At 60.5% G+C, this 56,647-nt stretch carries 52 protein-coding genes and 3 pseudogenes (2 of these 55 cut by a window edge); 35 read left to right on the forward strand and 20 right to left on the reverse strand.

The window, feature by feature from the left end:
• The 4 genes from ACX1DW_RS07300 to ACX1DW_RS07315 all read left to right on the forward strand — a co-directional run.
• Positions 1-548, forward strand: partial view of a nickel/cobalt efflux protein RcnA gene (locus tag ACX1DW_RS07300; RefSeq protein WP_230484993.1) — the 3' end only. 574 nt of this gene lie to the left of the window's left edge; only the last 548 of its 1,122 coding nucleotides appear in the window; its start codon lies off the left edge, out of view; it ends in the stop codon at positions 546-548.
• Entirely contained in the window at positions 549-989 is a 441-nt protein-coding gene (locus ACX1DW_RS07305) for a YqaA family protein (protein WP_230484992.1), read from the forward strand.
• Entirely contained in the window at positions 989-1,690 is a 702-nt protein-coding gene (locus ACX1DW_RS07310) for a TraX family protein (RefSeq protein WP_033985554.1), read from the forward strand. Before ACX1DW_RS07305 ends, ACX1DW_RS07310 begins: the two co-directional genes overlap by 1 nt.
• 99 nt (positions 1,691-1,789) lie before the next feature.
• Positions 1,790-1,924, forward strand: coding sequence for a YHYH domain-containing protein (locus tag ACX1DW_RS07315; RefSeq protein WP_230484991.1), 135 nt, complete (start codon positions 1,790-1,792; stop codon positions 1,922-1,924).
• 47 nt (positions 1,925-1,971) lie between these two features.
• Here ACX1DW_RS07315 and ACX1DW_RS07320 read toward each other — a convergent pair whose 3' ends face one another.
• From ACX1DW_RS07320 to bufA2, 6 genes are all read right to left on the reverse strand, one after another.
• Positions 1,972-2,295, reverse strand: a complete 324-nt coding sequence (locus ACX1DW_RS07320; RefSeq protein ID WP_003246776.1) for a rhodanese-like domain-containing protein — start codon at positions 2,293-2,295, stop codon at positions 1,972-1,974.
• A gap of 9 nt (positions 2,296-2,304) precedes the next feature.
• Positions 2,305-3,666 (reverse strand): chromate efflux transporter, encoded by a 1,362-nt coding sequence (chrA, locus tag ACX1DW_RS07325; protein ID WP_419583483.1) that lies wholly within the window; start codon positions 3,664-3,666, stop codon positions 2,305-2,307.
• On the reverse strand, positions 3,659-4,603 hold the full coding sequence (locus ACX1DW_RS07330) for a chromate resistance protein ChrB domain-containing protein (RefSeq protein ID WP_122959202.1): 945 nt from the start codon (positions 4,601-4,603) through the stop codon (positions 3,659-3,661). The genes chrA and ACX1DW_RS07330 overlap by 8 nt, the downstream gene beginning before the upstream one ends.
• A gap of 397 nt (positions 4,604-5,000) precedes the next feature.
• Complete coding sequence (locus ACX1DW_RS07335) at positions 5,001-5,789, reverse strand: HvfC/BufC N-terminal domain-containing protein (RefSeq protein WP_230484990.1); 789 nt, start codon at positions 5,787-5,789, stop codon at positions 5,001-5,003.
• Positions 5,786-6,622: an MNIO family bufferin maturase gene (gene bufB / locus ACX1DW_RS07340; protein WP_230484989.1), complete on the reverse strand. Its 837-nt coding sequence runs from the start codon at positions 6,620-6,622 to the stop codon at positions 5,786-5,788. Before bufB ends, ACX1DW_RS07335 begins: the two co-directional genes overlap by 4 nt.
• Positions 6,623-6,666: 44 nt before the next feature.
• Positions 6,667-6,927: a BufA2 family periplasmic bufferin-type metallophore gene (gene bufA2 / locus ACX1DW_RS07345; RefSeq protein WP_230484988.1), complete on the reverse strand. Its 261-nt coding sequence runs from the start codon at positions 6,925-6,927 to the stop codon at positions 6,667-6,669.
• A 283-nt stretch (positions 6,928-7,210) separates the two neighbouring features.
• Here bufA2 and ACX1DW_RS07350 point away from each other — a divergent pair, with 283 nt between their 5' ends.
• The 6 genes from ACX1DW_RS07350 to ACX1DW_RS07375 all read left to right on the forward strand — a co-directional run bounded on the left by ACX1DW_RS07350 (position 7,211) and on the right by ACX1DW_RS07375 (position 12,114).
• A complete protein-coding gene (locus ACX1DW_RS07350; RefSeq protein WP_230484987.1) occupies positions 7,211-7,417 on the forward strand; it encodes a co-regulatory protein PtrA N-terminal domain-containing protein in 207 nt (68 codons plus the stop codon).
• 189 nt (positions 7,418-7,606) lie between these two features.
• A complete protein-coding gene (locus ACX1DW_RS07355) occupies positions 7,607-9,421 on the forward strand; it encodes a copper resistance system multicopper oxidase (protein ID WP_129482721.1) in 1,815 nt (604 codons plus the stop codon).
• Positions 9,422-9,433: 12 nt separating this feature from the next.
• A complete protein-coding gene (locus ACX1DW_RS07360; RefSeq protein ID WP_129482722.1) occupies positions 9,434-9,748 on the forward strand; it encodes a hypothetical protein in 315 nt (104 codons plus the stop codon).
• Complete coding sequence (locus ACX1DW_RS07365; RefSeq protein ID WP_129482723.1) at positions 9,738-10,829, forward strand: copper resistance protein B; 1,092 nt, start codon at positions 9,738-9,740, stop codon at positions 10,827-10,829. The genes ACX1DW_RS07360 and ACX1DW_RS07365 overlap by 11 nt, the downstream gene beginning before the upstream one ends.
• Positions 10,830-10,838: 9 nt before the next feature.
• Complete coding sequence (locus ACX1DW_RS07370; RefSeq protein WP_129482724.1) at positions 10,839-11,681, forward strand: c-type cytochrome; 843 nt, start codon at positions 10,839-10,841, stop codon at positions 11,679-11,681.
• Positions 11,671-12,114, forward strand: a complete 444-nt coding sequence (locus ACX1DW_RS07375) for a DUF411 domain-containing protein (protein WP_129482725.1) — start codon at positions 11,671-11,673, stop codon at positions 12,112-12,114. Before ACX1DW_RS07370 ends, ACX1DW_RS07375 begins: the two co-directional genes overlap by 11 nt.
• Before the next feature lie 136 nt (positions 12,115-12,250).
• Here ACX1DW_RS07375 and ACX1DW_RS07380 read toward each other — a convergent pair whose 3' ends face one another.
• From ACX1DW_RS07380 to ACX1DW_RS07390, 3 genes and pseudogenes are all read right to left on the reverse strand, one after another.
• Positions 12,251-12,703, reverse strand: coding sequence for a DUF305 domain-containing protein (locus tag ACX1DW_RS07380; RefSeq protein ID WP_230484985.1), 453 nt, complete (start codon positions 12,701-12,703; stop codon positions 12,251-12,253).
• Between the two features lie 464 nt (positions 12,704-13,167).
• Positions 13,168-13,500 carry a DUF2790 domain-containing protein gene (locus tag ACX1DW_RS07385; protein ID WP_129482727.1) on the reverse strand — a complete coding sequence of 111 codons (333 nt, stop codon included), beginning with the start codon at positions 13,498-13,500 and terminating at the stop codon, positions 13,168-13,170.
• A 146-nt stretch (positions 13,501-13,646) separates the two neighbouring features.
• A pseudogene (locus ACX1DW_RS07390) lies at positions 13,647-14,435 on the reverse strand (efflux RND transporter permease subunit); the annotation flags it as partial.
• Between the two features lie 690 nt (positions 14,436-15,125).
• Here ACX1DW_RS07390 and ACX1DW_RS07395 point away from each other — a divergent pair.
• The 9 genes and pseudogenes from ACX1DW_RS07395 to ACX1DW_RS07435 all read left to right on the forward strand — a co-directional run.
• Positions 15,126-15,365 (forward strand): annotated as a pseudogene (locus ACX1DW_RS07395) (copper-transporting ATPase); the annotation flags it as partial.
• Between the two features lie 80 nt (positions 15,366-15,445).
• The gene (locus tag ACX1DW_RS07400) at positions 15,446-15,826 is read left to right on the forward strand and encodes a hypothetical protein (RefSeq protein WP_230484984.1); all 381 of its coding nucleotides are present in this window, start codon (positions 15,446-15,448) and stop codon (positions 15,824-15,826) included.
• Positions 15,827-15,917: 91 nt separating this feature from the next.
• Positions 15,918-17,171: a TolC family protein gene (locus ACX1DW_RS07405; RefSeq protein WP_230484983.1), complete on the forward strand. Its 1,254-nt coding sequence runs from the start codon at positions 15,918-15,920 to the stop codon at positions 17,169-17,171.
• Positions 17,168-18,619: an efflux RND transporter periplasmic adaptor subunit gene (locus tag ACX1DW_RS07410; protein ID WP_046622422.1), complete on the forward strand. Its 1,452-nt coding sequence runs from the start codon at positions 17,168-17,170 to the stop codon at positions 18,617-18,619. Before ACX1DW_RS07405 ends, ACX1DW_RS07410 begins: the two co-directional genes overlap by 4 nt.
• Entirely contained in the window at positions 18,616-21,774 is a 3,159-nt protein-coding gene (locus tag ACX1DW_RS07415) for an efflux RND transporter permease subunit (RefSeq protein WP_458993104.1), read from the forward strand. The genes ACX1DW_RS07410 and ACX1DW_RS07415 overlap by 4 nt, the downstream gene beginning before the upstream one ends.
• Before the next feature lie 239 nt (positions 21,775-22,013).
• Positions 22,014-22,322: a hypothetical protein gene (locus tag ACX1DW_RS07420; RefSeq protein ID WP_230484982.1), complete on the forward strand. Its 309-nt coding sequence runs from the start codon at positions 22,014-22,016 to the stop codon at positions 22,320-22,322.
• 98 nt (positions 22,323-22,420) lie between these two features.
• Positions 22,421-22,777 carry a copper-binding protein gene (locus ACX1DW_RS07425; RefSeq protein ID WP_017245526.1) on the forward strand — a complete coding sequence of 119 codons (357 nt, stop codon included), beginning with the start codon at positions 22,421-22,423 and terminating at the stop codon, positions 22,775-22,777.
• Between the two features lie 140 nt (positions 22,778-22,917).
• Positions 22,918-23,232, forward strand: coding sequence for a co-regulatory protein PtrA N-terminal domain-containing protein (locus ACX1DW_RS07430; RefSeq protein ID WP_138412499.1), 315 nt, complete (start codon positions 22,918-22,920; stop codon positions 23,230-23,232).
• Between the two features lie 282 nt (positions 23,233-23,514).
• Entirely contained in the window at positions 23,515-23,673 is a 159-nt protein-coding gene (locus ACX1DW_RS07435; RefSeq protein ID WP_458993394.1) for a hypothetical protein, read from the forward strand.
• A gap of 214 nt (positions 23,674-23,887) precedes the next feature.
• On the opposite strand, the pseudogene ACX1DW_RS07440 reads toward ACX1DW_RS07435, so the two are convergent.
• The 3 genes and pseudogenes from ACX1DW_RS07440 to ACX1DW_RS07450 all read right to left on the reverse strand — a co-directional run.
• Positions 23,888-23,977, reverse strand: a pseudogene (locus ACX1DW_RS07440) (transposase domain-containing protein); the annotation flags it as partial.
• A 605-nt stretch (positions 23,978-24,582) separates the two neighbouring features.
• Positions 24,583-25,764, reverse strand: coding sequence for an integrase (locus ACX1DW_RS07445; protein ID WP_230485829.1), 1,182 nt, complete (start codon positions 25,762-25,764; stop codon positions 24,583-24,585).
• Between the two features lie 517 nt (positions 25,765-26,281).
• Positions 26,282-26,758 carry a hypothetical protein gene (locus ACX1DW_RS07450; RefSeq protein ID WP_458993105.1) on the reverse strand — a complete coding sequence of 159 codons (477 nt, stop codon included), beginning with the start codon at positions 26,756-26,758 and terminating at the stop codon, positions 26,282-26,284.
• A 380-nt stretch (positions 26,759-27,138) separates the two neighbouring features.
• Between ACX1DW_RS07450 and ACX1DW_RS07455 the strand changes: the two genes are divergently transcribed.
• Entirely contained in the window at positions 27,139-28,293 is a 1,155-nt protein-coding gene (locus ACX1DW_RS07455; RefSeq protein WP_458993106.1) for a DUF1615 domain-containing protein, read from the forward strand.
• Positions 28,294-28,615: 322 nt separating this feature from the next.
• Positions 28,616-30,091 carry an FAD-dependent oxidoreductase gene (locus ACX1DW_RS07460; RefSeq protein WP_458993107.1) on the forward strand — a complete coding sequence of 492 codons (1,476 nt, stop codon included), beginning with the start codon at positions 28,616-28,618 and terminating at the stop codon, positions 30,089-30,091.
• A gap of 259 nt (positions 30,092-30,350) precedes the next feature.
• On the opposite strand, the gene ACX1DW_RS07465 is transcribed toward ACX1DW_RS07460, so the two are convergent.
• The 3 genes from ACX1DW_RS07465 to ACX1DW_RS07475 all read right to left on the reverse strand — a co-directional run bounded on the left by ACX1DW_RS07465 (position 30,351) and on the right by ACX1DW_RS07475 (position 34,452).
• Positions 30,351-31,397 (reverse strand): hypothetical protein, encoded by a 1,047-nt coding sequence (locus tag ACX1DW_RS07465; RefSeq protein WP_458993108.1) that lies wholly within the window; start codon positions 31,395-31,397, stop codon positions 30,351-30,353.
• Between the two features lie 166 nt (positions 31,398-31,563).
• Positions 31,564-34,131, reverse strand: a complete 2,568-nt coding sequence (gene ligD / locus ACX1DW_RS07470) for a DNA ligase D (RefSeq protein WP_458993109.1) — start codon at positions 34,129-34,131, stop codon at positions 31,564-31,566.
• 27 nt (positions 34,132-34,158) lie between these two features.
• Complete coding sequence (locus ACX1DW_RS07475) at positions 34,159-34,452, reverse strand: hypothetical protein (protein ID WP_063542295.1); 294 nt, start codon at positions 34,450-34,452, stop codon at positions 34,159-34,161.
• Between the two features lie 274 nt (positions 34,453-34,726).
• On the opposite strand from ACX1DW_RS07475, the gene ACX1DW_RS07480 reads away from it, so the two are divergent.
• Entirely contained in the window at positions 34,727-35,002 is a 276-nt protein-coding gene (locus ACX1DW_RS07480; protein ID WP_133457175.1) for a DUF1652 domain-containing protein, read from the forward strand.
• An 11-nt stretch (positions 35,003-35,013) separates the two neighbouring features.
• Here ACX1DW_RS07480 and ACX1DW_RS07485 read toward each other — a convergent pair whose 3' ends face one another.
• Complete coding sequence (locus ACX1DW_RS07485; RefSeq protein ID WP_063542291.1) at positions 35,014-35,298, reverse strand: DUF2061 domain-containing protein; 285 nt, start codon at positions 35,296-35,298, stop codon at positions 35,014-35,016.
• A 94-nt stretch (positions 35,299-35,392) separates the two neighbouring features.
• Positions 35,393-35,923, reverse strand: coding sequence for a ferritin-like domain-containing protein (locus tag ACX1DW_RS07490; RefSeq protein ID WP_102841086.1), 531 nt, complete (start codon positions 35,921-35,923; stop codon positions 35,393-35,395).
• 202 nt (positions 35,924-36,125) lie between these two features.
• Between ACX1DW_RS07490 and ACX1DW_RS07495 the strand changes: the two genes are divergently transcribed.
• Positions 36,126-37,238, forward strand: coding sequence for a mechanosensitive ion channel family protein (locus ACX1DW_RS07495; protein WP_133457308.1), 1,113 nt, complete (start codon positions 36,126-36,128; stop codon positions 37,236-37,238).
• Positions 37,239-37,240: 2 nt separating this feature from the next.
• Here ACX1DW_RS07495 and ACX1DW_RS07500 read toward each other — a convergent pair whose 3' ends face one another.
• Complete coding sequence (locus tag ACX1DW_RS07500; protein WP_458993110.1) at positions 37,241-37,747, reverse strand: CinA family protein; 507 nt, start codon at positions 37,745-37,747, stop codon at positions 37,241-37,243.
• A 297-nt stretch (positions 37,748-38,044) separates the two neighbouring features.
• Between ACX1DW_RS07500 and glgA the strand changes: the two genes are divergently transcribed.
• The 7 genes from glgA (at position 38,045) to ACX1DW_RS07535 (ending at position 49,954) form a co-directional block, all read left to right on the forward strand.
• On the forward strand, positions 38,045-39,595 hold the full coding sequence (gene glgA / locus ACX1DW_RS07505) for a glycogen synthase GlgA (protein WP_200629877.1): 1,551 nt from the start codon (positions 38,045-38,047) through the stop codon (positions 39,593-39,595).
• A gap of 11 nt (positions 39,596-39,606) precedes the next feature.
• Complete coding sequence (treZ, locus tag ACX1DW_RS07510; RefSeq protein ID WP_458993111.1) at positions 39,607-41,382, forward strand: malto-oligosyltrehalose trehalohydrolase; 1,776 nt, start codon at positions 39,607-39,609, stop codon at positions 41,380-41,382.
• Entirely contained in the window at positions 41,379-43,454 is a 2,076-nt protein-coding gene (gene malQ / locus ACX1DW_RS07515; RefSeq protein WP_458993112.1) for a 4-alpha-glucanotransferase, read from the forward strand. The genes treZ and malQ overlap by 4 nt, the downstream gene beginning before the upstream one ends.
• Positions 43,451-46,261 (forward strand): malto-oligosyltrehalose synthase, encoded by a 2,811-nt coding sequence (locus tag ACX1DW_RS07520; RefSeq protein ID WP_458993113.1) that lies wholly within the window; start codon positions 43,451-43,453, stop codon positions 46,259-46,261. The genes malQ and ACX1DW_RS07520 overlap by 4 nt, the downstream gene beginning before the upstream one ends.
• Entirely contained in the window at positions 46,258-46,599 is a 342-nt protein-coding gene (locus tag ACX1DW_RS07525; RefSeq protein ID WP_063542275.1) for a DUF2934 domain-containing protein, read from the forward strand. Before ACX1DW_RS07520 ends, ACX1DW_RS07525 begins: the two co-directional genes overlap by 4 nt.
• A gap of 96 nt (positions 46,600-46,695) precedes the next feature.
• On the forward strand, positions 46,696-48,846 hold the full coding sequence (gene glgX, locus ACX1DW_RS07530) for a glycogen debranching protein GlgX (RefSeq protein WP_458993114.1): 2,151 nt from the start codon (positions 46,696-46,698) through the stop codon (positions 48,844-48,846).
• A gap of 259 nt (positions 48,847-49,105) precedes the next feature.
• Positions 49,106-49,954, forward strand: a complete 849-nt coding sequence (locus tag ACX1DW_RS07535) for a M23 family metallopeptidase (RefSeq protein WP_458993115.1) — start codon at positions 49,106-49,108, stop codon at positions 49,952-49,954.
• Between the two features lie 56 nt (positions 49,955-50,010).
• Here ACX1DW_RS07535 and ACX1DW_RS07540 read toward each other — a convergent pair whose 3' ends face one another.
• Both ACX1DW_RS07540 and ACX1DW_RS07545 read right to left on the reverse strand, forming a co-directional pair.
• Positions 50,011-50,850 carry a DUF2218 domain-containing protein gene (locus ACX1DW_RS07540; RefSeq protein ID WP_458993116.1) on the reverse strand — a complete coding sequence of 280 codons (840 nt, stop codon included), beginning with the start codon at positions 50,848-50,850 and terminating at the stop codon, positions 50,011-50,013.
• Between the two features lie 26 nt (positions 50,851-50,876).
• The gene (locus ACX1DW_RS07545) at positions 50,877-51,704 is read right to left on the reverse strand and encodes a DODA-type extradiol aromatic ring-opening family dioxygenase (protein ID WP_458993117.1); all 828 of its coding nucleotides are present in this window, start codon (positions 51,702-51,704) and stop codon (positions 50,877-50,879) included.
• 104 nt (positions 51,705-51,808) lie between these two features.
• Between ACX1DW_RS07545 and ACX1DW_RS07550 the strand changes: the two genes are divergently transcribed.
• The 5 genes from ACX1DW_RS07550 to clsB all read left to right on the forward strand — a co-directional run.
• Positions 51,809-52,723 (forward strand): LysR family transcriptional regulator, encoded by a 915-nt coding sequence (locus ACX1DW_RS07550; protein ID WP_458993118.1) that lies wholly within the window; start codon positions 51,809-51,811, stop codon positions 52,721-52,723.
• A gap of 248 nt (positions 52,724-52,971) precedes the next feature.
• The gene (locus tag ACX1DW_RS07555; RefSeq protein ID WP_267930492.1) at positions 52,972-54,225 is read left to right on the forward strand and encodes a zinc-dependent alcohol dehydrogenase; all 1,254 of its coding nucleotides are present in this window, start codon (positions 52,972-52,974) and stop codon (positions 54,223-54,225) included.
• Between the two features lie 7 nt (positions 54,226-54,232).
• Positions 54,233-55,150, forward strand: a complete 918-nt coding sequence (locus ACX1DW_RS07560; protein WP_458993119.1) for a DUF72 domain-containing protein — start codon at positions 54,233-54,235, stop codon at positions 55,148-55,150.
• Positions 55,147-55,950, forward strand: a complete 804-nt coding sequence (locus ACX1DW_RS07565) for an endonuclease/exonuclease/phosphatase family protein (protein ID WP_458993120.1) — start codon at positions 55,147-55,149, stop codon at positions 55,948-55,950. The genes ACX1DW_RS07560 and ACX1DW_RS07565 overlap by 4 nt, the downstream gene beginning before the upstream one ends.
• A protein-coding gene (gene clsB, locus ACX1DW_RS07570) for a cardiolipin synthase ClsB (protein ID WP_458993121.1) crosses the window boundary here: on the forward strand, positions 55,947-56,647 show its 5' portion. 541 nt of this gene lie beyond the right edge of the window; the window shows 701 of its 1,242 coding nt (coding positions 1-701); its start codon is at positions 55,947-55,949; its stop codon lies off the right edge, out of view. Before ACX1DW_RS07565 ends, clsB begins: the two co-directional genes overlap by 4 nt.

The raw sequence follows: 56,647 nt of genomic DNA on the forward strand, positions 1-56,647 counted from the left end.
GCGAATACCTGGAATCGGTCGCGGAAATTCCAGAGCCTCATCAGTTCACCGCGCGTCTGAGCCTTGGCCACGCGGGCCATTCGCACGACTATGACCTCGATTTCCATGAGCACGACCACGGCCACGACCATTCCGATCTGCAGGGCCTGGAGCTGTCGCTGGAGGGATACCAGGATGCCCATGAGCGAGCCCACGCCAACGACATCCGCAACCGCTTCAATAACCGCAACGTCACTACAGGCCAGATCATCCTGTTCGGCCTTACCGGAGGACTGATCCCCTGTCCTGCCGCGATTACGGTGCTGTTGCTATGCCTGCAGGTGAAGGAAGTCGCACTCGGGGCTGTTCTGGTGCTGTGCTTTAGTGTCGGCCTGGCGTTGACGCTGGTATCCGTCGGCGTAGCTGCTGCGGTGGGCGCTCGCCAGGCCTCCAACCGGTGGCCATGGCTGGGAGCGGTCGCGCGTCGCGCGCCCTACCTCTCGAGCATGCTCATTATTGGGGTCGGTATCTACGTCGGTGTTCATGGCTGGATCGGTCTGACCGCCTAAATGTGGGAGCTATCAGGCTACCTGGGCCTACTCCTCGCGGCCTTCAGTGCCGCGACTTTGATCCCTGCACAGTCCGAGGCAGTGCTCACCGGCCTGCTGATAAGTGGCAACTACTCGGTGGTCATGCTGTTGGTGGTGGCTACGGCAGGAAACGTTCTGGGTTCCGCGCTCAACTGGCTGCTCGGTCTCTACATTGAGCGCTATCGGCACAGACGCTGGTTCCCGGTCAGTGACGACAAGCTGGCCCGCGCGCAGCGGGCCTACCACCGCTACGGCCGTTGGTCACTGCTGCTGAGCTGGGTACCGATCATTGGCGACCCGCTGACCCTGATTGCCGGTGTCATGCGCGAACCCTTCTGGAGCTTCTTTTTGATCGTGCTGCTGGCCAAGGCGGCTCGATACCTGGTGCTCACCGTGGCGACCCTCGGGATCATGGGGTAATGCGCTCGACCAGCCTGGATCTCGTCAAATGGCTCGCCATGCTGACAATGGTCATAGACCACCTGCGCTATCTCTGGCCCGAAGCAACAGCATGGCTTTTCGTGGTTGGACGCTTCGCCTTTCCGCTGTTCTGCCTTGGCATCGCCGCCAATGTGTCGCGTTCCCACCCAGGAGATCTGTACAGCGAAAATAACTTTCGCTACTTGAGTTGGATTCTGGCCTTCAGCCTCATATCCGAGATGCCGTATCGGGCGCTGTCCGAGATGAGCAATACGCTGAATGTGATGCCGACACTGATGTTGGGGCTCATAGTTGCTTGGAGCGTCCATCACAGCGATCGTACAGGCTTGGTGCTGGGGCTATTCACGCTGACCGTTTCGATAGTGCTGCATGATCGGCTGATGTACGGCGCGTTTGGCGTCCTGCTGCCGGCGACCATGGTGCTGGCAGTGCAGCGCCCCTGGATTACCTGGCTCATACCTGCAGTCTTCAGCGTGTTGGCCAATAGCCGTGACGGCTGGATCGGAGCTGGTCCCTTTGGCACCTGGTGGGCCATGGCCACGACCTTTGCGGCTCCGCTGGTTGGCCTGTGGCTATTGCGGCAGAAAATCACCCAACACATATGGCCAGTGGGGCGCTGGGGTTACTACTTCTACCCCGGCCATCTAGCGGTGCTGGCGTTGCTTCGTGTGGCTCTCTGACCGATCGATCAAAATTCCCTTGCTCAATGCAGGCCTTTTGCCATAATCCGGAGCGTGACCTAGATCACATATAAGAGCCAATCGAAACGGAGTTTGAACATGAAGAAGCTTTATGCCGCCCTGATCGCCACCGTGATTGCCCTGTCCTCCGCCGCTGCCATTGCCCATAGCGGCGGTACCGACTCGAAGGGCTGCCATACCAACCACTCCACAGGGGCGTACCACTGCCATTGATTAAGGCAGCGCTGGTCGCCTCTCGCGAGGCGGCCAGAACCAGATGGCTAGACCAAATCGCACACCGGCTGCTTGGCTTCACGCCACCCTGCAAAGCCGTCGACGAGATACCGCGCATCCAGTCCCATCGCCCAGAGAGTAGCGGCACACCCTTGGCTGATTTCATGCCCATGCGCGCAGTAAAGAATCACGGGGCGATCCCGTGGCACCTGATCCTTCCAGGAAAAAAGCAGTTCGGGGTCCTGCCATTTCGCGTTGGCGATCTGTGCCCCGTCGGCGTTGCGCACGATGGCTCGGCGCACATCGAGCAGCTCGAAGCTGCGACCAGCAGCCTGCCACTCGGCGAACTCGTGAATCGATATGCGCCCCATAACCCCTCCCTAACGCAGCAGGTGGATAGCCAAGCCCACCAGCGCGCAGCCCAGCAACACCTGGATGACTCCACGCTTGAAGCGGAACAGCGCCACTGCGGCACCGACAGTGATCAGCGCGGAGGGCCAATCGAAGCTGCCAGCAAAGCCCTCAGGCCACAGCACGTGATAACCGAAGAACAGCGCTAGGTTGAGGATGACGCCAACCACCGCGGCAGTGATGCCGGTCAGTGGTGCCGTAAACTTCAATTCGTTGTGGGTAGACTCCACCAGCGGCCCGCCGACGAGGATGAACAGAAACGAGGGCAAGAAGGTAAACCAAGTTACGAGGCTGGCTGCCACAGCGCCGGCAAGGAATGCCTGTTCCGGCCCAAAGACCTGATGCACATACGCGCCAACGAAGCCCACGAAGGCCACGACCATGATCAGTGGCCCGGGGGTGGTTTCGCCCAATGCCAGGCCATCAATCATCTGGGTAGGGGTCAGCCAACCGTAATGGCCTACCGCGCCCTGATAGACATACGGCAGTACCGCATAGGCACCGCCGAAGGTGAGTAGAGCGGCCTTGGTGAAGAACCAGCCCATCTGGGTCAGGGTGCCGTCCCAACCATAGAGGGCAGTCAACAGCCCCATCGGCAAAGCCCACAGCACGACTCCTACTGCGGCCAGCAGAGCCAAGCGCGACCAGCGGAAGCACGCATGGGCCGGTGGTGGCGTGTCGTCGTCGATCAATGCTGGCCCATAGGACTGCTTGGACGCGCCATGCCCGCCACCGATGCTGAACTTGTCGGGAGCATAGCGTCCGCCCAGGTAGCCGATCATGGCTGCTCCCAGGACGATCAGCGGGAACGGGAGGTTGAGCGCGAAGATCGCCACGAAGGAGGCGGCAGCGATCGCCCACAACCAGTTGTTCTTCAGTGCGCGTGAACCGATACGGTGAGCAGCCTGAACGACGATGGCGGTGACGGCGGGTTTGATACCGTAGAACAATCCCGCCACCACGGGCACTTCGCCGAAGGCGATGTAGACCCAGGACAGGGCAATCAGGATGAACAGTGAGGGCAGCACGAACAGTGCGCCGGCGATCACCCCACCCCAGGTGCGATGCATGAGCCAGCCGATGTAGGTGGCCAGTTGCTGAGCCTCCGGGCCTGGCAGGAGCATGCAGTAGTTCAATGCATGCAGGAAACGGCGTTCCGAGATCCAGCGCCGCCGCTCCACCAGCTCCTGGTGCATGATCGAGATCTGCCCGGCAGGTCCACCGAAGCTGATGAATCCCAGTTTCAGCCAGAACAGGAATGCCTCGAGTAGGCCGACTTTTTCTACCTTTTCCTGGTCTTGCTCCGTCGCTTGCATGGCCGTCTCACTCATCACGTTGTCCTTCCTTGCCGAATGCGGCCAACAGCCCATCGAAGATGGCGCAGGCTGCGGCCAATAACTGATCGTCGTCCTGGATGCTGGCTCGCAGTCCAGCCAGTACGCGCTCTACACCCGTCGCTTCTGTGGGTTGCGCGCCCCCCACGTCCAGGTAATGAACCAGTGCCCCTACGCGCTGCAGTCCTGGAGCCTCCAGCCCGAAGCTAGCCTGCAGGGTTTCGAAGGTGACCTTGTTGCCGACGTGGCTGAACCGGGCACCATCGAAATCGAACCCAAGTGCTTCCGCAGGACATGCATCAGGAGAGGGAAGCCAGAGGATGCTGGCACCTGGATCGATGAAGCGGCGGATCAGCCAAGCGCTGGCCAGGCGGTCTACCCAGGGGCGCTGGCGAGTCGCCCAGGTTCGCCCTTCGTAGTCCCGCGGATCGAGCTGCTCAATGGCTTGCTCATGGCTGGTGGGCTCGTCCTTGGAAAGCGCCCGGTTGATGGCCACTTCGAGATCACGCAGCAGCGCGTCTGTCTGTTGCAAAGGTTCGCCCGGAAAGAAGTCGATCGACTGGATCTGAGCGAACGACTTGCGCAGCTTGCGGGCCTGGCGAGCAGTCGCCAGTGCATTCTCAGGAGTCAACTGGGCCAGTTGGGGCTCAACCTCCGAGCGCAACCTGGTGTAATCATCGCTGCGATCGAAGAGAGGTATGAAGCGCTCACCCTGGGGATCAGTGACCGGCAGGAGCGACGCCGAGCCACCGCTATCCAGTACGTCACGCTCGACGGACTCCAGTACCTCACGACTAGCCGAGCCATCTGGCAGGAGATAAACCCCATCGCGTAGTACCGCAGCGCCAGCGCTTTTCAACGTGCGCCAAGCGCGCATTCGCTCGGCGGCATTTGCCGTAGGCAGTGCCATCACGAGACATAGCCAATTAATCAATGTAGTTATCTCACCAAATATGTTCGATCTCTACATTACTCTGCGATTGCTCTGTTTGGAACTGCGATATGGGCTCTGCAGCGTCAGTGACTGCTTATCTCCAGGTACCGGCAAAGCGAACTGTCGGTGTGGTGCGAATGACTGTCGGAGGGATGCGAATCGGTGTCGGTGGCGTGCGAATGGCCGCCGGAGGGATGCGAATCGGTGTCGGGGCGTGCGAATGGCCGCCGGAGGGATGCGAATCGGTGTCGGGGCGTGCGAATGGCTGTCGGAGGATGCGAATAGGTGTCGACGTGTGCGAAAGGCTGTCGATTTTGAAAAACCGCGTTGTGTCGGTTTTGCGTGCGAATCAGTGTTGGTTAGGCATGCGAATTAGTGTCGGAACCAATGCGAATACTCATAATAGCTGGCCGCGCGTTAGCAAACCGTCGTTGACCCACAACTTCAACCAGGTCGCGGCTTGCAAGGGAGCTTGCTCGCCATGCGTGGCGCTCAACGACTCGCAGAGTTCAGCGAACGATCCGCCCTCGATGAGAAACTGCAATGCCGAAGCCTCCGCTGGCTCCAGGCTCCGGTACTGGCAGACGAGTTCATGACGCCAAACAAGACAGGCTAGGTTCGTTGGCAGGCGGGTAATATCAGGCAGCAAGCTGCCGGACTTGGCGGCTTTCCACAACTCCAGCGTGTTGTACTGCAGCTGCAACCACCGGGCAGATGCAGTCAGGGAAACCCTGAGTGAAATCCAGTCTTCAGCCGAAAAATCACTCATGGTCTCCAGCGAAAGCGCTTCGACATCCTGAGCGTCGAAGGCCAGTGTAAAGGCCCATTCCAGTTCCGCGAGTTCGCGCATCGGCGATAGTTGGGGTTTTTCGACGTAGCTGCTAATGAACTCGGGCAGCTTCTCGCCCAGCCAGCGAATGCTGAAATGTCGTGGTGGCCAGGCGGCCAAGTAGGCCAGTGCGAGCTGCTCGAATGATTCGTTGCCGATCCAGTGAAGCAGGGCAGGGAAGTCTTCTCGCAATACCGCAAGCAGGCGCGAACGGTAAGCATTGTGGTAGATCTGCAGGCCTTCGAGAGCACTCAGCGCTGTGCTACCTCGGATCTGCTCCAAAAGCTCGTTGGAGGGCAGGGCACTGTCACCTGTCAGGTAAGTTTCAAATGCAGTCTGTACGGCGATCAGGCTCAAGGGGTGGCCCCCGATATCACAGATTTGGCGATAGCACGGGCATGTGCTAATTCGGACAACAGCTCTTCCAGCGGCGGAAACTGGTCATCCCGCTCGATCAAGGTCGATGTCGGGCCCAAGTAGCTCAAAGTCTTGCTGTAGAGAGACCAAACCGGATCAGCGATGGGCTGATCATGGGTGTCGATGAGGTATTGCCCGTAATCGCTGTGCCCGGCCAGGTGAATTTGCCGAATCCGCTCCTGCGGCAGCTCCGTGATGAACTGCCAAGGGTCGAAACCCTGGTTTCGCGAACTGACGTAGACATTGTTCACGTCGAGAAGCAGCTCGCACCCGGTCAGGTAACTAAGCTCCGAGAGGAACTGAGACTCGCTCATGCTGGATGTTGTCCACTGCACGTAGGAGGAAACGTTCTCCAGCACGATGGGACGCTCCAAAACATCCTGCACCAGGCGCACCCGGGCCGCGACATGCAGCAGGCTCTCCTTGGTAAACGGCAGCGGCAGCAGATCGTGAAGTTGATGGGCGTTGCCTCGACTCCAGCACAGGTGATCAGACACCCACTGAGGCTGCACCCGGTCTGCCAGTTGCTTGAGCTGTCGTAGGTAGTCGATGTCTAAGGCATGTGAGCCGCCAATCGAAAGAGATACCCCGTGCATCACCAGGGGGTAGTGCTCGCCGATCGCATCGAGGAAGTAGAGAGCCTTGCCGCCCTCCACCAGGTAATTCTCGGAAATAACCTCGAACCAGTCGACCGCAGGCCGTTCCTCCAGGATCTGCCGGTAATACTCGTTACGAAGGCCAAGACCGAAACCCAGAGTTTTGCGGTTACTCATTTGAGACTCCAGCAGAGGAGTGGCATGCACTCCCCTGAACCGCCTTATTCGCTGGTTTTGCCACCGGCTTCGTCACATTTGGCCTGGGTCATCAACTTGAACCCCTGGCCTTTGCATTCGCCTTGGCCTTTGCAGTCGTTTTTCGCGGTCATGCAGTCGTTCTGCCCTTTGCAACCATTGACCCCGAAGCATTTCACTTCTGCTGCTTTGGTGTCCTGGGCAGCCTGGACGGGCAGGGTGGAGAACAGGCTGGCGGCTACCAGAGCCAGGGTGGCACCGGTAGCTACGTTGGATTTGTTCGACATAGTGGCTATCTCTCTTGATTGTTTGATGGTCGCGATCCGTCGGTGCGAATGAGCGAGTTAGCTCAGGCATTGCTACCGAGCAGGCCCATGGAATCCGCAAGGCTTCTCGGGCAAGAGGACAGTACCGAGCCTTCAGGAGGGCCTACAAGAAAGAAATAGCAACCTGACGGAACTGTAATGTTCAGATCAGGTTGCTGACAGGGCTTCGTGGTTAACGTAAGAGCGAGCTTAAGGCTCGTCCCCACTAGTTACGGGGGCTTCTAAACTTACGAGGATTCACGAAATGAAATCGATCAAAACCCTGTTTGTAGTTGCTGCCCTGAGTGCTTCCACTCTGGCAATGGCCGAAGGCGGTGCTGATCGCACGTTTGCACGCATGGAACAAGCCCGCCAGGTCTCGCTGGAAGCCTATCAGTTGGCCAAGCAGCAGAACGATGAAGCTCCTGTCGCCGGCAGCCAAGCCAAACAGGCGGAACACGCCAGCTGCTGAGCCCCCTCAACCTTACAGAAATGTAATCACCCGGATGGTTGAGATATGGCAGTTTCATACTGCTTGGTGTCAGGGGGAACTTGCGCAGCACGCAAGGCTTGAAGATCAAATCTCCCGACACTGGAGCAGTCAATGAACCCGAGACCGGATGCATATCACCGGCTCATCTGACGGATTGGACATAACGGCATGCAAAGCAAAACCACAAGACGTACTTTCGTCAAAGGCCTCGCCGCCGCCGGTATTCTCGGCGGCATGGGCATGTGGCGCACGCCGGTCTGGGCAGTAACCAGCCCAGGTCAGCCGAACGTGCTGAGCGGTAACGATTTCGACCTGTTTATCGGAGAGACTCCGGTAAACATCACCGGCGCAGCGCGTACCGCCATGACGATCAATGGCTCGCTGCCAGGCCCAATCCTGCGCTGGCGGGAGGGCGAGACCGTGACGTTGCGCGTACGCAACCGCCTCAAGGAGGACACGTCCATTCACTGGCACGGCATTATCCTGCCGGCGAACATGGATGGCGTTCCGGGCCTGAGCTTCCATGGCATCGCCCCCGACGGCATGTATGAGTACAAGTTCAAGGTCAACCAGAACGGCACCTACTGGTATCACAGCCACTCGGGGCTCCAGGAGCAAGTCGGCGTATACGGCGCGCTGGTCATCGACGCCAAGGAACCCGAGCCCTTCAGTTACGACCGTGATTATGTCGTGCTGCTGAGCGACTGGACCGATGAAAATCCAGCGCGGGTACTGGCCAAGCTCAAAAAGCAGTCGGACTACTACAACTACCACAAGCGCACCGTTGGTGATTTCATCAATGACGTGAGCGAGATGGGGTGGTCCGCTGCGGTAGCCGATCGCAAGATGTGGGCCGAGATGAAGATGAGCCCGACGGATCTCGCTGACGTCAGTGGCTACACCTACACCTACCTGATGAATGGCCAGGCACCTGATGGCAACTGGACCGGCATATTCAAACCGGGCGAAAAGATCCGCCTGCGCTTCATCAACGCCTCGGCGATGACCTATTTCGATGTGCGCATCCCGGGCCTGAAGATGACTGTGGTTGCGGCCGATGGTCTGCACGTCAAACCGGTCAGCGTCGACGAGTTCCGTATCGCCGTGGCCGAGACCTACGACGTGATCGTCGAACCAGACAGCGAACAGGCCTATACCGTGTTTGCCCAATCCATGGATCGCACTGGCTATGCGCGCGGCACCCTTGCTGTACAGGAGGGGTTGAGTGCACCGGTACCCAGCCCCGACCCGCGTCCGCTGATTGCCATGGGCGACATGGGTATGGATCACGGCAGCATGGGCGGCATGGATCACGGGAACATGGCCGGAATGGACCACGGCAGTATGGCGGGCATGGATCATGGGAGCATGCAGGGTGGCATGGCCGGCATGGATCACAGCCAGATGGCTGGAATGGATCATTCGGGCATGGCAGGCATGGCAGGCATGGCAGGTGCGATGCAGGCACACCCAGCCTCAGAGACCAACAACCCGCTGGTCGATATGCAGACCATGACACCGACGCACAAGTTGGACGACCCAGGTATTGGTTTGCGAGACAACGGCCGACGCGTCCTTACGTACTCTGACCTGCGCAGCACCTTCCTCGACCCGGATGGTCGCGAACCAAGTCGCACCATCGAGCTGCACCTTACCGGGCACATGGAGAAATTCTCCTGGTCCTTCGATGGCATCAAGTTCTCTGACGCCGAGCCTCTGCGCCTCAAGTACGGCGAGCGTGTCCGCATCACGCTGGTCAACGACACCATGATGACTCATCCGATCCATCTTCATGGCATGTGGAGCGACCTGGAGGATGCGAACGGCAATTTCTTGGTGCGAAAACACACCATCGACATGCCGCCAGGTTCCAAGCGCAGCTATCGAGTGACTGCCGATGCGTTGGGGCGATGGGCCTATCACTGCCACCTGCTGCTCCACATGGAAATGGGCATGTTCCGTGAAGTTCGTGTGGATGAGTAAAGGAGATTTCTGATGAGCACTTTTATGAAGCGAAATGCCCTGACTGGCAGCGCAGTCATGTTTAGCTTATTGGCTGCCCTGCACGCACCGGTTTCGTTGGCAGGTGAGGGGCACAGTGAGCACGAACAACATGCTGCCGAGTCGGCTGCGCCCAAGACCGCCAGTGGCAAGCATGCAGATCAGTCGAAGGATAAGGCGGCTGGCCAGCAGATGGATCATGGCGCCATGGATCACGGAGACATGAAGCATGACAGCATGAATCACGAAAACATGATGGATAAGCATGGCGGCACCGAAGCCGAAGCAGGTTCGAACCATGACCACTAAGTTTTCACGTCCATCTCTCTTGGCGCTGGCTGTGTCGCTGAGTGCGTTCAGCGGCGGCGTTACCTTGGCTGCGGAAGAAATGGATCATTCGGCAATGGGGCACGGCGCCATGTCGATGGACCATAGCCAGATGAACCACGGCGCTACCAAAGCGCCGATGGAGGGCATGGATCACAGCAAGATGGACCATGGTGCCATGCAGGGTGCTTCGGGCAGCATGGATCATAGCCAGATGGGCCACAGCCAGAGCCAAGATAAGGCTCCAGTCATGGACCACAGCAAGATGAACCATGGCGCCATGCAAGGGCAGATGGACGGCATGGATCATTCAAAGATGAACCATGGCTCCACTGAAGCTCCAAGAACCACCAGCCGTACGCCGATACCCGTTCTGACGGATGCTGATCGCCAAGCGGCTTTTCCGCCTCTACCTGGCCATAAGGTGCACGACAGCGCCATCAACAGCTTTTTCTTGCTCGATCAGCTCGAATACCAGGATGCAGATGAGGGCAGCACCCTGGCCTGGGATGCGTCGGGCTGGGTAGGCGGTGACATCAACCGAGTCTGGTTCCGCTCCGAAGGCGAGCGTACCAACGGCGTGACTGAGGATGCGGAGTTGCAGTTGCTGTACGGCCGCTCGATCGGCCCTTGGTGGGACGTCGTCGCGGGAGTTCGTCAGGACTTCAAACCCGAGTCGCCGCAGACCTGGGCCGCCTTCGGTGTTCAGGGCATGGCGCTTTACGCCTTCGAGGCCGAAGCCACCGCCTTCGTGGGCGAGAATGGCCAGACCGCTGCCCGACTGGAGGGCGAGTACGACATTCTGCTGACCAACCGACTGATACTCCAGCCAATTGCCGAAATGAACTTCTACGGCAAGAACGATCCTGAGCGTGGTGTCGGATCGGGGTTGGCCAATACCGAGCTCGGCTTGCGTCTGCGTTACGAGATTGTCAGGCAGTTTGCCCCCTATGTCGGGGTCTCCTGGAGCCGCTCCTATGGCAACACGGCAGACATGGTTCGCGACGAGGGCGGTGATGTAGACGAGGCGCGTTTTGTCGCCGGTATCCGGATGTGGTTTTGAGAACCTGACATGAAAAGAACAATTAAAACTTTGGTGGCGGCTGGCGTAGTCGGTAGCACAGCTGTCCTGGCCGGCGCCTACTTTGGCGTGGTCAACGTCGGGGCCGACGACCCGCATTTTCCTGCAGTGCACGCCTTCTTATCGATGGCCCGTGACCGCTCTATCGAGGTTCGCTCGCGGGACATCGAGGTGCCCAACCTCGATGATCAAGCTCTTATTCGCGCCGGTGCGGGTAACTACAACTCGATGTGCATTGGCTGCCACTTGGCGCCAGGTGTGGCGGAGACCGAGTTGAGCCAATCGCTTTATCCTGCGCCCCCCAACCTCGCCAAGATCGGTGTCGATGGCAATCCCGCTGCTACTTTCTGGGTGATCAAGCACGGCATCAAGGCAACGGGTATGCCTGCGTGGGGCAAGAGCATGGGCGATCAGTACATCTGGGGCATGGTCGCCTTCCTCAACCAGCTGCCGACGATGGATGCCAAGCAGTACCAAACACTCGTCGCATCCAGCGGTGGCCATCAGCATGGTGGCGGGGAAACGCAGATGCACAACCATGAAGGGCAGCATGGCGACAACAAGCCTGGGCATCATGGTAATAGCGGCGGTGGCGAAGACCATCATGGCCCAGGTGATGCCGGAGAGCCTGGTCATCACGATGCCGCAGCTACGGGTCACGAAGGTGGCTCCGCGTCTGAAGCTGATCACCACTCAAATATGAATGGCGATGACCACCATGCTGGAGATGAGGCGTCCTCAAACGGAGGCGATCATCACTCCGAGAAGGCTCCGAATGCCTCACCCAAGACCCACACCCACTCCGATGGCAAAGAGCACGTTCATGAAAGCTAAATATCTGGCCCTGCTGGCCGCTCTATCCGCCACATCTGCGGTTCAAGCAGCTGATGCCCTGACGATTGATGTCCATCGTGATGCCAATTGTGGGTGTTGCAAGAAGTGGATCTCGCACCTCGAAGCGAATGGCTTCAAAGTCGTCGACCATGTCGAAAGCAACATGACAGCAGTGAAGCAACACCTGGGCGTCGCGCCACGGTTGGCGTCTTGCCACACGGCGGTGATTGACGGCAAGTTCGTCGAAGGTCATGTACCGGCTGCTCAGGTCCTCGAACTCAGCAAGCGCAATGATCTGGTTGGTATCGCTGTTCCTGGAATGCCGGCGGGCTCCCCCGGCATGGAAGTCGGTGGCGTACAGCATGCTTACCAGGTTATTGGGTTGACAAAGGCGGGAACAGACCAAGTAATTGAGGATTATTTTCCTCGGTAGAAACTTTATCAAATAAATAGCCGCTTGCGCACGTCCAGTGCCCAGGCGGCTTTAGTGTCTTACTCTACATTCTGACGTCTATAATTTTAATCAACTCATATATCCGTTCAGCTTTCGCCTCCTCAATACCATTAGCTTAATTTCGTTCCAAATCATCAATTAATTGTTTCATCTCCGCAATCTCCCGTCGCTGTGCCTTGATAATTTCATCTGCCAACTGCCGAACGCGCGGATCATTTATTTGCGCTCGCTCGCTGGTCATGATGGCAATAGAGTGGTGCGGGATCATGGCTTTCATATAGTCGGTATCATCTATTGTTACTTGGCTGCGCACAACCCAAAGCGCCACAGCAAAAAGAACGGCACTTGACAATAATATAACTATATTTACACTCCGCACCGTATACATTTTAAGCATGAACAGAAGCATTACTATGGTCATGATAGATCCCATTATCAACGCCATCCAGGCGCGAGTCTCGCTCCACATTACATGCTCAAGTGCGTAGGAGTTCAGATACATAGCCCCATACATCACTACTGTCGAGGTAGAAATCATGGCGGCAAAGCGCAAGTAAGACATATGCATAACATTAAGCCTTTTTTGTAATGAAGAAAATCAGCCAATCTTTTGGCTCACGGACCAAGAATGTGGCTCAGTTGAATGGACAATTTCTTGTGGATGGGAGTTCGAGTTATTTTTGCGGGTACAATCCGTGGATGCATGTGCATCGACACCGAAGCCTTTGGTGCCCTCGATGAAGCTAGACTTTGAATCGTTCTATCACGCCGTTGCTTTCGATCAATCCCTCGCCTTTCTCGTCGGCGGCCATTGCAGCTTGCCCGGTACTGATACTTAGACAGATCAGAGAAAGTCAAAACAGGGCCTTGTTGTTCATAAATGCTCCTGATGTTATTGGCAGTTTCATTGTGTTGTTGGACATATGCGCCAAGCGCGCCGGCATAGCCGAGCGCGCTTTTGTCATATTTCCACATACCAAATAACGTCAGGGTGACCTGGAAATTACATTTCCGTCAGCGCGATGTCATTTATTAGTTCTGGTTCCGGCAGCCTGTCCCGGCTACCCGGTATTCCAGAATATTCAGATTGCCGTTGGAATCCTCGTATGTCATCTGGGCCGGCATCACGCCACAGCTCGCATCCGTAGGGGTGCTGGCTACGACCTTGGCGATGTCAAGCTTCATGCCATAGCGGTAGTGAACGACTTCGGGACGATTCTTCCCGTTAGTCGCAGCATACTCTTGCATGGCCTGTTCATTGGCTTGAATCATCCGACCATAAACACGATCAGCGCCACCTTCTGCAATGGCTGCAGAAGAAATAGCCATAATTGTAAATGCGGCAACAGCGTTGAGGGTTTTCATATTCAATCACTCCTTCCAAGTAGTAATTTGAATATACCCTCGTAACCTGTCACAAAAATGAAGTCAAAATTACATCGTCGTAATGCTGTTTGTGCTGCTACTCAGGTGAGCCGCACTTGGTGTGCGGCTCACCTGAGCGTCTGGAGTTACAGCGCCTGCGGAGCGCGAACTATTCCTGTGCGCTGTCTTCGCATCAGCCAGTAGGCTGCCGGCAAGACCAGCATGGACATCAGCGGGGCGGTGATCATGCCGCCAACCATGGGGGCGGCAATGCGCTTCATCACCTCTGAACCCGCTCCACCGCCCCAGAGAATGGGCAGCAGGCCGGCGATGATCACGGCCACCGTCATCACCTTAGGCCGCACGCGCAGCACTGCGCCTTCGCGAATTGCCTCCAGTAGTGCCGGATCACCGCTGCGCCCGGTATCCATACGCGCATGCCAGGCATTCTTCAGGTACAGCAGCATGATTACCCCGAACTCTGCCGAGACGCCGGCCAGGGCAATGAAGCCCACGCCGGTGGCCACCGAGAGGTTGAAGCCGAACCAGTAGAGCAGCCAGATGCCTCCCGATAGAGCGAAGGGCAGGGTGGCCATGATCAGTAGGGCCTCACCGAAGCGGCTGAAGGTCAGGTAGAGCAGCACGAAGATAATCAACAAGGTCGCTGGCACCACCCAGGCCAGCCGCGCATTGGCGCGCTCCAGGAACTCGAACTGACCGGAGTAAGAAACGGTCATGCCGGCCTCCAGCCGCACGCGCTCGGCGACGCGTTGCTGCAACTCGCGCACGGTCGATGCCAGGTCGCGCCCACGGACATCGACATAGACCCAACCGGACAGGCGCCCGTTCTCGCTGCGCAGCATTGGCGGCCCTTCGGTCAGACTAACCTGGGCGACGGTGCCCAAGGTGATCTGCTGACCGCTTGCGGTGAGGATCGATCAAGCTCCAGAGCGGCAAGCTCATCGTTATTTAGCTGTGTACCAAACAGGCTGGCGGCGCCGGCGAGCCCCACGTTTCGTGTCATCAATGTTCTGGCATCATCGGTCCTAGGTTGACGACCTTGGCTACGTGCCTGTTCTAAAAGCTTGCGAAATGGCCGCCGTCGTTCACCGATTTGCAGGAGCGTGCCATAGACATCGAAAATTACGGCTTCTATCAAAACAGAGTACCTGCGCTGCTTATGCTTTGCACGGTTCGGTATTTCATCAATGAATACGGCCGAGCATCGGACTATGGAGGCCTAGGCTAGGCCAGTAAGAAGTATTTGTGCGAGCTACTTTTCCAGCTGTTCGCTTCAACATTCGTACTGACATGCTGAGAAACTGACAGAAATGTAATGGTTAGTTCAGCCTTTGGTCAGGACGCTTTGCGTATGTTGGTTGTCGCACGCTGCAAGCATTGGGAAAAAAACCACAACGCCCTGCAGTAGGCCACGTTCGTTGCTGACCAATCCATAAGGTGCCCGTATGTACTCTCCGCAGTGCCATCACCAGCCCGACCAGACGAAAGGTACTGCAGCAGCACCCACAGACCCCTTCTGCGGGATGAAGGTGAAGGAGGACAGCGGGCAAGCGACCGGAATAACAATGCATCGGCGCTCGCCTGGGCTGTGTTGGCGTAGCGATGGGCAGATCTGGGGGATGCTGCGTACGCGGACGCTATCGGTGGCGACTGTTCGCAATATTCGTCAGAACCGTGTGTTTGCCTTTATGTACAACGGGCTGAGCATCCCGATTGCTGCAGGTCTGCTCTATCCGTTCTTTGGACTGTTGCTGTCTCCGATGATTGCTGCCCTGGCCATGAGCCTCAGCTCAGCATCGGTTGTGTTCAACGCCCTCCGGCTCCGTCAAGCGCGTGTAGTTTGAAGCCTGTCGGCTTAGGCTTCGGTTGCGAAGCGACCGATTGCCTCATTGATTGCTCATGAATTGCCCCGTAAGCTGAAAATATGAAGTCCTACATGCGCTCCTTCCTTATCCTGCTGCTAGTGCTTGCGCTTCCGATCAATGGGATAGCGGAAATGCTCATGCCGGTTGGATCGTCCGGGCATCACGTGATGTCCGATATGGAAGGTGTGGGCGCCATGACGACCGACCACGCTTCGATGGTTGGCGCCGATGACGGTGCTGAACACGAGTGCTGTGAAGCGAATGAGCATGGAACGGCGACCGTCTGCAAGACGGGCCAAGAATGCAAAACTGCAAGTATCCTTCAGCTTGTCTCAGTAAAAGCCCAGCTGATGCCTGCTGCTAAACCCGTGACCACTCCCTATAACGGCCTGATCCCCTCTAGCCTTTTAGACGCCGTCTGGCATCCACCCCGCGTCTAGTTCCGATCAATTATAGGAACCGCCCGAGAGAGCATTCGGGCCGGCTACCGCGCGCCTTTGGCTCGCATGAAAGATCAGGAATCCTTCGCAAATGAAACCCCGTATTTATTGGGCGCCGCCGTACGTGGCCGCCTTGATCATGGGCGCGCTCTCGTTTCCAGGGTTAGTGTCCGCTTTGACCTTAGAACAAGCTCTGAGCGTGGCCGAGCAAGACGCGCCTTCGCTGCATGCGCAAGCCGCCAACCTGGTGGCCGCACGCAGCGCTGCAATCCCTGCCGGCGAGCTTCCTGACCCTAAACTTAAGCTTGGACTGCAAAGCGTGCCCATCGAAGGTGACGCTCGCTGGCAGTTGGAGCAAGAGGCCATGACCATGCAAATGGTTGGGGTCATGCAAGATGTGCCAAACCGAGCGAAAAGGCGCGCTCGTGTCGAGGCCGCGCAGGCTAGTGTTGCGCTCGCAAACGCCCAGCAAACGGTTGAACGTCTCGGTGTGCGCCAAGCAACCGCCGAGGCATGGATCGCTAGCTTCGCGGTCGAGCAGAAGCTAAGCCTTTTCAAGCAGCTTTACAGCGAGAATCAGCTCCTTTCGCGGGCTGTTGAGGCCCGCATTGCTGGCGGCAGCGGACAAACCGCAGACAGCGTACTTCCGAGGCAAGAGGCAGCATTGCTGGCTGAACAAGAGGATGAGCTGCTGCGTAACCAGGCTGTTGCGCGGGCCGGCCTTCGGCGCTGGATAGGCGAGCTAGCAGGCCAGCCGCTTACAGGTGACTGGCCGCAATGGCTTGCCGCCGTTGATAACTATCAGCACAACCTGAACCGGCACCCGGCGTTACTCGTCTTCGACCCGATGACTCGTGAAGCGGAGGCAAAGGTTCACCAGGCCATCGCAGAGAAAACACCGGATTGGAGTTGGGGGGTCGACTACCTGCGACGTGGCCGTGAGTACGGCGACATGGTGAACCTCAGCGTCAGCTTCGACCTGCCGCTGTTTACCAGCTCTCGGCAGGATCCGAAGATCGCGGCCGAACGAGCTCGCCTTGCCCAGATCGAGGCTCAGCGCCAAGCGACCTTGCGCCTGTACAACCAAGAGCTGAGTACTGACCTCGCTGAGTATCAGCGTCTGGACCGCGCACTCATCCGCCTCGACAAAACCTTACTACCCCTCGCTGAAGAGAAGGTCCGCCTTGCCATGGCCGATTACCGCTCCGGAAGCGGTGAGCTGACCGTTGTGATCGAAGCGCGACGACAGCTTGTGGAGACCCGGCTACGGCGTATTGACGTCGCCCGCGATCGATCGTTGAGCAATGCCCGCCTGCATTTCGCCTTTGGAGATACCCGACCATGACATTTCAACACAAGCGGCTGGTACTCGCCTTCAGTCTGCCTCTGATGATTAGCGCTGCAGCGCTAATCGGTCTGCCTACCGCAGCCTTCGGACAATCGCCTGCAGAAGAAGACAAGGAAGTGCTCTATTGGTATGACCCTATGGTCCCCCAGCAAAAGTTCGATAAGCCGGGCAAGTCGCCATTCATGGATATGGAATTGATTCCACGCTATGCAGATGAGGGAAGCGACGGGGCATCGATCAGTATCGACCCGAGCGTGACGCAGAATCTCGGCGTGCGCTTGGCAACCGTAACGCGTGAATCGATCAGCCAGTCGCTCGAAGCGACAGGCGCATTGATGTTCGACGAGCGACGCGTAGCGGTCGTGCAGGCGCGCGCCGGGGGCTTTGTTGAGCGCATCTATGACCGAGCGCCGGAAGACGTCATCAAAAAAGGAGCGCCGCTAGCCGATCTGCTGGTTCCCGAATGGGTTGCCGCACAGGAAGAGTACCTGGCGCTCAAAGGGATTGGCGAACCCCAGCTGCTCGCAGCGGCTCGCCAGCGGTTGCGCCTTGCTGGCATGCCGCCAGAAGTCATAGTGCAGCTAGAACGAACTGGTAAAGCGCGCCCTGTTTGGACAGTGAGGAGTCCAATAGGCGGCGTGCTGAACAGCCTCGACGTTCGCGAGGGCATGACCGTATCCACTGGTGCGTCTCTGGCACGTGTTAATGGGCTGGAAAAGGTATGGTTAGAAGTTGCGGTGCCTGAGGCGCAGGTTGCAAATGTGGCGCCTGGGCAGCTGGTCAACGCGCGCCTCCCGGCCTTTGCAGGTGAAGTTCTGGAAGGGACGATCCAGGCCGTACTACCACAAGCCAACTTGGATAGCCGTACTGTGCGCGTCCGGGTTGAACTGCCTAATCCGCAACAACGGCTTCGTCCCGGCATGACGGCCGAGGTGACGTTGAGTCGCAACGTCGAAGATGTCTTGGTCATCCCGTCCGAGGCGGTCATTCGCACCGGTCGGCGCGCATTGGTGATGCTGGCCGAGGATCAAGGCCGTTACCGCCCGATTGAGGTTCGCACAGGCCGGGAATTCGATGACCAGACAGAGGTGCTTGAAGGGCTGGAAGCCGGTCAGAAGGTCGTGGCGTCCGGTCAGTTTCTCCTGGATTCAGAGGCGAGCCTACGCGGGCTGACCGCTCAGGGTTTGGAGGAGCCTGCAACTTCTACAGAACCTGCGCTGCACGAGGCTGAAGGTACGATCGTCAGCCTGGAAGATGGCATGGTTGGCCTGTCGCATGGGCCGTTCAAGACGCTGAACATGCCTGGGATGACAATGTCCTTTCCGGTTGCAGATCAATCGCTCCTAACAAAGTTGCAGACCGGCGATCACGTCCGTGTCGGCGCGCGTGAAAGCGAAGAGGGCCTGGTCATTGAGCACATCGAGAAGCTGGGGGGCCAGCCATGATCGCAGCCATAATTCGCTGGTCAGTGGCCAACCGCTTTCTGATCCTGCTGGCTACTGTGTTCGCGGTGGCTTGGGGTGTCTGGTCGGTCAAAAACACCGCTGTTGATGCATTGCCAGACCTTTCCGACGTTCAGGTCATCATCCGCACGCCATACCCCGGGCAGGCGCCCCAGATCGTTGAGAATCAGGTCACCTACCCACTGACGACGACCATGCTGTCTGTCCCCGGCGCAAAGACGGTCCGCGGCTACTCCTTCTTCGGGGATAGCTACGTGTACGTCCTGTTTGAGGACGGCACCGACCTCTATTGGGCCCGTTCTCGGGTGCTGGAGTACCTGAGTCAGGTGCAGAGTCGGCTTCCCGCCGCCGCCAAACCCGCTTTGGGCCCTGACGCCACAGGTGTCGGCTGGATCTACCAATATGCTTTGGTAGACCGAACGGGCAAACATGACCTCTCGCAGCTGCGCTCTTTGCAAGATTGGTTCCTGCGCTATGAGCTCAAGACACTGCCCAACGTGGCGGAAGTCGCGCCCATAGGCGGGATGGTCAAGCAGTATCAGGTCGTACTGGATCCCGTGCGCATGGCAAGCAGGGGCGTGACGCAGCAGCAGATTGCAAAGGCGATCGATGAAGCCAACCGTGAAACCGGCGGGAGTGTTCTGGAACTCGCAGAAACCGAGTTCATGGTCCGTGCGACCGGGTATCTCAAGACACTCAAAGACTTTCGAGCCATTCCTTTGCGTCTCGACGGCGGCGTGCCAGTGACGCTAGGGGACGTTGCGCATATCCAGCTCGGCCCGGAAATGCGCCGGGGCATCAGCGAGCTTGACGGTGAAGGTGAGGTAGTCGGCGGCGTGGTGATCCTGCGGAGCGGCAAGAACGCTCGGGAAACCATCGCTGCCGTTCAGACCAAACTGGATGAGCTGAAAGCGAGCCTGCCCCAAGGCGTCGAAATCGTCACGACGTACGACCGTAGCAAGCTGATCGACAGTGCCGTTGAAAACCTCACGCACAAGCTCATCGAGGAGTTCATTGTCGTTGCGTTGGTTTGCGCGATTTTTCTGTGGCATCTGCGCTCGTCGTTGGTCGCCATCGTGTCGTTGCCGATCGGCATCCTGATTGCTTTTGTGATCATGCAGCGGCAAGGCATCAACGCCAACATCATGTCGTTGGGTGGCATCGCGATCGCGATCGGAGCGATGGTCGATGCAGCAATCGTCATGATCGAAAACGCCCACAAGCACATTGAGGCCTGGCACAAGCGGCATCCTGACTCCACCTTGAAGGGCCAGGAGCACTGGAAGGTCATTACTGACGCGGCTGTTGAAGTGGGGCCGGCATTGTTCTTCAGCCTGCTGATCATCACGCTGTCGTTCATTCCAGTGTTCACCCTGGAGGCGCAGGAAGGCCGGCTGTTCGGTCCACTGGCGTTCACCAAAACCTATGCAATGGCAGCCGCCGCGGGCCTGTCTGTCACGCTGGTTCCGGTGCTCATGGGGTATTGGATCAGGGGCAAAATCCCTGACGAACACCGTAATCCACTCAACCGTGGCCTCATCTGGATCTACAAGCCGGCCCTGGACGCGGTACTGCGCTGGCCCAAGATGACTCTGCTGGTGGCTGTTCTGGTCTTCCTGACAGGCTTGTGGCCGGCCTCTCGCCTTGGTGGGGAGTTCTTGCCCCCGCTGGATGAAGGTGACCTCCTTTATATGCCCACTGCGCTTCCAGGCCTCTCCGCTCAGAAGGCTTCTGAGCTACTGCAGCAGACGGACCGGCTCATAAAAACGGTACCAGAAGTTGCACACGTGTTCGGTAAGGCTGGTCGAGCCGACACCGCTACAGATCCAGCCCCGCTGGAAATGTTCGAGACGACCATTCAGTTCAAGCCGAAGGATCAATGGCGCCCTGGGCTGACGCCTGACAAGCTGGTTGAGGAGTTGGATCGCACCGTACAGGTACCTGGATTAGCCAATCTGTGGATCCCGCCGATTCGAAACCGTATCGATATGCTGGCGACGGGTATCAAGAGCCCGATCGGGGTGAAAGTGTATGGCACTGACTTGGCACAGATCGACAAAGCCACCCAGGCAGTGGAAAAAATCGCCAAAACGGTGCCTGGGGTCAGTTCGGCGCTTGCTGAGAGACTGACCGGCGGCAGGTACATCGATGTGGATATCGATCGTGTCGCCGCCGCACGCTACGGCCTGAATATCGCGGACGTGCAATCGATCGTGGCCGGTGCCATCGGTGGTCAAACCATTGGTGAAACCGTGGAAGGGCTCGCCAGGTATCCGATCAACCTCCGCTATGGCCGCGAGTGGCGCGACTCGATATCCGATCTGCGCAACCTACCGATCTACACGCCGCAAGGCAGCCAGATCACGTTGGGGACCGTGGCCAAAGTACAGGTGACAGACGGACCGCCCATGCTTAAAAGCGAAAACGCAAGGCTGTCGGGCTGGGTTTACGTCGATGTTCGTGGCCGCGACATGGCGGCTGTGGTAGGCGATCTGAGGGAAAAGATCAGCAAAGGGGTCCAGCTCGAATCCGGCATGAGCATCAGCTATTCCGGCCAATTCGAATTCATGGAGCGCGCTAACGCGAAGCTGAAGCTCGTCGTTCCGGCTACCTTGCTGATCATTTTTGTATTGCTCTACCTAACGTTTGCCCGCTTTGGCGAGGCGCTGCTCATCATGGCTACGCTGCCATTCGCTCTGACCGGGGGCGTCTGGTTCCTATATCTGCTCGGGTACAACCTATCCGTAGCGACAGGAATCGGATTCATCGCACTGGCAGGCGTTTCTGCTGAGTTCGGCGTCATTATGCTGCTGTATTTGAAGAACGCCTGGACGGATCGGGTTAACGCTGGAGCCCATGGCGAAGGCGTCCTGCTCGACGCCATTCGTGAAGGTGCTGTCCAGCGAGTGCGCCCCAAGGCCATGACCGTCGCCGTGATCATCGCTGGCCTGCTGCCCATCCTTTGGGGCGGCGGGACCGGCAGCGAAATCATGAGCCGTATTGCCGCGCCCATGGTGGGCGGGATGATCACCGCGCCGTTGCTCTCCCTGTTCGTTCTGCCGGCAGCCTACCTGCTGATGCGCCGCCGGCAATTGCAGGCCCAGCACGCAACCAAACCCACTGGTGAACATCCGTGAAAATCAAGCACCTCAGCCTTCCTTAAAAGACGGGGCCTGGTTGAATGTAGAGTTCATCTTGAAAAGGCATGGTTTCGACTATTCGATTCACATAAAAAGCAAAGGAGCAAGCGACCGCCACATACGCGGCGGTCGCAGCAATACAAAAGGTTGCGCTTACAGCTTTGTAATTTGAAGAACAGCTTACTGTAAGTGTTGTGCCATTAAGCTATAGGCATCAAACAATCAGGAGTTTAGTCATGAAAGCCATTAGCAAAACCATCCTTTTTACTATGTTCGCTGTCGCCTCCTCTTTCGCAATGGCAGAACAAAATTCTGATCAAGTTATTCAGCGCCATAAAGAAGCCAAGCCAGTACTTAAGGCGCTACTTGAGGAAGGCAAAGTGCTAAGTGTAGGGCCTGCAGGTGCCACAGGTAAAAGTGGGGTTATGCAAAGGAGCAAGTATGATGGCCGTCCCCAAACGTTTGAGATAAAAATCAGAACGCCTGATGACGTGACCCATATCGTGGAATTCCGAGGACTGCCCTTCGGACTCAATAACGGTTAAGCAACGCAAAAAACCACACTCAAAGGATAGATAGATTTTTTCTCTTGCGCCGCCGGCAATTGCATACCGCAGCAACCTACAGATCTGGAGAGACATTCATGAACATCATGTCCATTACCCTTGCCACACTTTTCTTGGTCCCAGCCGCCTATGCTGCCGACAAGAAGCCCATGGATGGCATGCCTATGGATCATAAAGGCATGAACATGCAAATGGACCATAAATCAGCCGCACAGACCGCTACGGCTACTGGCACGATCAAGAAGGTGAATACGGAAAGCGGGACCGTCACCATTGCCCACGGCCCGGTCAAGGCCTTGGGCTGGCCCGCAATGACGATGGGATTCAAAGCAAAGCCTGACCAGCTCCAAAAGCTAAAAGAAGGCGATAAGGTCCAGTTCGATTTCTCCTCGCAGGGAATGGACTCCACGGTCACCCGCATCGAAAAACAGTAAGTGCAGAAGCGCTCGCCGTATATGCGACGGGCATAGCTCGATTAAAAGAGAGGAATTACAGCTTTGTAACGTTGAGAACAGCTTCTTGTAAGTCTTGCACTTATAACATATCGGTATCAACTAACCAAAGGGTCAAAACCATGAACCGTATGAACAAAGTGATTTTCCCGCTTATTCTAACTGCTGCTTCATCTTTTGCGTTAGCTGAAGGCGGAAGCGAACGCACGCTGCATCGTTTGAATGATCCGGAAACCAAGTCCACTCTTAAGGAGTTGGTTAAAGAAGGTGAGGTGCTTAACATTGCACCTGCAGGGGCGAACGGCAAGACTGACATGATTCAAAACTATCGTACTAACGCCAAAGTCCAAACCTACGAGATGAGGGTAAAGACACCTGACGGGAAAATTCATACGGTAGAGTTTTTGAGCGCCCCGATTGGCGTAAATAACGGCTAACCTGTCAAAGTTAATATCAAGGGTAGGCGACATGCGAGGAATGATGAAAGGATGTGGTGGATGAAGGAGACCGTCAAAGCCGGAAGCTCGCTAAAATGGTGAAGGTCCAGACCAGGTCTTGAATACGAACGATACTGCAACGACCATATCGAAGCAGGTAAGGCTCCTCCGGACGCCCTGCCTGCTTTTGTGCTTGGCCTAACCAGGACCGTACTGATGGTAAAAGTTTCACTGACGAGCAGAATGGCGGTGGTTTTCATGCTCGTGGTTACGGTTGTGCTGATGGTCGCCGCAATCAGCTTCTATTATTTCTGCCAGCTGCATTTCGAGCGCAAGGATGCGCAAGTGCTGAGTGAAAAAGCCGCTGCCGTAGAGCATATGCTACGTAGCAGTACGGCTTTCGGACATGGATTGATCAGGAAGAAGAGCGCGGCCGCCTGACCCGAGCGGCCCTGGCCGATGTGGACGCAGGCCGCGTGATCGATCACCAAGCAGTTCAGGCCTGGGCCGACAGCCTTAGCAGCAATACACCGCTGCCGGTGCCTCGCTGAAGGTCATTTGAGTAGGTGACCAGTAAGCGTACGGGGAATACGTCTTGCGCAGGTCAGCCCGGCATCCATTGATGCGGCAACAGGTGCTCAATCTCACTGGCCTTCTACGTCGGCAACCGCGTCAGTACATCGTTGAGGTACGCGTACGGATCATGCTCGCTCATGCGTGCCGACTGGATCAGGCTCATGATCGCTTGACCGTTATGATGTGTCACCCAGCGGCAATGTGATCACCGCCGCTTCTTCAGCCGGCCGCCCGGCAGTCGCTTGTACCGGCACGAATGCCGGCAGGCCGGGGGGCGGTCGAGGTAAATCGGCAGCCACTTGCGGATCACGTTGGCGTTGATGCCGTGGCTGATGGCGACGCCGGAAACTGTGGCCCACCGGTTGCCGGCATTCCTGCGCGACCTGGGCCTTGAAGGTTTTTGGATAGGAGCTTCGTTGGCGCATGGGAATCCTGGCGATAAGGGTGATCGCGTCCGCTAAAAGATGGGTGGCCACCATCACCCTTAATGCTGGAGTTCAGAAGGTGTGTTCACCGGGCGCTTACATACAAGGATTCCATCATCGAAGTCGAGAAGGAAATCCCGGACCACCGGAAGCTCGCCATTGAGGTGAAGAAAGTTAAGCTCGTGGAAACGAGCGAAAGTCTCGAAAAGTGGCTGTGGGTGTTGCGGCATGGGAGGATCGACCTGAAAGAATGCATCTAAATCAGCGCTTCTGGATCAGTATAGAGCAATATCCGGGTCTGGTGATTATCGGATATTACAAGTACCTTGACCGCAAGCTGGTCGTTACTTCACTCACGGTAATATCTGCCGTAGGTGTAAGCGATACTCGTAATACGTAGATCTCGCTGCAGTTCGGCGGGCTCGCGGGTTTGAGCAGCACTCCTCGCGCCACTGTCCCTCAAAAACCTGAGGCTAGATCCAAGTAAAACATTCCAATGATCACCACATTCTCCTGAAGAGGTAATAGCCGCATGCACCTGCCTGAGAGCTCCTTGGACAATATCTCGAATTTGACGAACAGAAAGCCCCGGACGCCCATAGCTAGTCTCCAACATGGGTACTCCCTCATCTTGCTTCGGCAACGGCGATAGACCTCGGCTTTTCCGGTAGCGTTTCAGATAGGGCAAGAATTTTGGGTTGACTGCGAGCCTTTGCGACGGCGTGCCTGGAGCATCTAGCACCAGCCACCACTTGCCGTCCTCAAGCACGAAGCAATCCATACTTGGACAGTATTCGCCAGATTTTGCGAGATCCGCAGCTCGCAAGTACATAAAAACCGTCGCCGCCACTATAAAAAGAGCACGCTCGTCTGTCGGATTGACTACTGCGCGGCACTCTAGAATCCGTAATACATGATATAGCTGGTCTGAACTAAGATATCTGCGAACAGGGTAAATCCCACTCTCTGCATTTCCATTGTGCGATCGAGACGCAGTGACAGGATTGAGTGCTGCCGCATCTTCTGCATGGAGAAAATTGTAAAAAGAACTACAGATGCTGTGTATCTGTCGCAAGGTACCCGTAAACGGTCGATAGGAGTCAGCCTCTGTTTGGCTTCGAATATCGAAAGGTCGCCAGCCTTCGTTAAAAGTCCAATTCCCATCATCTTGAATAAATCGGACCGCCGGCGCAGCACCGACCCAATTCGAAGGTGGCTTTTTGCAGAAAGAGAGGAACTGTCCAAATTGATCACGGTTTAACGTCAACGCCGATTTTCCGGCAAAAACCCAGCTCCAAAGAAGCAAGCGCTCAACAAATGTACGGTAATTACCGAAAGTCCCCGGGGCACGGTTATGGCGCGCAAGGAAGCGCAGGCTCCATTTAAAATCCTTCTCGACATCAAGCTCAGTCGAGAAACTCTTGAGGTAGGCCGCAACACAGGGGTAGCGAGCATAATACTGCTCGATGCCCAGGACCATTGACTCGGGACCGGCAAAGAGTGGATGCGGGTCTATGGTGTATGCTGGCATCGGAGACTCCAGCGGCCGGTGGCGAAATCTAGAGTTGCGTTCCGTAACCGTAGCAGAGCATTTCTAGTCTTGTTTTTATTTTTTTTAACCAGTCAAAATTGCTTCAGGAGTCCACTTTTTTGACTGTATATCGGCGGGCAACGAAAGGGTCTCCAGGATCCTGCAGCTTCCATATCATTGATTAATCTGTATTTTTTTTGAGCAAGATTTGTCTCTTTTATTGTCAGGAGCCACAGACGGGACGCTCCGCATCCGTATTACTTTGGCATATGCTATTTAACATAATATAGATTATGCGAAATCACAGAGACGACCCTCGCAAGTTGGGGCCGTACATGACCGCGCGCTGTACGCGGCCTTCATTCATTCTGGTTAAGCCGCGGCATCCCACCCATATGAGGCTGACAGCCATCGCTGGCTGCTGCGACCGGTTGGCCCGCTTTGCCATTGTCGTTTCAGCAAGCACGGCCGGAAGATCCTGACACGAGCGACAAATCACTCGTGTCGGGCCCGGCTGTCAGAAGCTGAAAACCTTGCGGCTTGGCTCGAGCATCGCGCGGGCCATCGCATCGGGTTTGGCAATGGCAACACCGTCTTTGAGCTGGTCCGGCGTATGGCCGGTATTCGGCAGATACAGCGCGCATACCGAAGCGGTCGCGCCCTTGCTCATGGCTGCGCTCAGAAGTTGCGCCGGCGTCACGTCGTTGGGCTTCAGGGCATCGCCGCCTGCGTCCTTGAGCGCAAGATCGGCACCCTGGTCACACAGCAGAATGTCGACCTGAGCGCCCTGTGCCTGCATCTGATTAGCGAGCACCATTGCCATTCCCTGGGTCATGGGGCTGGCGTCGCTGAGTATCACCATCACGGGCTGCTGCTCAGCCATTGCCACGGAGCCCACGCTGGCCAGGGCAATGGCAGCAAGGAATCTCTTCATCTTCGCTTCTCCTCGGGCCAGACGGGCTGGCACTTGTGCAAGTGAACGATCATTCGGCAAGCGCAGTCGTTAAGGGGCGGCATGGGGTGGCCGCGGCTCCTTGGGTGAACGGGCGTACGCTGCGCTCAATATACCCGTAGGGGTATATTGAGAGTAGACGTTCCCGCCTGTATTTGCTCGTTAAACGGCTGCGACAAAATGACCACCGAAGCTGTCGCGATCGCCCCATTCTTGATAACCACGTACCCGCGCCAGGGCCCGGACTGCCACGATTTCTAGGTCCTTGTGGCGATCCGATCCGCCAATGACCGCGCATCGCAGCGCTGGCTCATGGACGGGCCAGGTGCACGACCGTATTCGGCAAGCGGTTTCTGAATGAGGCAGAACGGTTTCGGCTGTTTTACTGTCCGAGCCCCAGGGCTCATTACATTCAGGACCGCATGACCATTCCGATCTCCACCTGCCGCACGGCGTACCGCCCTGCCGCTACCCGACCAGCTGCTACCCACCCATTACTGTCGGCAATCGCCGCAGCGGCGTTGCTCGGGCTTGCCGGTTGTGGCTCCCAGCAGCCGGAGACTCCGGTGCCCAAGCCGGAAGAAGTCCGCGCCAAGATCGTTCGCCTGATCCCCGCCGACATTCCTGATCGTCAGGGTTGGGCTCGGGATATCTACTCAGCCTTCGATGCGCTGGATATTCCGCCGAACGATGAAAACATCTGCTCGGTATTGGCCGTGACGGTGCAGGAATCGACGTTCCAGGCGACCCCGCCGGTGCCCGGCCTGGCGAAGATCGCGCGAGAGGAAATCTACCGGCGTGCCGGTCGCCTGCACGTCCCGCGGTTCGTGGTGGATGCGGCGCTGGACGTGAAGTCGCCCAACGGCAAGACCTATAGCCAGCGTATTGCGACGGTGCGCACCGAAGAGCAGTTGAGTGCAATCTTCGATGACTTCCTCGGCATCATGCCGCTCGGCAAGCAGTTGTTCGGCACGCTCAACCCGGTCAAGACCGGCGGCCCGATGCAGGTCAGCATCGCCTTTGCCGAAGACCGCCGATGGACCTACCCCTATGAACGGGAAGGCTCGATCCGCGACGAAGTCTTCACGCGCCGCGGTGGCATGTATTTCGGCATCGCCCACCTGCTCGACTACCCGACCAGCTATCGCGAACCGCTGTACCGCTTCGCCGACTTCAATGCCGGCTGGTACGCCAGTCGCAACGCCGCGTTTCAGGCCGCAGTCAGTCGTGCCAGTGGCATCAAGCTGGCCCTTGACGGCGACCTGATCATTCACGGCAGCAGCAAGGCCGGTCAGACCGAGCGTGCGGTTCGCGCGCTCGCGGGCAAGCTGGACATGAGCGAGACGGCGATTCGCAACGCGCTAGAGCGCGGCGACAGCCATGGTTTCGAGGAAACCGACCTGTATGAAAAGGTCTTCGCACTGGCCGAAAAGCGCGCCGGCAAGCCTTTGCCCCGGGCGGTGCTGCCGGGAATCCGGCTGGAAAGCCCGAAGATCACCCGCAACCTGACCACCGCCTGGTTCGCCAACCGGGTCAATGACCGGCATCTCGCGTGCATGAAGCGCGCCCGCAGCTAGCGTGCGCACTCGCTGACCAGGCGGCGCACAACGCCCGCTGAGGCGTCTGTTTCGATTGTTTCGATACTGCCGCGGCGTCGCGGCGCCTCGTCACTTGAACAAGGGCTGACGAAACGCGCGTCTACCCGCGGCAGCCAACCGCTGCGCATTGCTGCCCTGCCCGATGGTCAGGAACCTGACCGGAGCGAGTCGTTCTACTGCCTAGGTCTTGATGTTTCGCACACGCTCCGCCCGGCAGCCACCGTGCCGGGCGCCGCGTCACCGATGTTGCAGCGGTGAGCGAACCTGGACAGCCATCGACTCAGCCGACAAGGAGCTTGCCATGCCTGCCCTATCCGCCATTCCTGAATGCTGTTGGAGCGCCAGCGCGCCGCCAGGCAATTTTCCGCGTCTGACCGGCGACAGTCGGTGCGATGTGGTGGTGATTGGCGCCGGCATTGTCGGGTTGAGCGCCGCCATGACGTTGTGCGAAGCCGGCAAGTCCGTGGTGGTACTCGAGGCGCGTGAAGTGGGTGGCCAGGTCACCGGACGCTCTACCGCGAAGATCACCACCCAGCATGCGCTGATCTACCGCTACCTGATCGATACCTTCGGCCAGGAGTTGGCACAGTGCTACGCGGACGCCAACCGTGAGGCGGTGGAGCGAATTCGTCACTGGATCACGAGCCATGCCATCGACTGCGACTACCAAAGGCAGTCCGCCTTCGCTTACGCCTGCTCCGCCGATTGGCGGTCAGCCATCGAAGAGGAAGCCGAAGCGGCGCGCCGCCTGGGCTTTGCCGCGCGCGTGGTCGACCAGCCGCCGCTGCCCTTCGCCACCGCTGGCGCACTGGAATTCCCCGACCAGGCGCAGTTCAACCCGACCCGCTACCTGATCGGCCTTGCCAATACGCTGCAGGCGCGCGGTGGGCGAATCCATCAGCACACCCGCGCGAAGAGTTTCGAACGCCAGGAACGCTGGCGCGTCGGTTTCGACAATGGGAGCGTGGAAGCCGACCAGGTGATTCTCGCCACGCACATGCCGGTCGAAACACCGATCGACCTCGTCAGTCCTACCCAGCCGCGCTGCCATGTGGCCATGGCTTTTCGCCCGCAGGCCGGCGCACGGCTGGAGGGCATGTTCATCGGAATCGACGAGCCGACCCACTCGATTCGCATGGCGAGGGATGACGAAGGCCCGCTCTTCATTGTCCTCGGCCCGCGCTTCAGGACCGGCCAGGATGGCAACGTCGCCCAACGCTTCGTCGATCTTGAGCACTGGGCACAGCGCAATCTGCCAGTGGGCGAAGCGGTCTGGAGCTGGTGCAATGAGGACTACGACACCGCTGACCGGATGGCCTATGTCGGTGAGCCGGATCGCGAGCAGTCGCCCGGCCTGTTCGTCGCTACCGGCTTCAACGGCTGGGGTATCAGCAACGGCACCGCCGCAGGGCTTGGCATCGCGCGGCAGATCATCACTGGATGCCGTCCGTGGAAGCATCTTTACGATCCTAATCGGCCTTCCCCGGATAACTTCAACCAGAGCAGCGACAGTCACTCACTGGTCGACGACCTGGATTCCATTGCGCCGGGCGAAGGCGGTGTGGTCACACGCGGCGACGAAAAGCTCGCTGTATGGCGCGACGACGCTGGCATCCTGCACGCCGTATCCGCCGCATGCACACACATGGGCTGCAGCGTGACCTGGAACAACGCCGACCGTACCTGGGATTGCCCGTGCCATGGCTCGATCTTCCAGGCTGACGGCGAGGTCATACACGGCCCGGCCATCGAACCGTTGGCAGCAAGGTCGCTCTGAATGTGCACCCGGGCGAATTCTTCGCCGCTGTAGTCTGCTGGCGTTGTGCAGCACAAGCCGTACGCGGCGTTCCATGAGCGCAGCGCGACCGTCTGATAGTCGCGCTTGCCGTCGCTCTATCAGGCCGTTGAAGAACTACCTGCGTTGGCAATACTGCGTCCAAAACGGCCTCAAAATGCTCATTTACAACGCGTAAACTGCGCTTTTCGGCCGTTTGTTCCTTGTCTTGCCTGCCTCGCCTACGTTTTTCAACGGCCTGCTAGCGCTGGGTGATCGACGTGCTATTGCCAGTGCCGTTCTGGATGATGGCGGCGCTCGGCGGCGCGGCGAATTCCGTCAGCTGATTGAGCACGGCAACATTGGCATCGCCGGTCTGGCTGATCGAAGCCGTGCCATAGGCGGCATCCTGCACGACATCGATCTCGTTGGCCGAACCGTTCTGCGCAATGTCGAGCACCGGGCCATCGTAGCCCTGGCTGATATTGACGCGGTTGTCGTTGCCGACCGAGCTGCCGCGGATCGTTCCTGTGCGTGTCGTCTGCCTGGCGGTCAGCTCGTTACCGATGCCATCCTGGGTAAAGGTGAGGTTGCTGAACCCCGCCCACTGCTCGACCTGCGCACTGTTGGCGCTGCCGAGCTGCTTCAGGTCGACCTCCCCTGTGTAGTACCGCCCGCCCACCTGGGTAACAGTGGCCTCATTGAAGGCGCCGTCCTGTTCCACGGTAACCGCCCCGCCATAGGCAAAGACGTTCTGGTCGATGGTGATCCGGTTGTTGCTGCCGAACTGCTGGGTAGTGGCGGTCGCAGCACCATTCTGAGTGACTTCGGTGAGGTTGTCCGTGCCGAAGGTTCGGCTTTCCAGCCCATTGGCATAAAACAGCTGCTCGACCCGATGGACGTTGCCCGCGCCCTGCTGGTGGATGGTCGCCTGCGATCCGTTACCTTCGGTTTGCACCAACTCGGCAACGTTCTCGTCTCCGAGTTGAATGACCGATGCCGAATGCCCGAAGGTGTAATCACTGGCCTGATACACCGTCGCTTGGTTGGCAGTTCCGCTCTGGAAAACCTCGACCTGATTGTCGAGATTGAGCTGCGTTGTCTGAGCCGAATTGTCGCCGCCGTCCTGCTCGACACGCGAGAAGTTGGTATTCCCTTGCTGCAACTGCATCGCCGTATTCGAGCCACCACTCTGCTCGAGGACGACCTCGTTGTCGTTTCCGGTCTGGATGGTTTCAGCCTGTGCCAAAGCCAGGCCCGGCAGCGAGCCGAGCAGGATGCAGGCGATAAGCGGTTTATGCGCGGACATGCGGGACACTCCTTCGAATACTGGTGTTGGCCGACATCATGCTGGCCTTGTCTGGCGCCTCCCTCACCGCTACCGCTCCCCTGAACGCGCCGATTGTTCGCCCAGTGGCGTCACCCGGGTATCGCCCTGTCGGTGTAGAGCAACCGGCGTTTAGACCAACGGCGGCTTAAGTCGACATGCCGAGACGCTCGCGCATTTGCGCGGTGATGGTCTGCCTGGTCCGCGGCATCTCTGCCCAGGGATCGTCGTCGCCCAGTTGCTCCAGGCGTTCCAGCAGATTGCGCACGGTCCAGAGGTTGGCGCCCTTGAGGTCCGCCAGCTCGTCGCGATGGATGGGCACGGAAACCGGCAGGTCTTCTCGTGCACGCACCGAATATGGGGCGACGGTACTGGCGCCGCGGCTGTTGCGCAGGTAATCGATGAAGATGCGGCCGACCCGGTTCTTCGGTCCGCTGACAGCCGAGAAGTGCCCAGGTAGCAGTTTGGCCATGTGCTGGGCGATGGCCTGGCTGAAGCGCTTGGCCTCACTCCACTCGTGCACGGGGTCGAGGGGCACGATGATGTGCATGCCCTTCCCTCCGCTGGTCTTTAGAAACGAAACCAGGCCGATCTCGTCCAGCAGGGTCTGCGTCAGCTGTGTCGCTTCGATCATGCGTTTCCAAGGCAGCGCGGGATCCGGGTCGAGGTCGAGGACGAAACGGTCCGGGTGCTCAAGGTCTGGCGCCACGGCATTCCAACTGTGCAGTTCGACGGTGCCCATCTGCGCCGCACCGACCAGTGCTTCGGCGTTGTCGATCACCAGCAGCGCGCCATGCTTCGGGTCGAGTGCAGGGTCGAGCTGCGTGATATGCGGGATGGCCAGCTTGTCGGCATGTTTCTGGAAGAACAGCTCACCGCTGATCCCTTCCGGTGCGCGCACCAAAGCCAGCGGGCGGGCCTTGAGTTGCGGCAGGGCCCAAGGTGCGATCTGCGCGTAGAAGCGGGCCAGCTCGATCTTGGTGGTTCCACTGCTGGGGTCGATGACGCGGTCGGGATTGGAGATCTTGATGCGTCCGCGGGCGATGGGCTCAGTCCTGCCGCGCGTGCCGGCCGCTCCAGGCTTGGCAGCCGCCTTGGGTCGCTCATGGGTAATCGCTTTCGCCGGCTTGTCAGAGCGCAAGCCATGAAACACCGAATGACGCACCACGCCCTGGCGGGTCATCTCGGCGAACGCCACCTCGCACATCAGCTTCGGCTCCAGCCACTGCGCGCCACGGGCATCGGCGGCCGGCGGCGCCTTGGCCAGCGGGCTTTCATCGCTTTCCAGCTTCCGCAGCTTTTTATGCAGACTCTGCAGGGTCGCATGGTTGAAGCCGGTGCCGACCTTGCCGGCGTAACGCAGCTCGCCCTTGTCATCATGCAGACCGAGGAGCAGCGCGCCGAAACCGGCGCGGGTGCCCTTGGGCTGGGTGTAGCCGACGATGATGAATTCCTGCCGGTTGCTGCATTTGATCTTCACCCAGCTGCTGCTGCGCCGGGAGGTGTAGCTGCTGCCGACGCGCTTGCCGATCAGGCCTTCGAGCTTCATCTGGCAGGCGCTTTCCAGAATGCTGTCGGGCTGCTCGGTGAAGTCCTCGGAAAAACGCAGCAACTCACTGTCGCTACCTTGCAGAACCTCGTGCAGTGCCGAGCGGCGCTGCTCCAGCGGTACCTGACGCAGGTCCATGCCGTTCAGGTAGGGCATGTCGAACAGATAGTAGAGAATGTTGCCGCTGCGGCCGGCTTCGAATGCGTTCTGCAGCGCCTGAAAATCCGGGGTGCCCTCCTCGTTCGGCACCACCACCTCACCGTCCAGCCAACCCGACTCCAGGCCCAGTCCGGCCAGCGCTGCGGCCTGCTGGGGCATTTTCGCCGTCCAGTCGTGGCCGTTGCGGGTGAACAGCCTGACCTCACCGGAATCGATGCGCGCGAGCATGCGGTAGCCGTCGAACTTGATCTCGTAGCGCCAGTCGCCGGCGGGCACCGAATCGACCAGGGTAGCCAGCTGTGGCTTGAAACTCTCCGGCAGCTCAGCCGGGACCGCGCCTTCCAGAGTGACTGCCGCCTTCTGCTGCCCCGTACGACGCTTCTTCACCGGTGCCTTGACCGGCTTGGCCGGCGCTTCGGCGATCCGCGCCTTGGCTACGCCACGCTTGCGCGGCACCAGTGTTCGGTCGCTGAGCACGCTATCGGGTTCGGCGGCGACGATGTCGTAGTCGCCCTCCTCGCGCGCCGCCTCGTCACGCGACTTGATCAGGAACCACTGTTCCTTCTTGCCGTCCATCCGCGTGCGGACCAGGTTCCAGCTGCCGGCGAGCTTTTCGCCCTCGAGACTGAACTTGAGCTTGCCCTTGCGGTAACCCTCCTGCGGATCGCCCTGCGGTTTCCATACACCCCGATCCCAGACGATCACATCGCCGGCGCCGTAATGCCCTTCGGGGATATGCCCCTCGAAGGTGGCGTACTCCAGCGGATGGTCTTCCACGTGCACCGCCAGCCTGCGCACGCTCGGATCCAGGCTCGGCCCTTTGGGAATCGCCCAACTCTTCAGCGTGCCATCCAGTTCCAGGCGAAAGTCGTAGTGCAGGCGCGTCGCGTCATGCTTCTGGATGCAGTACTGCAGCGCCTGGCTCTTGCGCGATTTCGGCCGCGCCTTGCCAGCGGGTTCCGGCGTGGCGGCGAAGTCGCGCATGCGTTGATAGTCGTCGAGCGCCATGGCTGAGCTCCGCGTCGAAAGCAGGGGTCATTCCAGCTTGCCGGCATCCGTCGACGTGTCATTGGGACCACCAGGAGCCGAATGACGCGCGGGATCAGTGGATTTCTCCTCGCCGGGCTGCGGCACCACCAGGCGACCATCCTCGGTGACCGTCCGCCCCTGCTGGTCCTTGCGGGTTTCGACTTTTTCCTGCGGTGTGGGGTTGCCCATCGGGCTCGGACGCGACCCGGTATCGTCCCGCGGGGTACCGGCAGGAAACTGTGCGACGGCTGGTGTCACGACCAATGCGCTGAGTAATGTCGCAAGCAGTAGTTTGTTCATTTCGGTCTCCGGCGAGGCTGCGTACTTAATTTGGTCATCCTCTGCCGGTATGAGTTCAGCCAGCGACAAGCGCCGCGACGTGGGAAGTTCCGATGAGCGGTGGTGGTGAAACTCGGCGCGCTAGAGCCTCCGCGCGAGCTAATCCCATCGATGGACAGATCGCCGCATTTACAACCGGGATCAGGCTGCTACGGTTGAGAGACGTCGCAAAACCAGGGGTGCGCAGCGAACGCCGTACTGCGCTTCAGTCACCCTCCTTAGCTAGGGAGGATTTATGAATACGCGTCTTCCTCTGTTCAAGATCGAAGCCATTCTGCACACCTACCTGCGCCCGTTTCACTGCGAGGTACGCGATGAAACCGACAGCTCGCTCAGCGTGCGCCTTTTTCACGAACCGCCGAACGAAGAGCTGACCGTGCTCGGTATTTCCTATGACCAGTGCCGTGATGCAGCCAATCTGGTGCGCCTGGCTCAGGAGCTGCGCATAGAGATGCACGCGACCCGCAGCACGCTACCGAGCGAAGGCGGCGGCTTCGAGACGGTGAAGTGAGCCGCGGATAATCAGCGCGACGAGCGCGCCGCACGATTGGCGCCACGCTGCCCACGGCTCATGTACCGGAGGAACACATCATGGCCGTAGCTGTAGGAGTGGGACGCTTTCTGCCGACCGAAGCGCTGCCAGGCCCGCTCGTGCAGATAGAAAACCAGCGTATTGCACAACGGCTCGATCAGCGCGACGGCCCCGCCTATCACCAGGCTGCCGGTCAGCGCATAGACCACGGTGAAGGCCGTGGCGAAGTGCAGCACGGCGAAGGTCAGGGTTTTGATCAGGGGGCGTGGTTTCATGGGCAGCTTCCACCGTCAGCATGGACTGCTGTGCATGCCGTGAATGAGTTGGGAGTCGGTCCGGCCGGTAGCGGCCGGACCTGCGGGCGGGAACTCAGCGCTTGGCTTCGACCTTCGGCTCTGCCGCGCGAGTGAGATAGGCTTGGGTCAGTTCGGCGAGGTGATCGCGCAGCCAGTCAGCCATGGCAATCTCCTCGACCAGAATGCGTTCGCAGACTTCCTTGGTCTGCACGTCGCCTACCGCCTCGGCCGCGGCAATCAGAATCTTGTACGAGGCGATCTCCAGGTTTTCGAAGACGTAGCCCATCTGCGCGCCCTTGACGACTTCGTCGTTGACCATCATCCCGCCCATGGCCTGCCCCATCGCCATCATCTTGCCGCCGAGGTCCTTGAGCCCCGAATAGGACTTGTCGTAACGCTGCAGGCAGCCTTCGATCAGCTTGGCCTGGTTCTGCGTCTCGGTGATGTGCTGCTCGATTCGCGCCTTGAGTTCCGGATAGTGCTCGATACGGCTGGCCTGCTTGTTGAGCATGGTCTCGGCCTGCGCTTCCATGGCATGCGCATCACGCAGCCATTCGATGAGGCGTTCTGTACGGACGTCGTTGCCGGTCTGTGCACTTTGCATGGCTCACTCCAATCTGGTCAGGGAATACTGGGCCTTTCTTCGCAGCCCGCTTGAAATTTGTGAGGCACCACGCGCACAGGAGTTCCGCCCATCCGTCCGGGGTGGTCCGTCTGCTCTGCCCTGAACTTTCGCGGGTCAGCGTCTGTCACTGGGCCAGAACATAGTCAACGGGATCACCACCATCGAATTTCCAGCTTTTCTCCTGCAATGGGACCAGCACATCAGCCAGCCGGCGTTGCGCACCATTGTTGCGGCGTTGTTCGTCGCGCTGGTCCTTAGCCTGTTTGGACGGCTACTGACCGCATTGATGCTGCGTCTGGCCCGGGCTTTTCTGTTCACCCGAGAGCTGTCCGAACAGCTGGAGAAGCCCATTCGGGTGTTGCTGCCGCTGATCGGCGTGCAGGGCGTATGGACGTCGGCCCCGAACGATCTGCTGTTGATCGACGCCGCACGCCACGTCACCACACTCCTGATCATCGCCACCCTGACCTGGCTGGTGATGCGCTCGCTGCGCGGCCTGCAGCACTTCATCGAGCTGCGCAATCCGGTAGATGTGGTCGACAACCTGCGAGCCCGCCAGATTCAGACCCAGTCGCGAGTGCTGCTGCGTACCCTTGCCTTCTTCGTGTTGCTGATCGGGGCTGCGGCAATGCTGATGACCTTTCCCGGCGCGCGGCAGTTCGGCGCCAGCCTGCTGGCTTCGGCCGGGCTTGCCGGTCTGGCGGTGGGCTTTGCTGCCCGGCCGGTACTGGCCAACCTCATCGCCGGCGTACAGATCGCCATGACCCAGCCGATCCGGCTGGATGATGTGGTGATCGTCGAGAACGAATGGGGGCGTATCGAGGAAATCACCGGGACCTACGTCGTCGTACGGATCTGGGACGATCGGCGACTGGTGGTTCCGTTGCAGTATTTCATCGAAAAGCCTTTCCAGAACTGGACCCGTCGCGGCTCCAGTCTGATCGGCACGGTCTTCCTCTGGACCGACTATTCGTTGCCGCTCGAGCCCTTGCGCGAAGAGCTGCGCCGCCTGTGCAGGGACGTTCCCGAGCTCTGGGATGGACGTGTCTGCGTACTGCAGGTGACCGACACCAGCGAGAAATCCATCCAGTTGCGTGCATTGGTCAGCTCGGCGGACTCGTCACGCAACTGGGACCTGCGCTGCCATATTCGTGAAAATCTGCTGGGGTTCATCCAGCGCCAATATCCCCACTCGCTACCGCAGCTCCGCGCTGATCTCAGCGTGGGTCACAAACAGCGCGTCGATATGTCGCAGCCGGAGCACGTCGAGCCGGAACGCCAGCCGCCGGTATAGCGCTACGCCTTGCTTTCCCCATCGAGCTTCTTCAACAGACGCGCGTACATGTCCGGCAGCTGGGTGAGCCCGTGTCGTGCAGCCTGCTTGCGGATCTCCACCCGGTCACCCTCGAACTGCACCGTTTCGCTCACTACCACCTGCCGTTCGCCCCGCATCAGTGCATACGCATAGCACTGAGTGCCTCCGGCGTCTTCCTGATCGTCGTCGGCGACGCCGGTATTGGCCACCGCCAGGGTTGCGACGCTCGCGTTCAGGGCGCCGACCGCCATCTCTCGCGCGACCTCTTCGCTGGTGAGGCCAAAGCTCTCCATGGTCTCGAACTCAACCCGCAGCAGACGGTTCTTCGCCTTCGGCGAATAGACCACGAAGCCGCTGTCGAGCACCTGGCCGCAGCCTGGAATATCGCCCAGTAACGATGCCATGAGGCCGCAGGTGCACGACTCTGCCGTGGTCAGCTTGAGTTGCTCTCGCTGCAGAAACGCAACGACTCGTTCGATCTCTTGCATGCTTTTTGCTCCGCCCTTCTGGGGGCTATTTCGTTGAGGGTTTTTATTCGGAACGGGTTGGCCTGCTGTGAGTTCCAGCGCTGGTTTTTTGTTCTACATTTTTAAGAACTTCTACCGCGACGCTGGGTCTGGTTTCTGGTAGGGCCGGCGCAGCCCTGCCTGTCTCGCGGCAGCTCCAAAAAGTCGTTTTACCTTGTCGTGTTCATGGTATGTGGCGGTCATCAGATCGTTGCATGGGAGAAATATGCTCGTAGCTGGCGCCGGTGCCTGTTCGCCGGAGCTCTTGGGGAGATCTTGATGAGTATTGCCGCTGTGAACGCCCAGCCTCTCGGCTTGCCGAAGGCCCCACTCAATTTGCCTCCGGTTACTCGCCCTGCCCTGCAGATTCGCAGTAGCCACGACGATAAACGCCGCATCCTTTTCGTAACCTCTGAGCTGACTGATCTGGTGAAGACCGGTGGGCTGGCCGACGTGTCCGCGGCCCTGCCCCGTGCGCTGAGCGCCCGTCACGATGTGCGCGTGCTGATCCCTGGGTATCGGCAGGTGATCAACAGCGGACACGCCATTCGCACGGTCGGCAACCTGGGGCCGTATGCCGATGTGCCCGGCTGCCGGATCGGCCGTATGGACATGCCCGACGGCTTGATCATCTACGTCCTGATCTGCCCGGAACTCTACGAGCGCGAAGGCTCACCCTACGGCGACGCCCACGGCCAGGAATGGCCCGACAACCCGGTCCGGTTCGCCCGCCTGTGCCTGGCCGCCGCCGAGATCGCCGCGGGTACCGCGTGCATCAGCTGGGCACCGGAACTGGTGCACGCGCATGACTGGCCGGCCGGCCTTACCCCGGCTTACATGCATTGGCGCGGACTGTCGACGCCCAGCGTTTTCACCATTCACAACCTTGCGTACCAGGGCAATGTCGATATGAGCCTGCGTCGCCATCTGGGCATTCCCGGGGAAGCGTGCGATCCGGAGCGGATGGAGTTCTACGGCAAGCTGTCCTTCCTCAAGGCGGGCATCGCCTACGCCAATCAGGTCACCACGGTCAGTGCGACCTACGCCCGGGAAATCACCACGCCGGAGTTCGGCTGTGGCATGGAGGGCTTCCTCAGCATGAAGGCCCGCCAGGGCCTGCTCAGTGGCTTGCTCAACGGGATCGACGAGAGCTGGGAGCCGCAAAGCGACCCCTATCTGGTCAGCGGTTTCAGCGCGCGCGACTGGGATGGCAAGACAGCGAACGCCGCCTACATCCGCGAATCGTTCGGCCTGGAAGCCAGCGAGGCGCCGCTGTTCGCGGTGGTATCGCGCCTGGTTCATCAGAAAGGCGTCGACCTCACCCTCGAGGTCGCTCACAGCATCGTCGAGGGTGGAGGCCAGCTGGCAATCCTCGGTCAGGGTGAGAGCCATATCGAGCAGCAGGTGCGGGAGCTGGCCCGCCGTTATCCGGGCCGGGTCGCGGCGCACGTTGGCTTCAACGAGACCGATGCCCGTCGGCTGTTCGCCGGCAGCGATTTCCTCTTGATGCCGTCGCGCTACGAGCCGTGCGGCCTCAGCCAGATGTACGCACAACGTTATGCGTCGCTGCCGATCGCTCGCCGCACCGGCGGCCTGGCCGATTCCATCGAGGATGGCATCACCGGCTTCCTGTTCGACGAACCGAGCGCCGAGAGCTATCGCCAAGCGGTCCAGCGGGCGCTGGCCTGCCATCAGCGTCCGCAATTGCTCGGCGCGATGCGCTGCCGGGCAATGTCCGCCGGCTTCTTCTGGCGTCATGCGATCGAGCCATATGACCTGCTCTACCGGCAGCTGCTCACGGAGCGCCGCGAGGTTCGTCTAACCATCTGAGAGAGTGATCAATGCAGAAGCAGCGTGCCTATATCGCGCATCACGGTCCGGAGTTGCTGGATAGCGGGACCACCCGCTTCCGCCTCTGGGCACCCGACGCGCGAAGCGTCAGCCTGATTGTCGTAGGCGCACAAACGCTGCCGATGACCGCCGCCGAAGATGGCTGGTACAGCATCGATGCGCCGTACGGCGTCGGAACCCTTTACCGCTTTCTCATCGACGATGAACTCCAGGTGCCGGACCCGGCCTCGCGCGGACAGGCCGGTGACATTCAGTCACCGAGTCTGGTGGTCGACACCGGCAATGGCTATCTGTGGCGCAACAGCGAATGGCAGGGGCGGCCCTGGCACGAAACGGTGCTCTATGAGATGCATGTCGGCCTCTATGGTGGCTTCGCGGCCATGGAGAAGCACCTGTCCGATCTTGCCGAGCTGGGTGTCACGGCCATCGAACTGATGCCGATCGCCGAGTTTCCCGGTGACCGCAACTGGGGCTACGACGGCGTGCTGCCCTACGCGCCGGAAGCCGCTTACGGCAGTCCGGAAGAGCTCAAGCACCTGATCGATACCGCTCACGGCCTGGGGCTGATGGTGTTTCTCGATGTGGTCTACAACCACTTCGGCCCGGACGGCAACTACCTTGGTCACTACGCCAAGCATTTCTTTCGCCACGATCAGCAGACGCCCTGGGGCGATGGCATAGATTTCCGCCGCCGCGAGGTGCGGGATTTCTTCATCGACAACGCCTTGATGTGGCTGATGGACTATCGCTTCGACGGGCTGCGTTTCGACGCCGTGCATGCGATCACCGACCGCAGCTTCCTGCTGGAGCTGGCCGAGCGTGTGCACGCGACCGTCGAGCCTGGTCGCCATGTCCACCTGGTGCTGGAGAATGAGGACAACCGCGCCAGCCTACTCGACCAAGGCTTTACCGCGCAGTGGAACGATGACGGCCACAACGTGCTGCACACCCTGCTAACCGCCGAGCAGCAGGGCTATTACGCCGACTACTGCCAGAACACGACGGCGAAACTCGCGCGCTTTCTTGGTGAGGGATTCATCTACCAGGGCCAGAACAACCGCCGCGGCGAGGCGCGCGGCGAACCCAGTGGCCACCTGTCGCCGACCTCCTTCGTGCTGTTTCTGCAGAACCACGACCAGACCGGCAACCGCGCCTTTGGCGAACGCCTGGTCAGCCTGGCCGATGCCGATGCGCTCAGGGCGGCGACTGCGGTCCTGCTGCTGTCGCCCATGGTGCCGCTGCTGTTCATGGGCGAGGAATGGGGCGCACGCCAACCCTTCCTGTTCTTTACCAGCCACCACGGCGAACTGGCCGATGCCGTGCGCGAAGGCCGCCGTAACGAGTTTGCCGAGTTCGCGGAGTTCGCCAACGAAGCGACCCGCGAGCGAATCCCCGACCCCAACGCCCTCTCCACGTTCGAGGATTCGCGACCGGACTTCACCGCCCGACAGGAACCTGACCATGCGCAGTGGCTGGCGCTGTACCGCCAGCTGCTGAAGATCCGCCATGCCGAGATCGTGCCGCGGCTACCGGGCGTGCGCTTTCTGGATTCGACCGTACTCGGAGAGGGCTCGGTGTTGGTGCGCTGGCAGTTCGGCGACGGCAGTCAGCTGCGGCTGGAACTGAACCTGAGCGACATCGATGTACCGTTGCCCGCAGCGCCTCCGCAAGCTGAGCTGCTGTTCGCCAGCCGGGACATCGTGAGTCCGGCACAGGGCCTTTTGGCGCCTCGTATGGCCAAGCTGTATCTGGAGAAAGCCACATGAGCGACGAACCACTGATCCGCCTGGCGGAAGCCGCCGGCCTGTCCATCGATTGGATCGACGCCGACAATCGCCAGCAACGCGTTACCCCGGACGTGCTGCGCGAGGTGCTTGCCTGTCTGGGGCTGGCCGCGGACAGCGCTGAGGATGTCGACGCCAGCCTGGCCATGCTGGATCGCCAGAACAACCATGGTGGCTTACCGCCTCTCATGACCTGCGATCAGCACCATCCGCTGGAACTCGCGGCGTATTTCCAACCTGCCAGCCGATTCGAGCTGACGCTGGAGAACGGCGAGGTCCGGCATGGCGAGCTCGACCATCAGGCACGGCTGCCGGCTATCGATACACCGGGCTACCACCAATTGGCGGTTGCTGACAGGCAGGTCACGCTCGCCGTTGCGCCTCACTCGTGCCCGACCGTGGCCGAAGTCGCCGGCGCCCACGCTTGGGGCCTGACCGTTCAGCTCTACAGTCTTCGCCGCCCGGGCGATGGAGGCCTGGGCGACACCCAGGCCCTGGAAGAACTGGTACGCAATGCGGCAGCTCACGGCGCCGATGCGCTGGGTATCAGCCCGGTGCATGCGATGTTTGGCGTGCACATCGATCAATACAGTCCCTACTCGCCATCCAGCCGGCTGTTCTACAACGTCCTGCATGCCGCGCCCGGTGCCATCCTCGGTGAGCTGCCGGTGCGTCAGGCCATCGAGGCCTGCGGACTCGCCGGTGAGCTCGAGCGCCTCGAGCGGCTGGAGCTGATCGATTGGCCGGCCGTGGCGCAATCACGCCAGCGCCTGTTGCGGCAGCTGTTCGATGATTTCCGTCAGGGTGAGAACCCGCAGCAGCTCGACTTCGACAGTTTCCGCAGCAACGGCGGCGAAGCGCTGGAAAACCATTGTCGATTCGAAGCGCTGCATGCCCATCTACGCAGCGCCGAAGGCCATCCGCAGCACTGGCGGAACTGGCCGGAAGACTACCGTGACCCAGCGAGCCCGGCGGTCGAGAAGTTCGCCCGTGAACATGCCGATGAGGTCAGCTATCACGCCTTCGGCCAGTGGTTGATGGCGCGAGGACTCGAGCGCGCCCAGGTCACCGCGCGCAGCGCTGGCATGCGCATCGGCCTGATCTCCGATCTGGCCGTTGGTGCCGATGGTGGCGGCAGCCAGGCCTGGAGCCGCCAGGCCGAATTGCTGGCCTCACTGAGCGTCGGTGCGCCACCGGATGTGATGAACCGCGATGGGCAGAATTGGGGGATTTCGGCGTTCTCGCCCTGGGGGCTGAAGCAGAACGGATTTCGTGCCTACATCGAGATGCTGCGCGCCAACCTGGCCCATTCGGGAGGCATGCGGATCGACCATGTGCTCGGACTCAAGCGCCTCTGGGTGATGCCCGCCGGCGCCGATCCGAAACATGGCGTCTACCTGAACTTCCCATTCGACGACATGCTGCGCCTGCTGTGCCTGGAAGCCTGGCGCCATCACGCCGTGATCCTGGGTGAAGACCTGGGCACCATTCCGCCCGGCCTGCGCGACGTGCTGGCCGCACGCGGCATCCTCGGCATGCGCGTGCTGCTGTTCGAACAGCATGACGGGCATTTCCAGCGCGCCGGGCACTACTCATCCCAGGCCCTGGCTACCACCACCACCCATGACATCCCGACCCTGACAGGCTGGTGGAACGGCCATGACATCGACTGGCGCATCAAGGTCGGTCAGGTAGAGGAAGCCGATCGCGACCAGCAATGGCGCGCCCGCGAGCACGAGCGTGCCGGTCTCAACCGGCTGCTCTGCGAGGACAGCGGCAGGCATTCCGATCAGCTGCTGAGCACCGAGCAGGCCGTGGACGCTGCCGCCTGCTTTCTCGGTCATACCCCGGCGCCGCTGGTGCTGCTGCCGGTCGAGGATGCCCTCGGCCTGGAGGAACAGACCAACATGCCTGGCATTGTCGAAACCCATCCCAACTGGCGCCGCCGGTACCCCGGTGACAGCGCGACGTTGCTTGACGGCGATGCCAGTCGCAGGCGTCTGGAATGTCTCGCGCGGGCCCGCCACAACCATCGTGGAGCTGCGCATCGATGAAAGATCTCACCGCTACGCTGCGACTTCAGTTTCACCGCGGCTTCACCCTGGACGACGCCACCGCGCTGGTCGACTACTTCGCCGAACTGGGCATCAGCCATATCTACGCATCGCCCTTGCTCACCGCCCGTCCAGGCTCGATGCATGGCTACGACGTGATCGACCCGACCCGCATCAATCCGGAACTCGGCGGCGAACCGGCACTGCAGCGACTGGTCGAGGCGTTACGCGCCAAGGGCATGGGGCTGATTCTGGACATCGTGTCCAACCACATGGCCGTTGGCGGGGCCGGTAACACCTGGTGGCTGGACGTGCTCGAATGGGGCCGCCGCAGCCCCTATGCGCAGTTCTTCGACATCGAATGGAATTCGCCGGATCCGCTGCTCGAAGGCCAGCTACTGGTGCCTTTCCTTGGCAGCGACTACGGCGAAGCGCTGCAGCAAGGCACGGTGAAGCTGCGTCTGGATATCGACAATGGCGCGCTCTACGCCGAGCACTACGAGCATCGCTTTCCGATCACCCCGCCGAGTTATGGCGAGGTACTTCGCGCCGCCGATCACCCGCAGCTGCGCGCCCTGGCGCAACACTTCGATGCGCTGAAGACCGAACCGGCGCCCTACCAGACCGCACGTCTGCTGCGCGCCGACCTGGCCGAACAACTGCAGGACGCCAGCACCCGCCAGGCGCTGGAGCAGGCCCTGAACAGTTACGACTCGACCACGGCGGACGGCTTCCGGCGCCTGCACGGCCTGCTCGAGCGCCAGCACTATCGGCTGGCCAGCTGGCGCACCGCAGGTGACGACATCAACTGGCGGCGTTTCTTCGACATCAACGAGCTGGGCGGCCTGCGTGTCGAACGGCCGGTGGTGTTCGAGGAGACCCACGCCAAGATCTTCGAGCTGATCGGCGAAGGTCTCGTCGATGGCCTGCGTATCGATCACGTCGACGGCCTGGCAGACCCGCGTGGCTACTGCCGTCGCCTGCGACGGCGCGTCGATCGGCTCAACGCCGGTCGTCCCGCCGAAGCGCTGCAGGACCATGTGCCGATCTATGTCGAGAAGATCCTCGCCGGTGGCGAGCGGTTGCATGACGATTGGGGCGTGGATGGCACCACCGGTTACGAATTCATGAACCAGGTGTCGCTGCTGCAGCATGACCCGACGGGCGAGCAGCCACTCTGTGCACTGTGGGGCGAGACCAGCGGACGCACCACGGATTTCATGGAAGAGGCGCGCCAGGCACGTCAGCTGGTGCTGACCGGACCACTGGCCGGCGATTTCGAAACCGTGGCCCAGGCACTGCTGCAGGTGGCGCGCGGTGACGTGATGACCCGTGACATCACCCTGGGCGCGATCCGCCGGGCCCTGCTCGAACTGATCATCCACTTTCCGGTTTACCGCACCTACATCGCGGCGCCGGGCAGGCGCGAGGCGGACGAGCCGTTCTTCCAGCAGGCGCTGGAAGGCGCGAAGACCACCTTGAGCGAAGCTGACTGGCCACTGCTCGAGCATCTGCAGCGTTGGCTCGGCGGTGAAAGCCTGCGCCACCTGCCACGAGCACTGCGCAAGATCCGCCGCTACGCCTGCACGCGCTTCCAGCAGCTGACCTCGCCGGCCGCCGCCAAAGCCGTCGAAGACACCGCCTGCTATCGCTCCGGCATTCTGCTTTCGCGCAACGATGTGGGCTTCGACCCGCAGCACTTCAGCGCCCCGCTGCAGGCATTCCACGATGAGTGCCTGCAGCGTGCCGAGCATTTCCCGCTCAACCTGCTGACCACCGCGACCCACGATCACAAGCGTGGCGAGGACACGCGCGCGCGGATCGCCGTGCTCAGCGAACGTGCCGAGTGGTTTGCCGGCAAGGTGCGGAGCTGGCGTGACTTGGCCGCGGACAAGGTTGAGCAGCAACCCGACGGCCCTGCGCCCTCGCCTGCTGACGAACTCATGTTGTTCCAGGTGCTGCTCGGCAGCTGGCCGCTGGACCTGGACGGCGAGGACGCCGCGGGCATGCAGCAGTATTGCGAACGCATCCTGCAGTGGCAGGAGAAAGCCCTGCGCGAGGCCAAGTTGCGCACCACCTGGACCGACCCCAACAGCGATTATGAAGGTGCCTGTCGTCGGTATGTGGAGCACCTGCTCACCGGCGCCGAAGGTGCGGGACTGCGTGGCGAGATTGGCGCAGCTGCAGCCGAGTTGGCCCCAGCCGGCGCCTTGAACGGGCTGGCGCAGAGCCTGCTGCGGATGACCACGCCGGGGGTGCCGGATCTCTATCAGGGTGCCGAATTCTGGGATTTCAGTCTGGTCGACCCGGACAACCGCCGCCCGGTGGACTTCGCGGCCCGCCGCAGCAGCCTCACGCAGGCCGCGACACCGGACCAGCTGCTGCAGAGCTGGCATGACGGTCGCATAAAGCAGCTGGTGATCAGCCGCACGTTGCAGGCGCGTCGTCGCTTTGCGCGGCTGTTCCGGGAGAGCCGTTACCTGCCGCTTTCAGTGAGCGGCGCGCATTCCGAGCACTTGCTCGCCTTTGCCCGGGAGCTGGACGGGCAATGGCTGGTGGTGCTGGTGCCGCGCTTGGCTGCCGGCCTGCTGGGCGACAGCAAGCAGCCACGGATTCCGGCGCAGCGCTGGGGGGATACGCGTGTCGCATTGCCCGAGGCGCTGGACGGTAGCGAATTCGAACGACTTTTCGACGGAACGACAGTCACATCCCAACAAGCCAGCCTCGAAGCTGCGCGTGTTCTGGACGGACTCTCGGTGGCCGTCCTGTATACGTCCATCAGTGCAACAGGAGAATCCCAACAATGAGTTCAGACGAGCAGAGAATCCGCGATTTCGCTTACCAGATCTGGCAGTCCGAAGGCTGCCCGCACGGGGAGGATGAACGCCACTGGGAGATGGCGCGCAAGCTGGTGGAGGCCGAGAAAGGTGCTCCGCAGGCAAAACCCGCCAGCCGCCCCCGCAAGCCCGCCACCAAGCCCACCGATGCCACGCCGAAAAGCAAGGCCACATCGGCGGCCAAGGCGGCTCCGGCAGCCAAGCCTCGAGCGTCGCGAGCGGCACCGAAAGCCGACACCGATGCGGCTGCCGGCACGCCCGAGACCATCCGCAAACCACGCGCTCCGCGGGCCAAGAAGGAGAGCTGACCGGCGGCTGCACCTTGTCGGCATCGGATCGGTCGAATGATCGCCCGTGCCGACACGGTCGCCCTTTTGCCTTCGAGAAATGCCACTGGAGATTTCATGAGTAAGAAAAAGCCCCATGCGCCGCAGGTCATGACCCCTTCCAGGATTCGCGAAGGCCTACCCTTCCCGCTCGGTGCAACCTGGGACGGACTGGGCGTCAATTTCGCCATTTTCTCCGCCCATGCCACCAAGGTGGAGTTGTGCCTGTTCGACTCCAGCGGCGAGACCGAACTGGAACGTATCGAGCTGCCGGAGTACACCGATGAGATCTGGCACGGCTACCTGCCAGACGCGCATCCCGGGCAGATCTACGGCTATCGCGTACACGGGCCCTACGACCCGGAGAACGGCCATCGCTTCAACCCGAACAAGCTGCTGATCGACCCCTACGCCAAGCAATTGGTGGGCGAGCTGAAATGGTCGGAAGCGCTGTTCGGCTACACCATCGGTCACCCCGATGGTGATCTCAGTTTCGACGAGCGCGACAGCGCGCCATTCGTGCCCAAGTGCAAGATCATCGACCCGGCCTTCACCTGGGGCCGCGACCATCCGGTGCAGGTGCCCTGGGACAAGACGATCATCTACGAGACCCATGTGCGCGGTTACACCATGCGCCACCCTTCTGTGGCCGACGATGTGCGTGGCACCTTTGCCGGCTTCAAGACGCCGGAAGTGATCGACTACATCCGCAAGCTCGGCGTCTCGTCCATCGAATTCCTGCCCATCCATGCCTTCGTCCAGGACCAGCACCTGCTGGAAAAGGGCATGACCAATTACTGGGGCTACAACAGCATCGCCTTCTTCGCGCCGCATCCGAAGTACCTGGCCAACGGCAAGATCAGCGAGTTCAAGGAGATGGTCGCGCACCTGCACAACGCCGACCTGGAAGTGATCCTCGACGTGGTCTACAACCACACGGCCGAAGGCAATGAGCTGGGCCCGACGTTGTCCATGCGCGGCATCGACAACGCCTCCTACTACCGTCTGATGCCGGACGACAAGCGCTACTACATCAACGATTCCGGCACCGGCAACACGCTGGACATGAGCCACCCATGCGTGCTGCAGATGGTTACCGATTCGCTGCGCTACTGGGCCACCGAGATGCACGTCGATGGTTTCCGCTTCGATCTGGCGACCATTCTCGGCCGCGAGCACGATGGTTTCGACGAGCGCCACGGCTTCCTTGTCGCCTGTCGCCAGGACCCGGTGCTGGCCAAGATCAAGCTGATTGCCGAACCCTGGGACTGCGGCCCCGGTGGCTATCAGGTCGGCGGCTTCCCGCCGGGATGGGCCGAATGGAACGACCAGTTCCGCGATACGGTGCGTGCGTTCTGGAAGGGTGACGATGGCCAGCTGGCCGATTTCGCCAGCCGCCTGACCGGCTCCGGCCACCTGTTCAACCAGCGCGGGCGGCGTCCGTTCAGCTCGGTCAACTTCGTCACCGCCCATGACGGCTTCACGTTGAAGGACCTGGTGTCCTACAACCACAAGCACAACGAAGACAACGATGAAGACAACCGCGACGGCAGCGACAACAACCTCTCGTGGAACCACGGCGTCGAAGGCCCCAGCGACGATCCGGAAATCAACGAGCTGCGCTACCGGCAGATGCGCAACTTCCTCGCCACCCTGCTGTTCTCCCAAGGCACGCCGATGATCGTCGCCGGGGACGAATTCGCTCGGACCCAGCATGGCAACAACAATGCCTATTGCCAGGACAGCGAGATCGGCTGGGTGAACTGGGACATCAGCGAGGACAGCTACGGTCTGCTCGGCTTTGCCCGCAAGCTGATCCGCCTGCGTCAGCGCTTCCCGATGCTGCGTCGCGGCCGTTTCCTCGTTGGCGCCTACAACGAGGAGCTGGGGGTCAAGGATGTCACCTGGCTCGCGCCGAATGCCGAGGAAATGACCATCGAGCAGTGGGAGGGCGCCCACAACCGCTGCATGGGCATGCTGCTCGACGGCCGAGCCCAGCCTACCGGCATCCGTCGCGCCGGTTCGGATGCAACGTTGCTGCTCATCGTCAACGCGCACCACGACCTGGTGAATTTCACGCTGCCGGAAGTGCCGCAGGGCATCTACTGGAATCGCCTGATCGACACCAACCACCCGACCGCGCGGCCGGAACGCTTCGACTTCAATGACGAGTACGCCGTGACGGGTCGTTCGCTGCTGCTGCTCGAGCTGATCAAGGCCGACGAGTGATCGAGGCGCGCCCCGCCCAGGGGCGCCCTGCTTCTCCCACGCTGGCTCGCTGAACCCAGCATGGTTAATCGGCTCGTGAAGCGTTACGCGCCATGCTTGCGGTCGAGACCACTCTCCTTTGCAAAAAAAAATGACATGCGGCAGTGAACCTCGCCATGTGACTCAAGTCCCAAAATCCAGCGCGGCCCTCTTAACCAACCAACGGATTCGTTCTGCTTGTCGCCGGCAGTCTTGTCTTTTCCGTGATGGATCACACGTCATGCTCTCTCTGCGACCGCTCATCTATCCCCTTCTGCTCATGATCGGGCTGGCCCCGCTGGCTCCTAGCTTCGCCTCCAGCAAACAAGCGAAAGCGACCGATAAGCCCGGCTCGGTGCGGCTGTTCATCAACCGCGCCGGCAGCGGCAAGGCCATGGATGTCAGCAATACCCTGGAAGTACCGGTGGAGGTGACCCTGCGCCTGACGCGGATGGTCAATGTGGCCGGCGTCGGCAAGGGCGTGATTCGCAAGACGGTGCCAGCCAACAGCCGGGTGCGCGTCGCCACGCTGAGCAAGCGCCAGGCCGGTGGGCCGATCATGTTCAAGCATTCGTTCAGCTACGCGCTGCTCTTCTCGCCGGAGCCGGATCAGCCTGGCACCGTCGATGGCCCCGCCTATGCCCTGCCCTGGCGCGGCGGCCCGTTCAGGATCTCCCAGGGCGCCGGCGGCGACTTCAGCCACAACTCGCCGAGCGGACGCTACGCGGTGGATATCGCCATGCCGGTAGGCACTCCGATCGTTGCCGCTCGCGCCGGCACCGTGGTGAAGATTCGCAACGGCCAGGGCGGGCGCCTGCCCGATCCAGCCGGTAACCATGTTCGAGTCGAGCATGACGACGGCACCCACAGCGCCTATCTGCACCTGAGCAGGGGCTCGGTGCGGGTCAAGCCCGGGCAGCGAGTGGAAGTCGGCACGCTACTCGGCAAGTCCGGCAATACGGGCCGCAGCACCGGGCCGCACCTGCATTTCGTGGTGCAGAAGTCTTATGGCGGCTCGATGTTGTCTATCCCCTTCCGGTTCAGCCAGCCGGTGGATTCGCTGCCGAACTTCGCCCTCAGCGATCAATGAGTTCCGATTGCCGGAGCTCTTGAGCGCTGCGTCCGCTCGCGAGGCGACGCCCTGGGCTAGAGCATGCGCTGCATGATGTCGTCGCGCTTGACCAGTCGGTGATACAGCGCGGCGCCGATATGCCCGATCACCAGTAGTACGGTCAGCCAGGCCAATGGTGAGTGCAGGCCACCGACCGAGGCCGCCCAGGCGATCTCCGGTCCCTTCTCCACCAACTGCTGGGCGAACACCTTCAGACCGTAGCCATTGCCGACCAGATAGAGCACGCCGGTAACCGGCATCGCCACCATGCACCCATACAGCGCCAGGTGACCGCCCTTGACCAACCAGGCCGTGGCTGGATCGTGCAGCGGCCGCCGGCTCAGCTGGCTGGCCGACCAGAGAATGCGCAGCACCACCAGGACTAAGAACACGGCGCCCAGGGAGACGTGCCAAGGCACCAGTGTCTGTCCGACCCAGTGCTCGCCCTCTTCGATGCGATCACCCAGCTTGAGGAACTGCCAGACGATCAGCAGCGCCATCAGCCAGTGGAATACCCGAGAAACGGTGCCGTAGCGAGTTCTGGAGTCCAGCGCCCGGTTCTCGGCCGGCTGTGCGGCTGGCTCGGCACCGCTTTCGGTCTGCCAGGCGATGTTCAGCGGCTCGTCGCCGGCCATGCGCGACAGGTGATCGGCGACCACTTTCTGCAACTGCTGCAACTGCGCCCGATCGTTGGCCTCCAGTCGCGCTTCCAGAACGGCCTCGTTGGTGCGCAGGCTGCAGCGCCCGAGCGGCAGTCCGATATCGCCGCCCTGCTCGTCCAGCTGCACGGGAAACTTGTGTCGCCAGTGATTGCACAGGCGCTTGATCAGGCGCGACGGATTGCTCGCGGTGATTCGGCTTTGGGATCGGTACATGGTGTTTCCTCGATGAAAAAGACGCGTCAGCCGAAGCGGTAGGCTGACAGCGTGGTGTGCATGACGCGGTCGCTGAAGACCTTGCGTCCATTCGAATCGCCCGCTGCGCCGGCAGCCACCAGCAGCGGGATCAGGTGTTCCTCGGCCCTGGGCGGGTGGCACAGGCGCGCCGCCGGTGCGTCTTCCCAGCGCTGCAGCGCCCGGGCTCGCTCGTCGGGCGGCAGTTCGACCGCAGCGGTGAGCCAATGGTCGAACTCATCGGAGATCGCCGCGAAGCGCGGGTCGCCGTAGCCGCGCATGTTGTGGAAGCTCATGCCGCTGCCGACGATCAGCACGCCTTCGTCACGCAACGCCCTAAGGGCCTGGCCAGCCGCGAGGTGCGCCTGTGGGTCGAGGTCGCGGCGCAGCGAAAGCTGCACCACCGGGATGTCGGCATCCGGAAACATCAGCTTCAGCGGAATGAACATGCCGTGGTCAAAGCCACGCTGCGCATCCTCACGCGCACCCAGCGCGGCGGCATCGAGCAAGCCGGCGATGCGCGCGGCCAGGGCCGGTTCGCCCGGCGCCGGATAACGCAGCTCGTAGGTGTGCGGCGGAAAGCCGTGGTAGTCGTAGATCAGCGTGGGACGGGCGGCGCTGGTCACGCTGAAGCTCGGCTGCAGCCAATGGCCGGATACCAGCACGATGGCGGTCGGTCTGGCCGGCAAGGTTGCGGCGATGCCTTTGAGAAAGCCCGCCATGGCATTCCACGCGGTCGGCGGGTTCCAGTCCATGAAGAAGCAAGGCCCGGCACCGTGCGGGACGAACAGAGTTGGCATGGTCTGACCGGCAGTCGATGTGGCGGACGTGAGCATTGCAAGCCTTCCCGGAACGAATATGCGGAAATCATGGCTTACACTCAGAGGTGTGAGAACCGGGCAAATACAGCCAACACCTTTTACTGATAGCCAGGAATCGCATGCTCGATCGCATTACCGGGATGCGCGTGTTCGCCCGCGCCGCCAGCGCCGGAAGCCTCTCGGCAGCGGCGCGGCATCTGGGCATGTCGCCGGCCATGGCCACAAAGCATGTAGATGCGCTGGAGAGCCGCCTGGGGGTAAAGCTGTTCCATCGCAGCACGCGCCGCCTGACCCTGACCGAAGCGGGCGGCCAGTATCTGGAGGCCTGCCAACGCATCCTCCCGGAAATCGACGAGATCGAAGCGAGTGTCGCGTCGCAGCGTGTCGAGGCGTCGGGGCTGCTGCGGATGAACGTGCCGCTGTCATTCGGCACCCGCTACATCGCCCCGCTGATTCCGGACTTCAGCCGCCGTCATCCGGCGGTGAAAGTCGAGCTGGGCCTGACCGACAGCCGCATCGATCTGCTCGATGGGGGTTGGGATCTGGCGGTCCGTATCGGTTGGCTGGAGGACAGCCCGCTACAGGCTCGGCGTCTGGCCGATTGTCCGCTGTTGATCTGCGCCGCACCGCGATACCTGGACGAACGGGGCGTGCCGCGCAGCGTCGCCGACCTCGCCCAGCACAATTGCCTCGGTTACAGCCTGTCGAGCCTGGCAAGCGGCACGCTGTGGGCGTTCGGCCGCAATGGCGATGTGCGCGTGGCGGTCTCCGGCGACCTGATCGCCAACAACGGCGAAGCACTGTTGGCGGCGGCGATCGGTGGCCAGGGCATCGTCTACCAGCCGCAGTTCATCGTCGCCCCGGCGCTGCGTAGCGGCGAGCTGGTCGCGCTGGAGCTGGATCACCCCTGTGTTGGCCTGGGTGGCATCCATGTGGTCTATCCACCGGACCGCCGTCCACCGGCAAAAGTAAGGGTCATGATCGACTATCTCGTCGAGGTGATCGGCAAACGTCAGCCCTGGACACGCGAATAGCCTCTCCCTGCGCGGCGGCCGAACGGCGCCAGATATAGAAAAGATGAACCGCCAACGCCGGGGAAAGTCGGAACAGATGTGCGCCGGCGTCATTGCGCCGTGCGCATACGAATTTTTCTGATACCCCGCGGAGCCTGAGATTCGAGCATCGCGCCGGTTCGCTTCTTCTGCCGTGCTGCCCGCTCATCCGTTCCGCCCGACAACCGTCGGCTGCGTGCCCCGCGCCGCGCCGGCGATACGGAGTAGCTATGAAAGCTGTGGTTTATCACGACGTCGGCGACATCCGCCTGGAAGACGTACCCGAACCGCGCATCCTTGCGCCTACCGATGCCATCGTGCGCATCACCGCATCGGCCATCTGCGGCACCGATCTGCATTTCGTGCGCGGCACCGTGAGCGGCATGCAGCCCGGCACTATTCTCGGCCACGAGGGTGTCGGCATCGTCGAAGAGCTGGGTGCCGATGTTCGTAACCTGCAGGTCGGTGATCGGGTGGTCATCCCATCCACCATTGCCTGCGGCAACTGTTCCTACTGCCGGGCGGGCTACTTCGCCCAGTGCGACGGTGCCAATCCCAACGGCAAGGAAGCCGGCACCTCGTTCTACGGCGGCCCGCAGACCACCGGCCCCTTTCATGGGTTGCAGGCTGAAAAGGCGCGGATCCCCTTCGCCAATATCGGCTTGGTGAAGCTGCCGCCGGAGATCAGCGATGACCAGGCGATCCTGTTGTCCGACATTTTCCCCACCGGCTACTTCGGCGCCGAGATGGCCGAGGTCGGTAGCGGCGACACCGTGGCGGTGTTCGGCTGCGGGCCGGTGGGCCAGTTCGCCATCGCCAGCGCAAAGCTGCTCGGCGCCGGTCGGGTGTTCGCCATCGACCAGTACGACGATCGCCTGCGCATGGCCCAGCGCCAGGGTGCAGAAACCATCAACTTCAATCGTGAAGATCCGGTCGAAGCCATCAAGCGCCTCACCGGCGGCATTGGCGTCGACCGGGTCATCGATGCCGTGGGGGTCGATGCCGAGCATGGCTGTTGCGGCAGCAAGCCGGCCGAGGGCGCCACATCCGGCGCGCTTTGGCAGCCCGGCGACGCACCCGCCCAGGCGTTGGAGTGGGCAGTGCAGAGCCTGGCCAAGGCCGGCACCCTGTCGATCATCGGGGTCTATCCGCCGGATGCGATGACCTTCCCCATTGGCATGGCGATGAACAAGAACATCACCATCAATATGGGCAACTGCCACCACCGCAAGTACATCCCGCGGCTGATCGAAATGGTTCAGGCGCGGCGTATCGACCCGGCAAAGATCCTTACCCAGGTCAAGCCGATGACCGACGTGATCGCTGCCTTCGAAGCCTTCGACCGTCGCGAGAATGGCTGGATCAAGGTCGAACTGCAGCCTCAGCGCGGCGATGCACAGGGCAGCGAGGAGCAGGTTCTCGATGAGGCAGTGGCCGATACCTTCCCGGCCAGCGACCCGACTACCGTGCAGAATCCCAGGTAGCTCGCCCATGGCTGGCATCCATATCGGCATCTCGGGCTGGCGTTATGCGCCGTGGCGAGGCGACTTCTATCCCAAGGGGCTGACGCAGAAGAAGGAGCTGCGTTTTGCCTCCCGGGCGGTCAGCAGCATCGAGATCAACGGCTCGTTCTATTCGCTGCAGACGCCCGAACGCTATGCCGACTGGTACGCCGATACGCCCAAGGGCTTCGTCTTCAGCGTCAAGGGACCGCGCTACATCACCCATGTGCGCAGGCTGCGCGAGGTCGACGCGGCGCTGGCTAACTTCTTCGCCTCGGGCATCTTTCAGCTCAAGGAAAAGTTGGGGCCGATCCTCTGGCAGTTCCCACCGTCGTTCAAGTTCGACCCCGCGTTGTTCGAAGCCTTTCTGCGCCAGCTGCCCCACGACACCGAAGCGGCGCTGGCAATTGCCAGAGACTGCGAGCCACGCATGGAGGGCCGCAGCTACCTGTCCGTCGACCGCAAGCGGCGCATGCGCCACGCCGTGGAGATCCGCAACGCGAGCTTCGTCGATCCGGTATTCGTCGAGCTTCTGCGCAAGTACCAGGTAGCGCTGGTAGTGGCTGATACCGCCGGCAAATGGCCGCATCACGAAGACCTCACCAGCGACTTCGTCTACATCCGCCTGCATGGTGCCGAGGAGCTCTACACCAGTGGCTACACCGACGCCGCGCTGGATGAATGGCGCCGCCGGATCGAATCCTGGAGCGCCGGCAGCCAGCCCGACGACGCACGGCTGATCAGCTCGAAGAAGCCGCGACGGCGAGCCTCGCGCCAGGTGTACTGCTACTTCGACAACGACGTGAAGGTCCGTGCGCCGTACGACGCACGCCAACTGCTGCATCGGCTCGGCCTGGATGAGCATCTGCAGGTCAGCCCCGGAAAACTGGAAGGAGCTATCGATTGACTCTGGATAAAGACCACCCGATCGCAAGCGCCGACCTCGACGCGCACATGGCTACGGCGGTCAATGCCGTCCGCATCCTCACGGTGAACACCCACAAGGGCTTCACCGCCTTCAATCGGCGATTCATCTTGCCGGAGCTGCGCGAAGCGGTCCGCAGCGTCTCGGCCGACGTCGTGTTCTTGCAGGAAGTGCTGGGTACGCATGAAAAGCACGCCTTGCGTTTTCATAACTGGCCGCAGACCCCGCAGTACGAATTTCTTGCCGACAGCATCTGGACCGATTTTGCCTACGGGCGCAACGCGGTCTATCCGGACGGCGACCATGGCAATGCCCTGCTGTCGAAGTTTCCGATTATCCGCTACGAAAACCTCGACATCTCCATAGCCGGCCCCGAGCGGCGTGGCCTGCTGCACAGCGTGCTGCAGGTGCCGGGGCACGAGGAGTTCCACGCGATCTGCGTGCATTTGGGGCTGCGCGAATCGCATCGCCAGCAGCAGCTGGAATTGCTCTGCGACCTGCTCGACTCGCTGCCCGAGGGTGCGCCAGTGGTGGTCGCTGGTGACTTCAATGACTGGCGATTGAAGGCCACGCGTACGCTCGATCGCTGCGCCGGGCTGCACGAGGTGTTCGCCGTTTCCCAGGGCAAGGTCGCCAAGACATTCCCGGCGCGCTGGCCGATGCTGCGCCTGGATCGCATCTATGTGCGCAATGCCAGCAGTCACAAACCACGAATACTCGGTAACAAACCCTGGACGCACTTGTCCGATCATCTGCCCCTGGCGGTGGAGATACACCTATGAGTTACCACTGGAGAGACGGTAATCGCCTTCAGTTGCTGGAAAACGGCGAAGGGTTCTTTCCCCGCGTGTTCGATGTCATCGCACAGGCCAAGAAAGAGGTACTGCTGGAAACCTTCATCCTGTTTCAGGACAAGGTCGGTGCCGAGTTGCAGCAAGCGCTGATCGCCGCGGCGAACAACGGCGCCAGCGTCGACGTGACAGTCGACGGTTACGGCTCGGCCGATCTGCACGGCGAGTTCGTCAGCGCGATGACGCGGGTTGGCGTGCGCATTCACATGTTCGATCCGGGCAAGCGTCTGCTTGGCCGCCGACTGAACGTGTTCCGCCGCATGCACCGCAAGATCGTGGTGGTCGATGGCGAAGTCGCCTTTATCGGCGGGATCAACTTCTCGGCCGATCACCTGGCTGACTTCGGTCCGGCCGCCAAGCAGGACTACGCGCTGCAGGTCGAAGGCCCGGTGGTGCGGGATATCCATCATTTCGCCCTCAGCCAGATCGCGCCGAACAAACCGCAGCATCGCTGGTGGCGACGCCGCGTGCGGCAGCAGACGCCCGGCTATGGCGGCGTCAGTCGCGGCGAAGCGCGAGCACTGTTCGTCACCCGCGACAATGACCAGCATCGCAACGACATCGAACAGCATTACCTGCAAGCGATTCGAGATGCTCGCTCCAGGTTGTTGATTGCAAACGCCTATTT

It is taken from the genome of Stutzerimonas sp. KH-1, assembly GCF_054483855.1.

What these genes read in the sequence shown, in the direction of transcription:
- ACX1DW_RS07355 (WP_129482721.1), top strand. Translation starts at nt 7,607, where the DNA reads ATGCAAAGCAAAACCACAAGACGTACTTTCGTCAAAGGCCTCGCCGCC.
- ACX1DW_RS07550 (WP_458993118.1), top strand. Translation starts at nt 51,809, where the DNA reads ATGCTCGATCGCATTACCGGGATGCGCGTGTTCGCCCGCGCCGCCAGC.
- ACX1DW_RS07365 (WP_129482723.1), top strand. Translation starts at nt 9,738, where the DNA reads ATGACCACTAAGTTTTCACGTCCATCTCTCTTGGCGCTGGCTGTGTCG.
- ACX1DW_RS07415 (WP_458993104.1), top strand. Translation starts at nt 18,616, where the DNA reads ATGATCGCAGCCATAATTCGCTGGTCAGTGGCCAACCGCTTTCTGATC.
- ACX1DW_RS07420 (WP_230484982.1), top strand. Translation starts at nt 22,014, where the DNA reads ATGAAAGCCATTAGCAAAACCATCCTTTTTACTATGTTCGCTGTCGCC.
- chrA (WP_419583483.1), bottom strand. Translation starts at nt 3,666, where the DNA reads ATGAGTGAGACGGCCATGCAAGCGACGGAGCAAGACCAGGAAAAGGTA.
- bufA2 (WP_230484988.1), bottom strand. Translation starts at nt 6,927, where the DNA reads ATGTCGAACAAATCCAACGTAGCTACCGGTGCCACCCTGGCTCTGGTA.
- treZ (WP_458993111.1), top strand. Translation starts at nt 39,607, where the DNA reads ATGCAGAAGCAGCGTGCCTATATCGCGCATCACGGTCCGGAGTTGCTG.
- ACX1DW_RS07455 (WP_458993106.1), top strand. Translation starts at nt 27,139, where the DNA reads ATGACCATTCCGATCTCCACCTGCCGCACGGCGTACCGCCCTGCCGCT.
- ACX1DW_RS07425 (WP_017245526.1), top strand. Translation starts at nt 22,421, where the DNA reads ATGAACATCATGTCCATTACCCTTGCCACACTTTTCTTGGTCCCAGCC.
- ACX1DW_RS07310 (WP_033985554.1), top strand. Translation starts at nt 989, where the DNA reads ATGCGCTCGACCAGCCTGGATCTCGTCAAATGGCTCGCCATGCTGACA.
- ACX1DW_RS07480 (WP_133457175.1), top strand. Translation starts at nt 34,727, where the DNA reads ATGAATACGCGTCTTCCTCTGTTCAAGATCGAAGCCATTCTGCACACC.
- ACX1DW_RS07555 (WP_267930492.1), top strand. Translation starts at nt 52,972, where the DNA reads ATGAAAGCTGTGGTTTATCACGACGTCGGCGACATCCGCCTGGAAGAC.
- ACX1DW_RS07475 (WP_063542295.1), bottom strand. Translation starts at nt 34,452, where the DNA reads ATGAACAAACTACTGCTTGCGACATTACTCAGCGCATTGGTCGTGACA.
- malQ (WP_458993112.1), top strand. Translation starts at nt 41,379, where the DNA reads ATGAGCGACGAACCACTGATCCGCCTGGCGGAAGCCGCCGGCCTGTCC.
- glgX (WP_458993114.1), top strand. Translation starts at nt 46,696, where the DNA reads ATGAGTAAGAAAAAGCCCCATGCGCCGCAGGTCATGACCCCTTCCAGG.
- ACX1DW_RS07500 (WP_458993110.1), bottom strand. Translation starts at nt 37,747, where the DNA reads ATGCAAGAGATCGAACGAGTCGTTGCGTTTCTGCAGCGAGAGCAACTC.
- glgA (WP_200629877.1), top strand. Translation starts at nt 38,045, where the DNA reads ATGAGTATTGCCGCTGTGAACGCCCAGCCTCTCGGCTTGCCGAAGGCC.
- ACX1DW_RS07535 (WP_458993115.1), top strand. Translation starts at nt 49,106, where the DNA reads ATGCTCTCTCTGCGACCGCTCATCTATCCCCTTCTGCTCATGATCGGG.
- ACX1DW_RS07350 (WP_230484987.1), top strand. Translation starts at nt 7,211, where the DNA reads ATGAAATCGATCAAAACCCTGTTTGTAGTTGCTGCCCTGAGTGCTTCC.
- ACX1DW_RS07400 (WP_230484984.1), top strand. Translation starts at nt 15,446, where the DNA reads ATGAAGTCCTACATGCGCTCCTTCCTTATCCTGCTGCTAGTGCTTGCG.
- ACX1DW_RS07520 (WP_458993113.1), top strand. Translation starts at nt 43,451, where the DNA reads ATGAAAGATCTCACCGCTACGCTGCGACTTCAGTTTCACCGCGGCTTC.
- ACX1DW_RS07525 (WP_063542275.1), top strand. Translation starts at nt 46,258, where the DNA reads ATGAGTTCAGACGAGCAGAGAATCCGCGATTTCGCTTACCAGATCTGG.
- ACX1DW_RS07540 (WP_458993116.1), bottom strand. Translation starts at nt 50,850, where the DNA reads ATGTACCGATCCCAAAGCCGAATCACCGCGAGCAATCCGTCGCGCCTG.
- ACX1DW_RS07465 (WP_458993108.1), bottom strand. Translation starts at nt 31,397, where the DNA reads ATGTCCGCGCATAAACCGCTTATCGCCTGCATCCTGCTCGGCTCGCTG.
- ACX1DW_RS07460 (WP_458993107.1), top strand. Translation starts at nt 28,616, where the DNA reads ATGCCTGCCCTATCCGCCATTCCTGAATGCTGTTGGAGCGCCAGCGCG.
- ACX1DW_RS07405 (WP_230484983.1), top strand. Translation starts at nt 15,918, where the DNA reads ATGAAACCCCGTATTTATTGGGCGCCGCCGTACGTGGCCGCCTTGATC.
- ACX1DW_RS07305 (WP_230484992.1), top strand. Translation starts at nt 549, where the DNA reads ATGTGGGAGCTATCAGGCTACCTGGGCCTACTCCTCGCGGCCTTCAGT.
- ACX1DW_RS07485 (WP_063542291.1), bottom strand. Translation starts at nt 35,298, where the DNA reads ATGAAACCACGCCCCCTGATCAAAACCCTGACCTTCGCCGTGCTGCAC.
- ACX1DW_RS07430 (WP_138412499.1), top strand. Translation starts at nt 22,918, where the DNA reads ATGAACCGTATGAACAAAGTGATTTTCCCGCTTATTCTAACTGCTGCT.
- ACX1DW_RS07435 (WP_458993394.1), top strand. Translation starts at nt 23,515, where the DNA reads ATGGTCGCCGCAATCAGCTTCTATTATTTCTGCCAGCTGCATTTCGAG.
- ACX1DW_RS07545 (WP_458993117.1), bottom strand. Translation starts at nt 51,704, where the DNA reads ATGCTCACGTCCGCCACATCGACTGCCGGTCAGACCATGCCAACTCTG.
- ACX1DW_RS07360 (WP_129482722.1), top strand. Translation starts at nt 9,434, where the DNA reads ATGAGCACTTTTATGAAGCGAAATGCCCTGACTGGCAGCGCAGTCATG.
- ligD (WP_458993109.1), bottom strand. Translation starts at nt 34,131, where the DNA reads ATGGCGCTCGACGACTATCAACGCATGCGCGACTTCGCCGCCACGCCG.
- ACX1DW_RS07410 (WP_046622422.1), top strand. Translation starts at nt 17,168, where the DNA reads ATGACATTTCAACACAAGCGGCTGGTACTCGCCTTCAGTCTGCCTCTG.
- ACX1DW_RS07445 (WP_230485829.1), bottom strand. Translation starts at nt 25,764, where the DNA reads ATGCCAGCATACACCATAGACCCGCATCCACTCTTTGCCGGTCCCGAG.
- ACX1DW_RS07315 (WP_230484991.1), top strand. Translation starts at nt 1,790, where the DNA reads ATGAAGAAGCTTTATGCCGCCCTGATCGCCACCGTGATTGCCCTGTCC.
- bufB (WP_230484989.1), bottom strand. Translation starts at nt 6,622, where the DNA reads ATGAGTAACCGCAAAACTCTGGGTTTCGGTCTTGGCCTTCGTAACGAG.
- ACX1DW_RS07385 (WP_129482727.1), bottom strand. Translation starts at nt 13,500, where the DNA reads ATGAAAACCCTCAACGCTGTTGCCGCATTTACAATTATGGCTATTTCT.
- ACX1DW_RS07490 (WP_102841086.1), bottom strand. Translation starts at nt 35,923, where the DNA reads ATGCAAAGTGCACAGACCGGCAACGACGTCCGTACAGAACGCCTCATC.
- ACX1DW_RS07375 (WP_129482725.1), top strand. Translation starts at nt 11,671, where the DNA reads ATGAAAGCTAAATATCTGGCCCTGCTGGCCGCTCTATCCGCCACATCT.
- ACX1DW_RS07320 (WP_003246776.1), bottom strand. Translation starts at nt 2,295, where the DNA reads ATGGGGCGCATATCGATTCACGAGTTCGCCGAGTGGCAGGCTGCTGGT.
- ACX1DW_RS07560 (WP_458993119.1), top strand. Translation starts at nt 54,233, where the DNA reads ATGGCTGGCATCCATATCGGCATCTCGGGCTGGCGTTATGCGCCGTGG.
- ACX1DW_RS07380 (WP_230484985.1), bottom strand. Translation starts at nt 12,703, where the DNA reads ATGCATATGTCTTACTTGCGCTTTGCCGCCATGATTTCTACCTCGACA.
- ACX1DW_RS07370 (WP_129482724.1), top strand. Translation starts at nt 10,839, where the DNA reads ATGAAAAGAACAATTAAAACTTTGGTGGCGGCTGGCGTAGTCGGTAGC.